The organism is Pseudomonas sp. GX19020 (assembly GCF_023371075.1).
Classification (GTDB): domain Bacteria; phylum Pseudomonadota; class Alphaproteobacteria; order Rhodobacterales; family Rhodobacteraceae; genus Pseudogemmobacter.
Genome location: NZ_JAMCCR010000010.1, coordinates 1 through 56541, shown reverse-complemented (window position 1 = coordinate 56541; position 56541 = coordinate 1). Strand labels below are relative to the sequence as shown.

The following is a 56541-nucleotide window of genomic DNA, read 5'->3' as shown; positions in this document are numbered from 1 at the left end:
CGCAGCCGCCCTGTTTGGCGTCCTGCTGATTGTCTATTGGGTCGGAGAAGAGGTCGTGGAAGCCGATCCGGACGCGCCCGCCGGTCTTGATGCCGGAACCGTCAACGAACCCGCGCAGTCCACCATACCTGCCGAGGTGATCGAGCCCGGGGCCCAGCCCGGAGCGTCCGGGGGCACAGCAACGCCGCCCACCACCCGCGAAAGCCCGCCGGTGCCCAACGCGCCGCAGGAGCTGACACCCGGGTAGACGAGGCCCAGATATTTGCCGGAGGCGTTGGCGTGGCCAGCCTTGCAGTCGCGACAAGGGCGGCCCTTAAATCATGCAGTTTCTGGTGGGACTTCCGGAATGGGCTCTGCCGGTTTTCCTGCCTATCAGGCCCCTGCAGGACGGCGGGAAAACATCGACAGACCGTATTTTCGCAACGCCCTGCGGCCCGCCTTGCAACGGGCCGCTCCAAATTTTCGCCATGTCTTTTCAAAAAAAGGGGGCCGCCGGTCAGGCCAGAGCCCGGTTGCGGCAAGACTGGCGGCAGAGACCCTGCGGGACTGGCCCGGTCCGGATGGTGGTCGGGATGGCAAGGGATATGCCCGGTGCGGAACAGCGGGCTTTACAGTGGGGCGGTCATGTCGCTTCCTCGCCTGGAACCGGGCGTGGGGCGGTTTGCTCCGAAATAATCCGGAACAGTGCTGCCGCGAACGCGTTTTACGACTCCCTGCATGGCAAAGGACCGGCAAGGATATGGATGACCGCAAGGACGTTCTGAGTGCAGTGCTTGATCAGCTGGACGAGATTGGCGCGACCGGTACGGTCAGCATCGGCGCGGTGGCCGAGGCGATCGGCGCGCGGTCTTTCGCGACGCTGATGCTGATTTTTGCGCTGATTGCGGTTTCTCCGGCCAGTATCGTGCCCGGGGTGACGACGGTGGTCGCGCTGGTCGAGTTTCTGCTTGTGGCGCAGATGATTGCGGGCAGACGTCATATCTGGTTGCCCGAACTGCTTTCCGACCGGGAAATTCCGGGCGAACGCCTGCGGTCTGCCGTTTCCTGGCTGCGCAGGCCGATTGCGGTCGTGGACCAGATCCTGCAGCCCAGGCTGAGCTTTCTGACAGAAAAGCCCTGTCTCTATATCTGGCTCTTCCTGATCCTCGCGCTCACTCTCGTCATGCCCTTCATGGAACTGGTGCCGGGCACCGGCACCGTTGCCTCTGGTCTGATTGCCCTCGTGGCTGCGGCCGTTCTGACCCGGGACGGCGCCTTGCTGGTACTGGCAGGTCTGTGCCTTGGCGCCCTGGTCTGGATGGTGCGTTTGCTTGGTGAGGCCCTGTTCTGAGCGCGCAGTTCTTTGTCTGACCCACCGTCTGCGGGGAACAATTCCCGCGTCCGGGCGTTATCCCGCGCGGGACCATAGCTGAAGCAAGGCTCCATTCAGATATGTACCGTTAAAAACGTTAAGGCGCCTGCACTTGCAGGCGCCTTTTCTCTGGCCGCTTTCTTTGGCGGCGCCAGGCCGCGAAGACTGGTCCGTGCAGATGCTCTGGCAGGTCTTGCATCTTCTCTTTCGTGCGGGCGGTTTTGCCGTGCCCCCTGCCATTCCCGTCCCGCATCAGGCTCAGCTGATCGGGACTGATCCGCAAGGGCCTCGATCCGGTTGCAATACACCCGCCGATATAACCCCGGAATAGACCAAGATCTATGCCTGAGGGCCGGGAAACAGCCCGCTGCCATGAATGGTCGCCGGCACATTGTGACTGCATCGGCAGTCTGCTGCCGCCCGGCGCGGCAAGAACCGGGGATTTTCGCCGCAACCAGGGGCGTGCGGGAACAAATGAGCGGGGCTCAGGATTGGATGTCGCTGCACAGGAGCGCCCAATGTCACCTTGCAGCTTCCGCAATAATTTCGCCTTGAATGAGGAGAGGTGATGGAGAGCATAGTCAGCCTTGTAAGTAACGAGTTCCGCGACCCTTTCGAAGCTGTCAGCGCCGAAGCAGCTTTGGTGCGCCTGCTGTTCGCCGCACTTCTGGGTGCAGCAATTGGCCTGGAGCGCGAGCTTCACTCCAGTGCAGCAGGGCTCCGGACCCATATTATTGTCTCGATGGCGGCCTGCCTGTTCACCCTGATCGCAGCCGAGATCATGGCGCAGGAATTCCCCGGAGCCACGCGGTTGCAGACTGACCCGTTGCGCCTGATCGAGGCGGTCACCGCCGGAGTGGCTTTCCTCGCTGCAGGCTCGATCATTACCTCGGGCGGCAAGGTCACCGGGCTGACGACCGGCGCAGGTATGTGGATGGCCGGAGCCATCGGCCTCGCCTGTGGCAGTGGCCTCCTGCCGCTTGCCATCATGGCGACGGTGCTCTCGATCCTGGTGCTGTGGGTGCTCGGGCGCGTGTCGCGCCGCATTGCGCGAAGCTGTGAAGCCAGCACCGCGGACGAAAATCACTGACGGGAAGGAGGCAAAGATGCCCGCAAAATCGAAAGCTCAACAAAAGGCGGCCGGGGCTGCCCTGTCGGCAAAACGGGGGGAAACCGCGCGCAAGGATCTGGTTGGCGCGTCAAAGGAATTGTTTGACAGCATGACCGAGGCCGAGCTGGAAGCGCTCGCCTCCACCCCGCATGACGGCTTGCCGGACCGGGTGGAGGATGACCCATGATGACCCCTTTGCAGCCGGCTGAAATCACCCGCGCCCTTTTGGTCGGCAAACAGGTTTTCGCCTCACGAAACGAAGCCGTCGGCTCAGTCAGCGATGTTCTCGGCTCCGGCAAGTCCGCGGTAATATTTGTGGAGCTCGGCGGGCTCTTTTGCGCCGGTGGCAAGACCATTGAACTGGGCGCGACCGACATGCGGATTGGCCGGGAGGAAAACGGAGCAATCATGCTCGAGACGCGACTGACACTCCACGAGCTGGAGATGTTGCCTGAAATAAAGCTCTGAGCCGTGGGCCAGGCCGGGGCGATCAGTTCAGGCGGTTCAGGTGACGTTCGAGAATGGCTGAGGCAGCTTTGGTGTCATGGCGGCGGATGGCGACCATGATACCATAATGATCATTGTCGACGCGCGGTTTCCACCGTTTGCTGTAATGGACAAGGATATAACGCGCCGCCAGATTTTGCATGCTCTCGACTGCTTCCAACAGCCGGGGCATCTCGCAGGCCTCATAGATCTTCATATGGAAGGCGCGGTTAAGCTCTTCCCAGTCAAAGATATTCTGCGCCTGGTCACAGGCCTGGCGCAGGGCATCGGCCTCGCGCACCTGGCCGGGGGTGAGATTGGGCACGGAGTGCAGCAAGGTCAGCGGCTCGAGCGCCAGCCGCATCAGCTTCAGCTCCCTTTGGGCCATAGGGTCAAGCGGCGCGACCTGCATGCCCCTGTTGTGCTGTGACACGACCAGGCCGCGCGCGACCAGTTTCAGCAGCGCCTCACGCACGGGGACATGGCTGGTTCCGAATTCAGCGGCGAGGTAATCCTGTCGGAGCTTTTCACCCGCCATCAGTTCACCGCGGATGATGCGTCTTGCCAGTTCATCCGCGATCAGCTGTGGCGTTGGGACGGCTGGCATGACGTCGATCAACCTTGGTGGACGGTGGGAAAGAGCGTGGCGGGCGCCGTTAAGGGCCATCTATGATCTGCGCGCAATACAATAAGACGGGCGATAGGTCAAAGTGGGCGGCCCTGCCGCGTTGATCTCTCGCAGCAGGCCGCGCAGCCGACCGGGCGAAAGCCGCCCTGCGGCAAAGCCGTTCACGCCGCTGGCGCGCAGATGCGCAAAAAGATCTTCGGCGCTTTCGAACTGCAGAGTGATGGTCTCGTCGCGCAAGACAAGACCCTCCATCCCGGCGGGCAGGGCATCACATATGCCGGCAGCGTTCAGATAGGAGGGCGCGCCCCGGGGCAGACCCCAGCCGGAAAATTCCGGGAAATTGTCGGGGCCAAAGCCTGACAGCGCCAGCAGGCCTGCGGGGCGCAGGGCCTGCACCGCTTTGGCCAGCAAGTCACGCGGATCGGCGATCCATTGCAGCATCGAGGCGCTGGCGAGCAGATCCAGATCGCGCGGGAAATCACAGGCGGCGGCGTCTCCGGGCAGAGGATATACGCGCCCCTGCCCCGGCCAGGCCAGCTGCGGCAGCGGGGCGACAAGATCGTTCAGCCAGATATCCCCGGGGTTCAGGCGGGCAAGTTGCCGAGTCAGAAGGCCGGTGCCATGGCCAAGCTCCAGCACCCTGCGGGCGGTGCTGATATGGGAGAAGATACCTTCGGCCAGGCGTCCGGCGATCCGGGCCTGCGCCAGCGCCGCCCCCTCATAGCTGTGATGGTGGCGCGAGAATTCCGTGGCGATCCGCGCCATCATCATCTGATCTCGCTCCAGGCACGCCAGTTCGAAAACGGATTATGGCCGCAGTCGAGCCAGGTGATCTGCCGCTCCGGCCAGCGCGCAACCATCCGGCCCTGCGGAAAGATACGGTCGCGCCGTCCGGCAATGATATGGGTGAATGCAGCGGCGGGCGCTGCTTCGCGCAGGGCAAGATTTTGCAATTCCTGCGCGAGGGCGCCGGGTTCGGTCTGTTCCGGCAGGTCGGCCCCGGCGCGACAGGCGAAGCGCTGCAGGCTCTCTGCAGTCAGCGACGCTGCCGTGGCGTCATAAGTTTGGGAGCCGATGGTCGCGCGCGGATCGGGCGCGCCGCAGATGGCTGTGGCCCGCGCCGGTGCCAGATGGTCCAGATGGCGCGCGGCGACAGCCACGCCCATCGACCAGGCAATCACATGCAACCGGCGATAGGGGCGCAACAGCAGCCCGGGCAGGGTTTCATCGCGGTAATCGTCCAGAACCAGGACATCATCTCCGCCCTGCAGATGGTGAACAGCGGCTGCGCCGACGGCCCAGCCCCCATAAAACAGGATCAGATCCTCGCTGCCGGATCTTTGCAGCCATTGCGCCCGCATCAGAGCCCCCTTGCGATGGCAAGCATTGCCGCGCTGACCTGCGTCAGCTCGTCCGGGCGGATCGTCAGCGGCGGCATGGTATAGAGCAGCTTGCCGAAGGGCCGCAGCCAGACGCCGGTTTCGGCGCAGAAACGGTGCACCTTGTCCATCGGCAGGGGCGTTTTCATCTCGATCACCCCGATTGCGCCCAGAACGCGCAGCCCGGCCACCGAAGGCAGACCGGCAGCGGGTGCGAGGTCACGCTGCAACTGCGCGCCGATATCGCGGGCCCGGGCGCTCCAGTCCGCGCTTTGCCACAGATCCATGGCGGCGGCGGCAGCGGCGCAGGCCAGCGGATTGGCCATAAAGGTCGGGCCATGCATCAACATGCCCGCCTCACAGGCGAGATCGCGCGTGGCAATGGTGGCGGCAAGGCTCATCATGCCGCCGGTCAGCGCCTTGCCGAGGCACATGATATCGGGCCTGACCCCCGCCAGATCAGCCGCAAAGGGCGCACCGGTGCGGCTGAAGCCGGTGGCAATTTCATCGAAGATCAGCAGAACGGCATGACGGTCGCAGATCGCCCGCAGGCCCCTGAGATAGGCGGGATGGTAGAAATACATTCCCCCTGCGCCCTGGACGACAGGTTCGATTATGAAGGCCGCAATCTCTGCGTCATGGCGGGACAGCAGCGCCTCGACCTCGCCCAGGCCGTTCAGCGCCGGGTCCTCGGGCCAGTCGGCGCCATAGGGCACCGGCGGGCGGGCGGCGAAGTGCTGCGGCGCAATGGCACGGCCGAAATGGCTGTGCATGCCGGTTTCGGGATCGCAAAGGCTCATCGCCTTCCATGTGTCACCATGATAGCCGCCGCGCACGGTCGCCAGGGCAGTGCGCCTGCGATGGCCACGCGCGATCTGGACCTGAATGGCCAGTTTCACCGCCACCTCAACCGCGACTGAGCCACTGTCGGCATAGAAGATCCGGTCGAGCCCCTCCGGCAGTACAGCTGTCAGCCGGCGGCTGAGGTCGATGGCCGGCTGATGGGTCAGCCCGCCGAACATGACATGCGGCAGCTGCGCCGCCTGGTCCTGCAGCGCTTTGACCAGCGAGGGCGGCGCATGGCCAAAGGCCGCGCACCACCAGGAGGACATGGCGTCGATCATCCGCCGGCCATCATCGAGCGTCAGCCAGATACCCTCGGCCCGCCTGATCCTGTGCTGCGGCGCCGGATGCGCAATCGAACTGTAGGGATGCCAGATATGGCTGCGGTCAAAGGCCAGATCCTCCATCACAGCGCAGCCTTTACGGTCGCCAGGTCGATAGCCGAAAATTCCTGTTCCAGCGCGCTGCGGGTGACATTCGCGAGGCACGGCAACCGGCCAAGGGATGGCAGGGCGGCGATCCGGCAGATGCTGTGCTGGCTGTCCGGCATTCCCTCGCCGATAAAGACGATGCCCAGCAGTGGCACGCGGCGCGCGCGCAGGGCTTCGATGGTCAGCAGGCTGTGATTGATCGTGCCAAGTGCGGTCCGTGCCACCACGATGACCGGGGCCTGCCATTTCGCCATCTGATCGGCGTAAAGGAAACTGCCGTCCAGGGGCACCAGCGCGCCCCCCGCCCCCTCGACCACCAGCGGGCCGTCGACCGGGGGCAGCGGCATCGCTGTGATCCTGATCCCCTCGCGCGCCGCCGCATGATGCGGCGAAGCGGGAAGCTTCAGCCGATATGTCTCGGGCAGGGTGGGACGGCCGGTCAGGCGGGCGACGGTTTCGCTGTCAGTCTCTTCGTCAAGCCCGGCCTGGACGGGTTTCCAATAGCTTGCCTGCAACGCCAGCGTCAGCCCGGCGCTGAACACGGTCTTGCCGATCCCGGTATCTGTGCCGGTGATGATGATGGCGGAACTCATGTCGGATACTCTGTTTTCATCCCCGCGATGGCCGCGAAAAGCGCATCGATATCCGTGACCTGCAGCCCACCGGTGATCGAGATGCGCAGACGCGCAGAGCCTTTCGCGACAGTGGGCGGCCGGATAGCGCGCAGATCGAACCCCGCCTCGCGCAGGTCATGCGCGGCCCTGAGCGCCGCATGGTCCTGACCTATGATCAGAGGCAGGATCTGGCTGCGGCCGAGCTTAAGCCCCGCGCCACTGGCGGCGCGATGGGCATGAAGGCGCAGGTCTTTGGCATGTCCGATCAGTGCGGGCCGTGTCTGCAACAGCAAAAGCGCCGCACGTACCGCCGCCGCAACCAGCGGCGAAGGGGCGGTGGCATAGATAAAGGGGCGCGCGCGGTTGATCAGCGTCTCGGTCACGATGCGCCCGGCGCAGATCAGCGCGCCACCGGCCCCGAGCGCCTTGCCGCAGGTATGGACCACAATCGATGCAATATCGCCCGGCACATCGGCAAGCCCGCGCCCCATCGGCCCGTAAAGCCCGGTGGCATGGGCTTCATCCAGGACCAGTACGGCATCGTAAGCCCGCGCCAGTGCGATGAAATCGGCCAGTGGCGCGAAATCCCCATCCATCGAACAGAGCGTCTCAAGCGCGATCCAGATCCGCCCGCGACCGCCATTGACGCGCCAGTCGCGGATCTGATCCTCTGCATGCTGCGCGTCGTTATGGCGGAATTCCAGGCTTTGCGCCGGGCCGAGCCGCATCCCCTCATGCACACTGGCATGGATCCTTGCATCATAAAGCACCAGATCATCTGCCATCGGCAGGGCCGAGAAGATCGCCTGATTGGCCTGAAAGCCACCGCCCATGAACAGAGAGGATTCGGTGCCGAAGAAATCGGCGGCTTCGGCCTCCAGCGCCGCAAATTCCGGATCATTGCCGCGCAACAGCCGCGATCCGCCCGACCCCACGGGCACACCGCGGGCGATGGCCGCCTGCACCCCATCGGCGAGGACGGCGGATGCGCTCAGGCCCAGATAATCATTCGAGGCAAAGTCACGCCCCAGTGCCGGCAACAGCGCGCGGGCGCGCCCTCGCGCTGCGGTGACCGCAAGCCGTTCGGCATGTCGGGGAAAAAGGCTCACGCCGCCGCCCCACAAAGCCGCAGTTCTTCGGCGCGCAGGCCGAGCCTTGCGAAAAGCTGCGCGTCTTTGCTGTCGCCGGGATTATCCGCTGTCAGCAGCGTATCGCCGACAAAGATCGAATTGGCACCGGCAAAAAAGCACATCGCCTGCAGCTCATCCGACATCGCGCTGCGTCCCGCCGAAAGCCGGACATAGGATTTCGGCGCCAGAATACGCATGGTGGCAATCGTACGCACCATCTCGATCGGATCAAGCGGTGCCACATCTGCCAGGGGTGTGCCTGCCATCGGCATCAACATATTGATTGGGATGGATTTCGGCGGCTCGGGCAGATCGGCCAGGGTCTGGATCATCGAGATCCGGTCTTCAGGGCTCTCTCCCATGCCGATGATCCCACCGGAACAGACATTGATCCCGGCCACGCGGACGCGTTCCAGCGTCTCCAGCCGGTCGGCAAAGCTGCGGGTGGTGATGATCGAGGGGTAAAAGCTCTCGGAGGTGTCGATATTGTGGTTGTAATAATCAAGCCCCGCCGCCCTGAGCTGAACCACCTGGTCATCATCCAACATCCCCAGCGTCATGCAGGTCTCGAGCCCGAGGGCCTTCACCCCCTCGACCATGGCGATGACCGCCGGCATGTCGCGCGCTTTCGGTGAGCGCCACCCGGCCCCCATGCAATAGCGCGTCGCCCCCGCGTCTTTGGCCTTTTTAGCCTCGGCCAGGACCTTCTGCACCTCCATCATTTTCGAGGCGCTGAGTTTTGATCCGTTGCGCGCCGATTGCGCACAATAGGCGCAGTCTTCCGGGCAGCCGCCGGTTTTGATCGACAGGAGTTTCGCGCATTGGATGCGGTTCGGGTCGAAATTTTCCCGATGCACGCTCTGGGCGCGGAACAGCAGATCCATCAGGGGCAGATTATAGACAGGGCTCGCACGCATTTGCATCGGGGTCCTCCGGCAGGGCTGCGATCAAGCAGACAGGGAACCGGGCGCGCGCTCAATTTGCAAAGTTATCTATTATTCGATCCAGATCTGAATTTAAATTAATATTTAAAATCAAATATCTATATTAAAAATCGCACCTGGAACGAGCGGCAGGGGCATTCCGGTTTGTCTATAATATATTATCTGCATCCCGTGTTTCTGGGGCGCTGCAAACCGCACCATCATCCGATCCGCCGATGCCGCATCCTCACTGTGCCGGCGCCACGCAGAAACTGCGGGTCGAGATCGGGTTGTGCCAGCAGCGCCCCGTCGCTTCGGTCACCGGACCATCGGTTCTGACCTCGTTCAGGCGCCAGATGCCGTCCTGGACATAGGTTACGCTGCGATCCCCGTCCGGCCAGACATAGACGTTCAGCGCGATCTGCTCCCGCAGCTTCTGCATCTCTGTTGAAGCCTGCCAGAAGATAAAGCCATGACAGGGTTTGTCCGAGATCACCTCGCCGCTCACAGCTCTGACCTGACAGGTGAACGGGTCAGAGGGCAGATCGCCCGCACTCCATTCCTCCAAAAGCTGCGTATTGGCGGCGCAGGCCTGCGCAATATTGTCCATGCAGCCCATGTCAAAGGCGCGCGAGGCCTCTGACAGCACCAACGGCGGCGGCGGATCTTCTTCCTCTGCGGAAGATGCGAAGGCGAGCGGCACGGGCAGTGTCTCGCCCCGGCGCACACTGTCAGTCAGCATCCCGCCATAGATCAGGCAGGCCGCCCCATCGGTGGTGTTGACGCGGTCATGAAAGCAGCCGCGCTGATAAGCGGCCAGGGCAAAAGCCGGATCAGCGGGCGGGGCTGCCCCGCCGGAAAGCAGATCCCCGGCCAGCCTGCACCCATAGGGCGCCACCGAAACGTCGGCGCTGTTGCAGGTGAACCGGGCCCATCGCAGGGCCTCGGGCAAACGCGTCTGATCCGCCAGCGCCAGCTTTGCCGCATCATAGCAGGCCCGGCTGTCCTGATCATTTCCGCTGGCCATCAGCGCCTCGCAGGCCATCGACCGGATATAGAGCGCGCCTTCCCCGTCATCGCGCTCTGCCATGGCATCCGCAAGCTGGCTGCAGGTATTGGCGGCCCGCGCCATATCGCGTGCATCCCGGCAGCCCATGCGCAGGGTCGCAAGCCAGGCCTCTGGATCGTCGCGGGCGGGAATGGTCACGCCCTGGGTTTCATATCCGACCTTAGCGTAAAGGCCCGCCAGCGGCGCGCAGCCCTTGATATTGCTGCGCGAACAGGCCTCTTTCAGCATCGCTTCGACCGTGTCCAGACCATCCGCGGCCTCCAGCGCCGCATAGACATACAGCGCCTGATTGCAATCCTGCGAGGATCCGTCCTCGGGGGACAGGCAGGATAGGGCAAGGGTATCATATCGGGCGCGCAAGGCCGGACGGGCCTCGGAGAGTGTCACGTCCATGGCCGCGCCAAGGCTTTCGCAGATGCTGTCCTTGTTTTCCTGAGCGTCACAGAGCGCAATCGCGCGGGCGGCCGCGGCCTGCCGCTCGGACACCGGCCAGAAATCGGGCAGCTTTGACAGGGTGGCGCAGGCCGCCGGATCGCCGGCTGCGCAGCCTTCAGTCAGGAAGGCACTGGCCCGGGTCACACGCGCCGGACCCCGCGCATCAGGATCGCCATAGGTAAGGAAATCGCGGTAAAGATAATAGGCGGATTTGCAGCTGCGCTGATTTGGATCGCGGGGGCCCTGGGTGCAAATGCCCGCCTCGATGCCCGCCAGCGCGAACCGTTCGTCCGGGGTCAGACCGGTCGCGCCCCGTGCCACTGTCACCGCGCGAAAGCCCTCTTCCAGCCCCTCGCAAATCCAGCCGATCCCTTGCTGGCAGGCGGTCAGATTGGCCGCGAAATTCGATGCCGCCTCGACGAGGGACGGGCTGCGATCTGCCGCCGTGTTCCGCGCCAGCAGGATACAGCCCACGCGGTCCTGCGCATCGCAAAGCAGTTTCGACAGCTCCACCGTCACGCGATTATCCGCAGTCACCCCGCCCGGCAGCGCCTGATCCTGCGCAAGCTCTGTCGTATTGTCCTGCCGGTTGATCGCCAGCCGGCACCCTTCCAGGTCACTGGCCATACAGCCCAACAGAGCATAGCGTGTGACCACGGCGGGCCCACGGCCCGGCCCTTCCGTCGCATCATAGATCAGGCCGGCAAATGCGGTGCAGGCCGTGCCGAGGCCCAGATCGCAGGCCTGTTTCATCCCCGCAGGATCCCCGGCCAGACGGGCTTCGGCCAGCAAGGCCGCAGCCTCCTGCGATCCGCCCTGCCCTGCTTCGACAAATCCGGCATCATCCCGGATCAGCGCCGCGCTGAAACCGGCACCGGAGACACAGGAACTGCCCTCTGGCAGCCGATCGGAAAGGCGGACTGTCCTTTCGCTGGCCCCGGTGCTCAGAAGACCCAATACCAGTGCATAGCCCCCCGCCTGCAGCCGATAGCCGGACGCAGAGGGGCCAAAAGCAGGCAGGGAGGCCGCGAGATTGTTCAGCTCGGACAGCGTATCGGCATGGCCTGCAACAAGATGGCAGGTGTTCGGCGGAGCGAGGTAGATCCGGTCGCGGCTGTCACTTGCAGTCGTCGGAGGGCAGAAATGCGTGACCCCGGCAATCTCCAGATAGCCCACTGCCCGCTCCAGCCCCTTTCCGGTCGCGTAATCCACAGCGAACCATGCGGCACCATCCGGGCCGAAGGTCACGTCGCGTAAAGTGACCGCTTCGCCCGCCGCCAGTTCGCGTGCTGCCGCCCCGGCAGGTGCCGCGTAAATCGGTTGGGCAGCGCAGATATGGCGGGTTTCCAGCGGCTGATGGGGCAAAGGTTCCTGCGCCAGGGCCGGAGAGCAGACCCCGGACGCAAGCAAAGCAAGGGCGGGCAAGGTGATCCTGATCATCAAAACTCACAAATGGTGACGTCCCGGGCCACGATCACAGGCCGGCTGCCGATGCCGGGCAGGATGGACCGGAAGGAGGCCGGTTCCAAGCAGGGACGCAATGCATCCGGCGTGATCCTGCCGAGAGACAGGGGATGCGCCCGGCCCAAATCCGGGAGTGACTGTTCCGGCAGAACATCTGTGCTACAGGGCGTGGAAACATACCAAATGGACTGCGTCATGCGGAAACTTCTTCTTGTTATCATTGGCCTCGCATTGCTGGGCTTTGGCGGTTATCGGCAATTTGCCGGTGCAGGCGTCAGCGCGGCAGACCAGGCGCGCTGCGAAGCGCAGGTCCGCGCGCAAAGCGGTGACGATGCCGAGGCCCTGGCGCTTTTGCTGCCCAAATGCGGCGATGCCGGCATGGTGGCGATGATGGATGCCCAGGCATCGGGCGATGATGCCCAGGCGGCAGCACGCCGGATCTCGCAGGCCAATCAGGGCGACCTGACGGCGCATCTCGTTGACTGGGCGATGATCGGCGCGGGCCTTGTCGCATTGGCGGCTGCTGCGGCCATGAACCGCCGCCGCGCATGATCCGGGTGCCGGGGTGAAGACCTCGCGCCGGATTTGGCTGCTGATCCTGATGGTCGTCATCGGGATCGCACCGCTCGCTTCGGTTGCCCTGGCCGGGCTGATTGCGGACTGGAACGGCTGCGCCCTGCATGAGGGCTTTGCCCAGCCCTGTATCCTGTTGGGAACCGATATCGGCGGCGTGCTTTACACGATGGCCGTCATGGGCTGGCTGATGCTGATTTCGCTTTTCTTTCTCGGAGGCGGATTGCTCGGGCTGGCATGGGAGGGCGTCTTGCTGATCGCCCGGAGGATGTCGGGGCGCCTGAGATAATCGGCGCAGCGCCTGCTTCGACGCCGGAGTCATCGCTTTCTTACCTCAACGCCAGCGAGGATGGCGTTCACGAATACGGGACTATTCAGTGTTATTGCCGCTTGCCGAAGCCAGTTAGCGCCGAGACGGGCAGATTGATCTCGATGGTCAGGCCGTCCTGAGTGGATGACCGCACCGCGTGACCCCGAAGCTGCCCTTCGACGATCGAATTGAACAGTTTCGAGCCAAAGCCTGTGCCCTTGTCAGTCGAGGCAGGTAAATGCGTCACTTCCACCCAGCGAATGCTGAAGCGATCTTCGATCTGGCAGAGTTCGACACGGAGCAGGCCCTGGCTGTCCTTGAGGGCCCCATATTTGACGGCATTCGTCCCCAGCTCATGGAATATGAGAGCGATCGCGGTCATGGCTGACGGGTCGAGCGGCAGATCATCGCCAGTGATCGTAATGTGGTCGTCCCCTTTATCGTAAGGCGCGAGAAGTCGACGCAACAGTTCCGCTATCGTGGCTACTGTTCCGTCCTGGTTGTGCCTGATAAGGCCATGGGCATCGTGGAGCGCTCTCAGTCGGCCCCTAAGTGATTCCGTCACCGCCTTTACGTCGGTGCCGTCTCGGGCCGTGAGGCTGACCAGGCCATTCACAAGTGCGAACAGGTTGCCGATCCGGTGGTCCAGTTCCCGGGCGATGATCTCACGCTCGGCTTCCAGTTGCTTGACGGCATCGATATCCGTGGAAGTTCCATACCAGCGCGTGATCGCGCCTTCGGCGTTCCTAAGCGGTTTGGCAAGAACCTTAAGCCAGCGATAGCTGCCGTCATGATACCGGAAGCGATAATCGATCGCGTAGGTTTCCCCTGTCATAAGGCAGGCTTTCCAGGTTGCATCGACCCGCGCCTTGTCTTCAGGGTGAACCAGGCTTTTCCAGGTTTCTGCCGTGATCTCTTCCGGGGCGACGCCGGTAAATTCAGTCCACCGGCAATTGAAGTAGTCGTGCCGCCCATCGGCGTCCGTGCTCCAGACGATCTGAGGGATGGACTCGCTCACGATATTGAAACGTTTGTTGCTTTGCTCAAGTGTCTCGACGGCGTCTGTTAACTCGGTGATATCGATCAGGATGCCGCTCAGATGGGACGCCGCGCCTTGCCCGTCACGCGCCACTTTGCCAAAGGCTGCAACCCATTGGTTTTCACCTGTGGGCGTCGAAATCCTGTAGCGGCAGTGATAGTCAGAGCCGGTCGCGATCGCGCCACCGAGGGCATCGAGGACCCGCTCTCGGTCATCCGGGTGAAGGATCTGCGAAAGTCTCTCAAGGGGAATGCCGGTCCCGGCCTGCGCCTCAATTCCGAAACGTTCCAGGAACGTGCCTTCCACGCTGAGATCCCGCCGCGCCAGGTTCAGGTCCCATGTGGCGATGATCCCTCCGGCCTCAAGGGCAATGTCGACGCGTTGTCGGGCAAGCAAGAGCTTGCTGATCAGGTCATCGCGATTGCGCATCACGATAGACAATGTGATCGGCGCCAATGCGACCATGAAGGCCGCCAATCGCATGGAAACAATCGCATGCTCGTCATAGACGCCTTCGGCACCGTGAAGATAGGTCGCGCATATGACGGTCAGCAACCAGCAGCTGAACAGGAAAGCGAGGGCGGAAGCAGTGAAGACGGAATAGGCCAGGCCGCACCACAAAAGCGCTGGCAGAGCAAAGGCGAAGGCGCCTGGCCCTCCCACAACCATCGCCAGGGCGCAGGATGCTGCCAGAGCCAGGACAGGAACAGCTGCAAACGCGCCCGGTACCAGGTTTAACGACCTGATATTTGCGCCCAGGCTACGAGGCGCCGGCGCGGAAAGTATGACCGGCAACAAGGCGATATAGTTGACGAGTTCCGTCGTGAACCAGAATGTCCCCGCATTGGCAGCACCGAGCCTCAGCACGACAGGGTCGGCAATGGCGCCGACAAGTCCCGCAGCTGCGGCAGCCGACACCGAGACCAGGACAATATACAGTGCGGATGCCGGCTCCCGCATCAGCAGCGCATTCCTGGGAAGATAGCGGCAAACAAGGCAAGCTGTACCGACGCCGCACAGGTTTGCGGTATTGAGCAGTAAGGCCTGTGCAAGGCTGGTGCCCGCGATCAGGTCTGCCGCCATATAGGCCATCGCCGCCAACAGCCACACAGAGGGACGGCGCGTATCGGGCAGGCGAATGAGCAATCCAAGCATGACCGCATTTGCGGGCCATATCATCGCAAGATACCCGACCGGTCTTGTCAGAATGCCCAATGTACATGCGGCAAACACCACGAGACCGACGACGAGCGCATTCGGTGGAAGAGCCGGGACGAGTTTGAACCATCTCGACGATACACTGCGTTCTACGGAGGCCATCAGAGTCTCTCGCCGACAGGTCAATGCGACAAGTTAGCTTATCACCCCTGCATAGTCACCTGTGTTCTTCGCCGGAGCCAAAGAGGCATTTTTGCGAAGGTCGGCTGTTGGGCGGATTTACTCCTTTCCCTGTTGTACTCCAGACCACGCGCTGGATCCCGGCAACGCCGAGCGCATTAGGCGGTTCATCTGGAGCAAGTGAGGCGATGCGTTCCCCCAAACGCCTTGAGGCAACTCAGCCTGACCCCGATCCCGCTTCGGGCGTGATATCAGGACCAGCGCTTCCAGGCTCATCACCTGAACTGCCAGCCGATTTGCGCAGGCGATTACAGCCTGCGCAACTGTTCTTTCCAGGCCGGATCGCTGGTGATCTGCTGAAAGCGCATCAGCTTCCACACCCCATATTTATAGAAATCGAAATCCAGCGCCGAGACTTTCAGCTGCACCATCGACCAGGCTGCCCATTTCACATCGGCCAGCGCCTTATGAACGGTGACCCGCGCCACGATCTCGGGTGTTACCCGGCCGAAATACTCTTCGATCAGCTCGGCCTCGACCTCGGGCGTATAGAACATCTCGCCGAACCAGATGCCCAGATCATAGCAACGGTCGTTCATCGAGGCATATTCATAATCGATCAGCATGATCGAGCCATCCGCGCCGATCATGAAATTCCCCGGCATCGGATCGTTGAACGATGGCACAAGATCAAGGCCCGAGGCCTGCATCGCATCGCGCGCCATCTTGGTGTTGAGCGCGATCCATTCGGCATGGCGTGGCACCGGCGCGCCGAGTTCCGCCATCTGCACATGATGCTCGTCGATCATGTCGAAGACCGTCTTGGTCAGCCCGAGCGCGGGCAGTGCATGCATCTGGCGATAGGCCGCAATCGCCGCCGCGCGATTGGCGGGATTGCTGAAATCGGCATGGGTCGAGGGGCGCCGGTCCGGGATGAAATCATTGATCTCCACCCCCTGATGCGCCAGATCCTCGTAGATCTTCGGGCCAAGCCCGGCTGCTGCGGCCTTGCGCGAGGCATCCATCGCCGCAACACGGTCGATGAACATCTCGGTGCCGTTGCCGGGGATTTTCACGAACCAGTCACGGCTGGTACAGGCCGATTGCACCCGCCAGTTCGAATTCGAAATTCCGCCCGAGACCGGCGCATAGCGGGCGCCTTCCCCGAACAGCGCCCTCGCATCCAGCATTGCCGCTTCGATATCGCGCTCGGCCTGGCTCTCTGCGCTCCCCACTGCTTTCATCATGCCCGACCCTCCGCGATCCGGATTTTTTCCTCGAAACCGGGATGATGCAGCACCAGCCGCGCCCGCATCAGTCGCCATTCGCCGAATTTCAGCCATTCCAGCGATTTGCGCACCGAGACCTGCCCGAAGATCCGGCAGAAGATGGCCTGGATCATGTCATCGACCACCGACCAGAGCCGCGCGCGGGCAAAGCCCGCCTCATCGCCGCCATACCCGCGGAATGTCGCCTGCATATCCCGCTCGAACTCGTGCATCTCGGCCAGGACCGCGCCCAGATCATACATCGGGTCATTGAGGCCCGCCCGGTCGAAATCGACCAGCAGCGCGGCCTGATCCGGCCCGATCATGAGGTTGGAGACCGTGCTTTCATTACGGCACAGCGCCAGCGGCGCTGCCTCCAGCACCGGGCGGGCGGCATTCAGAAGCGACATGATCCAGCCAAGATCCGCAGGGAGGGAAACGCCCGACCGGCCTGCCTCAGCAATCAGCGCCTCAAGCCGTGCGAAAGGCTCGAACCGCGCAACATTGGCGGGGGCCTCATGCAGCCGCCGCAGCGCCTGCATGGTGTTCTTACGAAAATCCGCATCGAGGCAGTCGGACAGTCGCGCCTCGCGCCAGCCAGGACCGACCGCCGCGAAGAGGATCGCCCCTGCCTCCGGATCGGACCAGAGAACCCGGGGCGCGACCCCGGCCTCGCCGGCCGTCTTGGCCGCAGCGAAACCGGTCGGCAGGTCAAGGAAATCCCGGATCTCGGGATGGATGATCTTCAGAAACCGGCTTTCGCCATCAGGCAGATCGAGGAAAACCGCCGCGCTTTCCAGCCCCCGACAGGAGGGCGAAGCCAGCGCCGCCGGGCCAGGCAGCGCCTGCGCGCCGTCCAGCCCCGGCGCGGCGGCAATCACCCGCGCGACATCGGCATCCGTGACAATCTGACTCATGCGTCCCCCTCAGGAATTGATCGTGACGGCGAGGTCGAGGTCACCCCTGGCGGCGTCGATCCGGCGGATCATCCCGACAAGAACATCGCCGCCCTTCGCCAGATCTTCCGGGCTGGTATATTCGTTGTAACGGTGGATCACGCCATCGACCGAGGGCACCACGAAGACAATCGACGGAATCCGGCGCTGGATCGTCACGGCATCATGGCCACCGACCGTATCAAGTTCGATGCGCCCGTAGCCGTTTTCGTCGGCGCCCATTTCGACCAGCTTCACCAGCCGTTTGTCGAAACGCCCGGCGATGCGGCGGTCAATCGAGACGATCTCGCCGGCCACGCCCGCCTTTGCCATCAGCCCGGGCAGCGCCGCTTTCAGCCCTGCTTCCGACCAGTCAAGCATCGCCTGTTCCGGCGACCGCAATTCGCAGAACATGATCACTTTTTCCGGAATGATATTGGCGGAGTTCGGGGAAATATCGAGCCGCGCGCAGGAACTGTACAGCGTGTCCGGTGCGGTATCGGCGAGATGCTTCAGTTCCGCCATGATATAGGCCGCACCCAGCAGCGCATCCTTGCGGTCGGCCATTTTGGTCGGGCCGGTATGGGCCTGTTCACCCGTCACCTCGATCTTCACCTTCAGCGCGCCCCAGTGGCGGGCGAAGGGGGCGATATGTTTGCCGGCCTTTTCCAGCTCGGCATCGCCTTCGATATGAACTTCGAGATAGGCGACCGGCTCGGGCGCGGTATCGGTGCCCGCATAGCCCACGCGTTTGAGCTCATCGCCCACCGATTTGCCATCGCGGTCCTGGCGGGCCAGCGCGAAGTCGAGGGTATATTCGCCCGAGAAGACCGACGATCCGAGCAGGCTCGGGGTAAAGCGCGCGCCTTCCTCATTCATCCAGTCGGCGACGCAGAAATTGCATTGCGGCTTTGTACCGGTCTCTGTGCACCAGGCGCGGTAGCTTTCGATTGCCGCCAGTGCTGCCATCACGCCGTAGGCGCCATCGAACCGCCCGCCGAGCGGCTGGCTGTCGATATGTGAGCCGATCATCACCAAGGGCGCGTCTTCGCCGGCGAGGTCGATCTGGCCGAAGAGATTGCCGATGGCATCGACCTTTACCGTATAGCCACGCGCGACCATCTCGGATTTGAACCAGTTGCGGGCTGCCGCATGGGCATCGGTCAGCGCCGGGCGGTCGACGCCCCCCATCGGCGTTGCACCGAATTCCGAGATCTTGTCCATCAGCCGGTTCAGGAGACCTGCGTCGATTTTGCTTGGGACTGTGGTGTCAGGCATAGGTCTTCTCCGAAGCGGCTGAAGCCGGGGTCTGGTCATTCAGGAAACAGGCCGCCAATGCCCGCCCGCCGCGATCCGTCAGGCCGGGATTTTCCTGGCGGCAGCGGTCAAAGGCATGCGGACAGCGGCTGGCAAAGGCACAGCCGGGCGGCAGATCAATGGGAGACGGGGGCTCGCCTTCAAGGAGGCAATCCTCGGGGCGATAGCGCCTTGTCTCCAGCGTCGGCGCGGCAGACAGCAGCGCGCGGCTATAGGGGTGGCCGGGGTCAAAGAACAGTCGCTCATTCGGCGCTACCTCGACCACTTCGCCCAGATACATCACCGCGATCCGCGAACAGACGCGGCGCACCATCGTCAGGTCATGCGAGATGAAGATATAGGTGAACCCGTGCTGGGCCTGGAGTCGTTCGAACAAATCCAGCAGCTTGCCCTGTTCGGTCTGATCAAGCGCCGAAAGCGTCTCGTCCATGATCAGAAGCTTCGGCTCCAGGATCATAGCGCGGGCCACGTTCAGACGCTGGCGCTGGCCTGCCGAGAGCCCGCCGGTCAGGTGGTTGTAATAGCTGTCGGGCAGCCCGACCTCGTTCATCACCGCCCGCGCACGGTCGCGCCGTTCCGTGGCCGATCCGATGCCGTGGATTTTCAGCGGCTCTTCCAGGATCTTGCCGATCGGCCATTGCGGCGGCAGCGATCCGTAGGGGTCCTGCAGCACCAGCTGGAATTTCTTGCGCATTCCCCGCAGCGTGGCGGCGCTGGCCGCGCCCACATCCTCGCCGTCAAAGATGATCTGGCCATGATCCGGGCGTTCCAGCCCGGTCAGAAGCCGCATCAGCGAGGATTTACCGCAACCGGATTCACCCACGACCCCGAAGTTGTCGCCCTGAAAGACATCGAAAGACACGTTCCGGACGGCCTGAACCACAGAAAGCCCGGCCTCGCCGCGACGGCGGATCTTATAGGCTTTCGCGACATCGCGGATCGAAAGGACCGGCACCGGAGCATCGCGTTCTTCCCCCGGCGCGCGGGTGCTTTCATCCCAGAGCTTAGGCAGTTCCTGGATCAGTTTGGCGGTATAGGCGCTTTTCGGGTCTTCGATCAGCGCGCGGGGTGGCTGCATCTCGGCCACTTTGCCGGCATTGAGCACCATAACCCGGTCAGAGGCATCGCAGGCCACCGGCAGCGACGAGCAGATGAACAGCACGGCCGTCGAGAATTGCGCATTCAGGTCGCGCATCAGTTTCAGGATCTGCGCCGCCACCGTCACGTCAAGCGGCTGGGTGATATTGTCGGCGATCAGCAAAGCCGGGTCCGAGATCAGCGCATCGACGATCATCGCGCGCTGCATCATGCCGCCGGAATACTGGAACGGATATTCTTCGAACCGCTTATGGGCAGACGGAATCCGCACCGCATTCAGCAGCTGGATCGCCTTTTTCTTCGCTTCCGTCGCCGAAATATCGGGCCTGACCGCGCGGAGTTTCTCCACCAGCTGCGCGCCAACGGTCATCGTCGGGTCCAGGGCACCGGCGGGGTTCCCGCCGACATAGGCAATCTCGCGTCCCGCCAGCCTGCGCGCAAGACCGGGGTTCTTCACCAGATCATCGCCGCGAAAGCGGATCTCGCCGCCGGTGATCCGAAGGGGATCCGACAGCCAGCTGGCAATTGCGCGGGCCAGCACGGTTTTGCCCGACCCGCTTTCGCCGATGACCGACAGGATCTCGCGCGGGTGGATCTCAAAGGAAATAGCCGAGAGGATCTCGCGCTCTCCGGCGGCAACGGTCAGGTTCGAGACCTGAAGGACCGGAGCAGATTTCATCGCCTCTTCCATCTTCATGCCCCCCCGTAGATCTTGTTGCGGGCACGCTCCAGTGCGGCGCCCATCAGGTTGATACTGGTCAGCGTGATCACAAGGAAAACGCCGGGCATGGTGGCGATCCACCAGGCGTTCATGATGTATTTACGCCCGTCAGAGATGATATTGCCAAAGGTAGGCGTCGGTGGCTGCACCCCAAGGCCGATAAAGCCCAGCACCGATTCAAAGATCATCATCCGCGCGATATCCAGCACCGCAACAAATGCCATCGGCGGCAAGAGAAGCGGCAGGATGAGAAGAAACATGATCCGAAGGTTTGTCGCGCCCAGCACCATGGCGCCGCGCACATATTCCTTTTTCGCTTCCGCCATCACGGTCGAGCGCATCACCCGTGCATAGACCGGCCAGCCCGCCAGCCCGAGGACAAGGATGATCGAGGGAATGGTTGGTCGCGAGACGCCCAGAATGGTGATTGCCAGAATGATCATCGGGATCGCCAGCTGCGCATCTGTGAGCCGCATCAGCACCATATCCACGCGGCCACCATAATAGCCGGCAAAGAGCCCGATCAACGCGCCGACGATCAGCATCAGAACCGTTGTTGCGACGCCGATCAGCAGCGAATAGCGCAGCCCGGTCAGCGAGCGTGACAGCATGTCGCGCCCCAGCTGATCGGTGCCGAGCGGGTGTTTCCATGTCCAGCCTTCCCCAAGGAACAAGGGCGGGATCAGCTTCTCGCGCACCGAGAGCTTCGTCGGGTCCAGCCCGCTGAGTTCGGGGTAAAGGGCGGCGGCCAGCACCAGAAGGACGAAGACCATCAGACCGATGCGGAACTCGATCGAGGCGAAGGCCTCGCGCCAGATCCGCGAGGATACGGTCTGAGCGGCGGCGACGCGGGCGGCGGGGTCAAGTGTTGTGACGCTCATCAGTAATCCAGCCTCGGGTCGATGGCGGTCGCAGCAAGGTCGACCACGATATTGATCAGGACGAAGGCGGCAGCGGTGATGATCGCGATGCCCTGGATCAGCGGGAAGTCACGCTGCATCACCGCATTGATCGTCAGAAGGCCAAGGCCAGGGTAATCAAAGATGAACTCGATCACCAGAACGCCGCCCAAGAGCATCGAAAACTGCACGCCGAGCAGATTCAAAAGCGGCACCGCAGCGTTTTTCAGCGCGTGGCGGAACACGATCTGGTTGCGCGACAGCCCCCGGACCCGGGCGATGTCGATGAAGTTCTGTGCCATCACCCCCGCGACCGAGACCGTCAGCGTGCGGATCAGGAAGGGCGCGATCTCGATGGCCAGCACGAAGGCCGGCAGGATCGTATAGGCGAAGTTGTGATAGCCGATAGAGGGCACCAGCTGCCATTTCACGGAGACCACCAGCGCCAGCACGATGCCGAGCCAGAAATTCGGCAGGCTGACGAAAAGCGATGAAAGATAAAGTGCCATCCGGTCAGGCCATCTGCCCGGGTAAAGCCCGCCTGCCACGCCAATCGGCAGCGCGATGATCAGCGCGAAGACCATGGCAAGCAGTGCAAGCTGGATCGTCATCGGCGCGGTCTGGGCGATCAGGTCCAGCACCCTTGCCCGTTCTCCCCGGGTCGAGTCGTCAAAACTCGCCCCCCCCACCGCCGCACCCGAGGCGGGACGGACAAAGCTCTGTCCGAAATCGCCCTGGAACACCCCGGTGATATAGCGCGTGAATTGGACCGGGATCGGGTCGCGCAGACCCATCTCGGTCGCGATCTCCTCAATCAGCGCCTCGGGGGCCATGCCGCCCGCCATGAGGCGCACCGGATCGCCGGGCACCACGCGCAAAAGCGTGAAGATCAGCGCCGATACGAGAAAGACAATCACGACGCCTTGCAAAAGGCGGCGCACAAGGAACCTAAGGATGAACATTCAAACCCCGGACGTTCTGGCAGAAAGTGTTGCTGGATGGGCTGGCAGAGAGCGCGGGCGCCCTCTGCCAGAGGCTTTGTCAGCCGAAGGTGCCTTGGGACGCGTCAATCTGCCCGTCGGGATACATGATCAGCCCCGAGAGGTTCTCGCGCATCCCGTGCATCAGCACCGAGGTGAACAAGGACAGCGCCGGAACCTTGTCGGCCAGCATCGGCATCAGATTGGTCTGAAGCGAGGTCTTGCGGGCTTCGAGGGAAGGCGAATTGCGTTCCTCATCCAGCGCCGCGTCAATCTCGGCATCTTCGATACCGCAGATCCGTTTCGACGAGGAATGGAAATGCGAGCGCAGCACCAGATCCGGCTCAGGCGAACCCGTGGACCAGCCGCAATCGACCATATGGCCCGGACCACCGCCCGGCCGGTCATAGAGACGCTCATTCCAGGCCGCGACTTCCATCACATTGAGCGTGACCTTGAAGCCCTGTTCCTGCATCAGCGCGGTGATGACCTCGCCATATTCCTTGGTTTTCGGGTAGAAGCCGGTCGAGGTGATATATTCCAGCTCCGGCAGGCCCTCGCCATTCGGGTAGCCGGCCTCGGCCAGCAGGCGCTGGCATTCCTCGGGGTTGTATTCCGGGTAGTTTTCAAGGTCGATATAGCCGAATTTGATCGGCGAGACAAAGTTTGCCGAGGCGTGACCGGCCGAGCCCATCACTTCCAGGATCAGCTCCCGGTCGATGGCGTGGCAGGCGGCTTTGCGCACCAGCGGATTGTCGAAGGGCGCTTTCGAGCAGCGGAACCAGAGATATTTGTTCTCGACCGAGACCTGGCGCTTGATGACGATGCCGTCCTCAGCTTCCAGCGTTTCGGCCTGTTCGGGCTCCAGCCGTTCGATGATATCGGCCTGGCCGGACATCAGCGAAAGCATCCGCGTGGTGCCGTCGCCGACAAACGAGAAATTGACGCCCGGCACGGTCGGCGCGCCTTTAAAATAGCCCGGGAAGGCCTCCATCACGGTGTCATTGCCGCGCTGTTCGACGAATTTGAACGGTCCGGTGCCGTTCAGACGCTGCGACAGCGGGCCCGAGGGGCCGCCCGCCACGTCATCCGCCGCGAGGATCGGCAGGTAGGAGGCGAGGAAGATGAACAAAGACGCGCCGTAGCCGCCTTTCGAAGTGTCAATCACGACGGTGAAATCATCCGGCGTGGTGACTTCGAACGTGTCGGTCGCACCCGGATAGACCTGCTTCGGACGATCCAGCCCCGAACCATATTCCAGCGTCGCCTTCACGTCTTTCGCGGTAAAGGGCTTGCCGTCATGGAAGGTCACGCCTTCGCGGAGTTTGATCTCCAGCGTATGGGCGTCGATTTCCCTGATCTCGGTCGCGAGTTCATAAACCACTTCGTCGGGCTTTTCCGGCGTCATCGGCGCGCGGGTCAGGTAGCCCATCACGAAGCCTTCGATATTGGTCTGCGACAGCGTGGTATGCGCGGTCGGATCCCAGTTGCCGGTGATGTTCTCGGCCGAAAGGAAGGTGATGGGCTTCGTCGTCTGGGCCATGGCCGGGCCAAACAGGAAATTCGTATTGATCTGCGGCATGGCGGCAAGCGCGCCAAATCCCGCTGAATAGTTCATAAACTTCCGTCTGCTGATCATTTTTCTCTCCATGTTGGATGCCCGGTGCCAATTTCTGGCTTTTCCGGGCTTTGGTTATTTGTCGCCGCATGATGATTTGGCCCCATGCGTGCGGGGTTTTTCTGTATCAGCCAGGGTGCTCCGGCGCTTGTCCCGACAGATGGCGCAACACTTCGGCATGCAGCTCTGGCGTGGCCGAGGCGACGACATCACCGGCAGATTGCAAGGTGAGCGGGCGGCCGTCCCAGTCGGTGATCACGCCCCCGGCGCCTTCAACCACAGCGACCAGCGGCAGATAGTCGAAAGGTTGTAGCCCGGTTTCGATGACGAGATCGCAATGCCCCGAGGCCAGCAGCCCGTAATTGTAGCAGTCACCCCCATAGCGGGTCAGCCGCCCCTTTGCGCTGACCGCGTCAAAAGCGGGTTTCGAGCGGTCAGGGAAGGCGAACGGGTTGGTCGTATAAATCCAGGCATCGGCGATTGTCTTGCAGGCACGCGTCTGACAGGTCACCCCGTTGAACGTGCTGGGCTGGCCCGCATAACCCTGCCAGCGTTCGCCGATCGCCGGCATGTCGATCTGACCCAGCACCGGCACGCCGTCTTCCAGAAGCGCAATCAGGCAGCCGTAAAGCGGATGGCCGGTCACAAAGCTCTTGGTGCCGTCAATCGGATCCACCACCCAGATACGACGGCTGCCGAGATTGCTCGGCGCTTCTTCCTCGCCGAAAACCCCGTCTTCGGGGAATTTTTCCGCGATCATTCGGCGCAACATGGCTTCGGTCGCGCGGTCAGCGATGGTGACCGGCGACTTGTCTTCCTTGTCCTCGACCTCGATCGGGCGACGGAACCAGGACAGGGTAATTTCCTTCGCAGCCTCAGCTGCCTGCGTCAGGAAACGCAGGTCATTACCGGGATCTGATTTGGAATCTCGTGGCATTTGTTGCACCTGCGAGGCATTTCTTCGGCAAATTAGTAGAGATTCGCCGAAGCGCGCAACAAAATTAGTTTGTCAGCCGTGAAAAAATGTGGATTCACTTGCGATATTGAGCAAATTGCGTGCGGTCACGCGACAGATTGATGAAGATACTGGACCAAACCGACGCATTTTAGAGTGGATTGCCACATGGATTTGGTTTTGTGTGGAATTTCTGTGGCTTTAAAGCCAGTGAAGAATGAGGTGACACATGTGGTCGCATGAGCGGCAGGCGCAGATCCTCGGTCAGCTGACCGCCCGGCAGAAGGTTTCGACCGGCGAGCTCGCGGAACAATTCGATGTCTCGCGCGAGACGATCCGGCGCGATCTTCTGGAAATGGAGGAGAGCGGGCTTCTGAACCGCGTCCATGGCGGGGCAACCCTGGCGCGATCCGGGATCGAACCCGAGCCGGCCTATGAAATGCGCCGCGCCGAGAATGTGGCCCAGAAAATCGCCATCGGGCGCAAGGCCCTGACCCTGGTCCCCGAGGGATCGACGCTCTTCATTGACACCGGCACCACCACCATCGCTTTCGCGCGCGAACTGGCGGCGCGGGGCAATATCCGCGTGATCACCAATTCCTTCGAGATTGCCCGCATCATGTCTTCGGGGCGCGAATGCGATATCCTTCTGCTTGGGGGGCGGCCGCATCGCGATGTGCCAGCGACCTATGGCGAGATGACCTTATCGCAGATCGACCGCTTCCTTGCCGATTTCGCTGTCATCTCGCCGGTGGGCCTGCATGCCGACCGCGGCGTCACTGATTACGAGCTGCATGAGGCCGAGGTCGCACGGGCGATGATGCGTCGCGCCCAGTCGAATATTCTGCTTTGCGATTCCGGAAAAATCGGCGCGGAAAGCCGGGTCTCGATCTGTCGCCTTGAGGAGATCAACCATCTGGTCACCGATCCTCATCCGCGCGGTGCCAGTCTGACCCTGACGCGCGGCACTGTGCATTTTTGCGAGATTACGACAGGCAGTTGACCCCGCCTATGGCTTGCAGGCGCCCGGCACGAGAAAGACTGCTGCCCCGACCGTCGACCGACGGCGGGGCAGAGATCCAGGCGGAAAACACACAGGCCTGATACGCAGCGGGTGCGCTTTCAGGCACCGTCGCGAATTGGCAATCTTCTGAAATCACTCCCCGAAGGTGACTGAAACACAGAAAGGCCGAACTCTGGCAGGACGCCGTAAAGGTGGTCGAAAATATCCGACTGTATGCCCTCATAGGCCACCCAGGCGATGGTGTTCGTAAAGCAATAGATCTCGATCGGCAGCCCGTCGGCCTCGGGGGGAAGCTGACGCACGATCATCGTCATATCCTGACGAAGCTGCGAATGCGCTTTGAGATAACTTTCCACATAGGCACGGAAGGTGCCGATATTGGTCAGTTGGCGGCGGTTAGAGCTGACTTCATCGGGCTCAAGCACCGCGTTCCAGTCCGACAGTTCACGGGTCTTTCGCTCGATATAGCTTCTGATGGGCTTCATCTGCTGCAGTCGAAGCAACTCGTCATCCGAAAGATATCGGATGGTATTCTGATCGATGTAGAGCGAGCGCTTGATCCTGCGCCCGCCTGTTTCCTGCATCCCGCGCCAGTTCTTGAAGGGCTGGGTTACGAGATTCCGGATCGGAACCGTCGTGATCGTCTTGTCCCAGTTCTGGACTTTTACGGTATGGAGCGCGATCTCGATCACATCGCCATCGGCATTCTGGGCCGGCATTTCCACCCAGTCACCAACCTTGACCATGTCGGTCGAGCTGATCTGAACCGATGCGACCAGCGACAGAAGCGTATCCTGAAAAACGAGGATCAGAACGGCGGTCAGCGCACCGAGCCCGGAGAGAAGGATCAGGGGTGAGCGGTCGATGACAGCCGCAACCATCAGAATCGCGGCAATGCCATAGACGAGAATTGTGGCTACCTGAACATAGCCCTTTATGGATCTGCCATTGCCCGCAGAACGCCGGTTCCAGATGGTGTGGAACAGTCCGAGCGCGGCCGAGATGGCCATCGCAAAAACCAGGATATTGAACGCGTTCGCGACGTTTCGGACGATTGTGGCGATGGCAAAGGGCAAGCCCGGTACCTGCATGATACCGGCAGAAATCACCAGGGCAGGCGCGGCATTGGCGATCCTTGCGATTACCCCGGACCGTACAACCTCGGGTCCCTGGATATATTGGACACCTTCGATCAGGCGGTGAAGAAGTTTCACCAGCACGGCCTTAGTAACGATATTCACCAGGATTGCGGCAAGGATCAGCGCACTGAGCCAGAAAAGGGTTTCGACCCAGGGAGTATCGACCGCGAAGGCCCAGAGGTTATGCATAATCTTGGTCTCTCATCTGCCGGTTTTGCCTGCGAAAGGGTGACCCTGCCTTTTGCCCTCTCAGGCGCCTCGGAGCAATGTCACGACCGGCCAGTCTGTCGGCATCGTGATCACTATCCCATGCGGGATCGCGGGCTTACGTGGAGTAAAGGGCCAGGTCCGGACCTCTTCCTCCTGCCTTTCCAGGGCCATGACCATGTTGCACGCACCCGGTAACCTGCAGGGTGGGGATTGCAGGAGGACTGCCCTGCCCCGAAGGCGCGCAACGAAGCCCCCGCCCCTCCTGTTGCGCAGGCGAAGGCGTTGATCACACAGGTTCTGGCAGGGGCGGAAACCATCGCCACAGGCAATCCGCCTGGCGTCCGGGTCGTACCACTTGGCATCCCCTGTCGGGTAAAATACTGGGTGTCGCAGCAGGATCGTGAGATGGCCTGCGGCAACGACCTGTTCAGCCGGATCGACGCGGCCTTGCGCGAAAATGGCGTCAGCCTGAAGCCATGGGGGAATGTTCTGGCGTAAGATCCCGCCAGGCCCCCACCATCCGACCAGAACGGAGACCGACAAGATGCCGAAAGCCGTAACCGCCCGGATCGACAAATTGCTCTCCTCTATGGGCTATGGATCGCGCAGCGAGATTGGCCGGCTGGCGCGCGCCGGGCGGATCACGCTGGATGGGGAAAAACCCGTCGATGTGACAAGCCGCATCACGGTTGACGCGGATCTGCCGGCGCGCCTGAGTGTCGACGATGCGCCGCTTGATCCCGTGGCAGGGATGGTGATCCTTATGAACAAGCCCACCGGCGTGACCTGCTCGCACAGCGAAGCGGGGCCCCTGGTCTACGGCCTGCTGCCGCCGCGCTGGCGGCAGCGTGATCCGGTCCTCTCGACGGTCGGCCGGCTTGACAAAGAAACCTCGGGTCTCCTGCTCCTGACCGACGATGGCGCTCTTCTGCATCGGATCATCAGCCCGCGACGCAAGGTCAGCAAGACCTATCGCGCCACCCTTGCCCGACCGCTGAACGGCGACGAGGCAGCGCTGTTTGCCTCTGGCGATCTGATGCTGAAAGGCGAGACAAAGCCGCTGGACCCCGCTGTTCTGGACATCCTGTCCCCGACCGAAGCCCTGCTCACGATCACGGAGGGGCGATACCATCAGGTGCGCCGCATGTTCGCGGCCTGTGGCAATCATGTCGAGGCGCTGCATCGTGAGCGCCTGGGGCAGCTGCGCCTGCCTGAGGATCTGGAGGCCGGTGCCTGGAGGCTGCTCGGGGAGGAAGATCAGCAGCGGGTCTTTCTGCAGGATGGTCCCGGCTGAAACCGGGTCGCACAGGTTTCGACCCGAAAGGTGCATTGGCTGCCTGGCTTATTCCCATTGTCTGAGGATCAGCCCATTTCTGTGCAGGGCTGCGGTATGCAGGTCCGGAAGCGCCGTACAGACGTGGTCGCGGCCTGATGGGGGCGCGCATCGCGCGCCACGGCCAAACCGATCACAGGGCAGGCATTCGATCCCTGATCAACGAAATCCAGGCAACCGGAATCGGAAATACGCGGTGGAGCGTTGCCCCGAAGGTTTTCGCGCTTACCCAACGGCTCCAAAGGCTCTATGCACCCTCATCTTACATATCCGGGGTCCGGTCATGGCGCAGAATGCCACCATCTACAAAGTCGAGCTGTCCGTGGCCGATATGGATCGCCACTATTACGAAACCCACAAGCTGACCGTTGCAAAACACCCTTCCGAGACGGATGAGCGGCTGATGGTGCGACTTCTTGCCTTCGCCCTCAACGCCGAAGCCGAGCTGGAGATGACCAGGGGCCTCTCAACGGATGACGAGCCGGACATCTGGCAAAAGAGCCTCAGCGGCGATCTTGAGCTATGGGTCGCACTGGGCCTGCCCAGCGAGAAGGTCATTCGCCAGTCCTGCAGCAAATCCAAAAAGGTCACCGTCTACGCCTATGGTGGCAGGCAGGCCGAGATCTGGTGGGATAAAATCAAGGGCAGCTCCGCGCGCTTCGACAATCTGCAGGTGATCAACCTGACACAGGAAGACACGGCCGGGCTGGCGAAGGAGGCAAACCGCTCGATGAAGCTGCAGGTCAATATCCAGGATGGCGACGTGATGGTCAGCGTCGATGGCAGCGTTCTCTATGTCAGTCCGACAAAATGGAAGGCTGCTGCTTAACGGGCCTCTGATCGCGATGTGACCGGTGGCAGCCATAATCGGCGTCGGGTTGCGTTTAGACGCAGTCAACGCGGCCTGGTGCGATCGATACGGGCTTCGCGGAACCGGCGGGCTGCCAGAACGGGCAGCCAGAGCGGCCTGACTGAATTCACAGCCTGCGCGATCCCCCCGCGAGACATCGGCATCCCCGAATACGAAGTTTTTCAATTCAGACTGTTGCGACAGGCGCGCTAGATTTTCGACGATGCACCCGCAGGCTCGGGATCCGGGTGGCAAAAATGGCGTCCGCTGTTGCAGGTGGTCGCATTTTGGTCGGTCAGTTCCGCTGTGATGCCCAAAAAAGGCAGCACCCATACCTGTGGCCTGGCTGAGGCAGGACACCGGCCCATGTACCCGACACTCTGTCACGGACACAGGCGGCAGACAGTCCACGGGAGAGGCAGCAAGGCAATCAACTCTCTGGGGGGAACATGGCTTCTCAAACTGAAACGGGCGGGCCTGGCCTGATGCGGCTGGATGAGGCGCCCATGCGGCCTGTCCATATCCTTGCGGCGGCGGCAGTTCTTGGGGGCGCCGCGCTTGACGGCTATGTGCTGGGGATTGTCGGACCGGCCCTGGCACTTGCGAAACAGGAGATGGAGCTTTCCGCCCTGGGCCAGGGGCTGATTGCGGCAAGTGCCCTGATCGGCGTCTTTATCGGCGGACTGTTCTTTGGCAATCTGGCCGACCGCTTCGGCCGCAGGCCGGTATTCTCCTGGAACCTGCTGGCTTTCGTCCTGCTCTCGCTTTTGCAGCTTTTCGTGCAGGAGGTCTGGCAACTGGTGCTCTTGCGCCTTGCGCTTGGTCTGGCGGTCGGGGTGGAATATGCGGTCGGCACCTCGGTTCTTGCCGAATTCTCGCGCCGCAAGGGGCGCGGCGTGTTGCTGGGCAGCTTTGCGGTGGGCTGGCAGGTCGGTTTCACCATCGCCTTTGTCTATGGCAACCTGATCTATTCCGGCGACAACTGGCGGCTCTTGCTGGCAACCAGCGCGATTCCGGCCCTTATGGTGTTTTTGTTGCGCATAGGCCTGCCGGAAACACCGATGTGGCTGAAGGCCCGCGGCCGCGACGCCGAGGCTCAGGCTGTGGTCGAACGCCATTTCGGCAAGGGCTTTGCGATCCCCGATGTGGAGCTGAAGCTCAACCAGCCCTCGGCGCGTGACTTGCTGAAAGGGCCCAATGTCCGCCAGCATCTCTATTCCGGCCTGTTCTGGTTCTGCCAGGTGGGGCCGTTCTTCGCGATCTTCACCTTTATCGGGCCGGTGTTCGACTCGCTCGGGATCGAGGATCAGACCACGGTCGATATCTGGCTGAACCTCATGCAGATCCTGGGGGCGGTTTTCGGCCTCTTCCTGATCGCCTGGCTCAGCCGCCGCCATTTCGTCATTTCCACCTTCGCGGTGATGTTCGTGACATTGCTGGCGATCGGTCTGTTCCCGCAGGCGCCAATCTGGGTGATTGTCGGCCTTTTCGCGGTCTATATGTTTGTTGCGCCTGCGGCCAATAACATTCAATACGTCTATCCCGCCGAGATTTTCGACACGCATCTGCGCTCGACCGGGGTTGGGTTCTCGGCGGCTTTCTCGCGGATCTCGGCGGCAGCGGCGGTCTATCTCCTGCCCTATGCGCTTGAGACCCTCGGCGCATCGGCGGCGCTGATGATCATGGCGGGCCTCCCGCTTCTGGGGCTGGTGATGTCCATCCTCTGGGCCCCCGAGACGAAGAGAAAAGCCCTGCTCTGAGCGTGGCAGTCCTTGCGGCCCGGGCCGAGCTGTCCGGGCCCCTCCCTCTCAGGGAAGCTGCCCGATCATTCTGACGAGGAACGGCATTCAGCGCGCGCTGCCGTTGCGGAACAGGCACATGAACTGGCCCCTGCGCTTTCACGGCGCACGCAATGCGCAGCCGCTCATCCAACAGGCCATCACTATCCTTGCGCCCGGGGCTGGCTTTTCAGGGCCTGTCAGCCTACTCCCATAGCGTGATCGTCTGTTATTATGAACCCGCTAAGGAATAATCATGTAACTATGGCGCTGCCGGATCAGGTTGCTGGGGGAGAGCAGGATGAAGACTGACAGCAAAGAGTATCTCAACGTTCTCGGTCTGGTCGCCGTCGTGGCGATTATGCTGGCCAGCTTCATCGCCGACCTGAACATCCCTCTGGGCCATGCGGTCTGGCTGGGCTATCTGCTGGCGCTCGCGGTCAGCTTCTCGCTGCGGTTCCTCTGGCTGCCCTCGGCGATCGCGGTGGCGGGCATAGTGATGCTGATCCTCGGCTATGTGCTGGATGAGCGCGAAAACAACGTCGCAATCGCGCTTTCGAACCGCAGTCTGGCCTCGGCCTCGCTGGTCTTTCTGGCCGTTGCCGGGACGTTCATGGTGCGAAACCGTCTGCGCATTGCGGCCGAGGACTGGCGAAAGAGCATCGAGATGGCGCTGGCGAAAGCGCTCGAGGGCGATCTGAGCCGGGTGCAGATCGGCGAGAACACGCTGCGGCTGGTCTCCGGGGCGCTTGGGGCACGGGCGGCGGTCCTGTGGGAAAAGCAGCAGGACAGCCTGATCCCCGTCGCCTCCTGGGGAACCGCCAACACGGCCGAGGCTCTGCATGAAGGCCAGCCCGGTCGGCAGGCCGGCCATCTGCGCCGGGCATTGCAGGGTAATGAAACCGTGGTGCTTAAGGCACCGGGAGAGGCGGCGCTTGACTGGGGATCAGGGCTGATGCGGGGCCGGTCTGCCTGTTCGGTGATCGTGCCCACCCGCGAGAATGGCGTGGTCAATGGAGTGATTGAGATCGGCCTTGACCGCGAGCCGACCGATGCGGAACGGCAGCTGATCGAAAGCCTTGGCGACAAGGCCGGGGTCGAGTTGCGCTCGGCTTTGTACCGCGAGGAAGTGCAGCAGCTGCTGGATGAGACCCGCCAGCAATCAGAGGAATTGCGCAGCCATTCCGAGCGGCTGGCCGACACCAATGCCGAGCTTGAGGAACAGACCGAGGCGCTCAAGCGCAGCGAAGGGCTGCTGCGCGATCAGCAGGCGGCGCTGGAAGAACAGAACGCCCAGCTTGAGCAGCAGACCGCCGAGATGGAAGAGCAGCGCGACACCCTGGCGGCCTCCGGGCGCAAGCTGGCCGAACAGGCCGAGGAACTGGCCCGCGAAAGCCGCTACAAATCCGAATTCGTCGCCAATATGTCGCATGAGCTGCGCACGCCGCTGAATGCTCTTTTGATCATGGCGCGGCTGCTCAGCGAAAACCGTGGTGGCAATCTGACGGGCGAACAGGTCCGCTGGGCCGAAACGGTGGAAAGCTCGGGCAAGGATCTGCTGCGCCTGATCAATGACATCCTGGATCTGGCCCGGATCGAAGCCGGCAAGGTTGCGATCTCGCCCGAGCCCAGCGATCCGCGCGAGATTGTGCAGCGCATCGCGCGCGCCTTCACCTTCGCGGCGTCGGAAAAAGGTCTGAAGCTTGAAACCGAGATTGCCGGGGATATTCCCGGCATCATCACCGACCCTGCGCGGGTCGAGCAGATTCTGCGCAATTTCGTCGGAAATGCGCTGAAATTCACCGATCACGGCGCGGTCACGCTGTCGCTGACGCGTGAGGGCGAGGGCGTGCGCTTCCGGGTGAAGGATACCGGTATCGGCATCGATCCCGAACAGCACAAGGCTGTATTCGAGGCGTTCCGCCAGGCGGATGGCTCGATCTCGCGCCGCTTTGGTGGCACCGGACTTGGCCTTGCGATCTCGCGCGATCTCGCCGACCTTCTGGAAGGGCAGATCACGCTGGAAAGTGCGCCCGGCAAGGGAAGTGTCTTCTCGCTCTCGCTGCCGAAAACCCTGAAAGAGATCGATGAACTGCCGCCTGCAGAGCTGCGGCCCGGACTGAAGCCCGCCGCCCCGCGCGCCGCAGAAACGCAGCCCATACCCAAGCGCGGTCCGGGCCAGATCATCGACCTGAGTGACGATCGCGGCGAGCTGGGCGAGGAGGACCGCAGCCTGCTGATCGTCGAGGATGATCCGGCCTTTGCCCGTATCCTGCTTGATCTTGCGCATGAGCGCGGCTTTCGCGCGATTGTGGTCAGCAGCGCCGATGATGCGGTCCGGGCTGCGCAGACCTATCTGCCGGTGGGCGTGATCCTGGATATGGGCCTGCCCGATCATTCCGGCCTGACGGTGCTGGACCGCCTGAAACGCGCGCCCGCGACCCGGCATATTCCGGTCCATGTCGTCTCGGCCGCCGATCACACCCGCGATGCCATGGCGAAGGGCGCGGTGAATTACCTGATGAAGCCGGTGGCACGCGAATCCCTGATCGAGGCGCTCGACAGTATCGAATTCCAGGCCAACAGCCGGATCCGCCGCCTGCTGGTGGTCGAGGATGATCCCGCGCAGCTGTCTGGGATCAAGGCACTTCTCGGCTCGGATGCGGTCGAGGTCACCGGTGCCGCGACAACCGCCGCCGCACTGGCAGCCTGCCGCAACAAAACCTTCGACTGTATCGTGCTGGATATGAACCTGCCCGACGGGACGGGGTTCGATCTTCTCGAACAGCTGAGCCAGGACGAGACCGCCTCTTTCCCGCCGGTGATCGTCTATACGGCACGCGCCCTCTCTGAAGCCGAGGAGCAGCGCCTGCGCCGTCATTCGCAATCGATCATCGTCAAAGGTGCAAAATCGCCCGAGAGGCTGATCGATGAGGTGACGCTGTTCCTGCATCAGGTGGTCTCGGATCTGCCGCAGCGTCAGCGCGAAATGCTGGCGGCCTCGCTGAACCGCGATGCGGAACTGGACGGGCGCCGCATTCTTGTGGTCGAGGATGATGTCCGCAATATCTACGCCCTGACCGGGGTGCTGGAGCCGCATGGCGTCGATATCCGCATCGCCCGCAATGGCCGCGAGGCGCTGGATATGCTGGGCCGGGTGACGGATGGCGCCGAGCCTCCGGTCGATCTGGTGCTGATGGATGTGATGATGCCCGAGATGGACGGGCTGACCGCGACCAAAGAGATCCGGCGCATTTCGAAATGGCGGGCCCTGCCGATCATCATGCTGACGGCGAAAGCCATGGCCGATGATCAGGCCAAATGCCTTGCCGCCGGGGCGAATGACTACCTCGCCAAACCGCTGGATGTTGACAAGCTTCTGTCGCTGATCCGGGTCTGGATGCCGAAATGACGACCCCGGTTTCAGTCAGCGACAAAATCAGTGACATTGAAACGGATCTGTTTCTCGAGGCGCTCCGGCGGCGCTATCACTATGATTTCAGCGCTTATGCCCGTTCATCGCTTGTGCGGCGGGTCGAGGTGGCGCGGACCCGTCTCGGCTGTGACAGCATTTCGGCGATGCAGGCGCGGGTGCTGCGCGAGCCGGAGCTGTTGCATGACGTGATTGACGCCATGACGGTCCAGGTCAGCGATCTGTTCCGCGATCCGGGTTATTACCTCGCCCTGCGCCAGAAGGTTATCCCGCATCTGCACACCTTCCCCTCGCTGAAGGTCTGGGTGCCGGGCTGCGCCAATGGCGAGGAGCTCTATTCGCTGGCCATTCTCTTCGCCGAAGAGGGTCTGTTGGATCGCACCATGTTCTACGCGACCGAAATCAACCGCCGCGCGCTCAGCAAGGCCTCGGCCGGGATCTATGACACCGGACGCGTGCCAAAGTTCAGCGAGAATTACCGCGCGGCCGGCGGCAAGACGACGCTGTCAGATTATTACACCGCAGCCTATCGCGGCGCGGCATTCCACCGTCATCTGCGCCAGCGCACGCTGTTTTCCGAACATGACCTCGCGACCGATCAGGTATTTTCCGAAATGCATCTGATCTCGTGCCGCAATGTGCTGATCTATTTCGACGAAACCCTCCAGAACCGCGTTCTGGGGCTTTTCGCGGAATCGCTGGTGCGTGGTGGCTTCCTTGGCCTTGGTTCGCATGAGACATTGCGGTTCTCGAAGATCAAACCTGCTTTCAGCGCCCATGACGAGGGTGAGCGCATCTGGCGCCGCACGAATATCGAAAAGATTGAAAATGCCTAATAAAGCCATCCGTTTCCTGCTGGTTGACGATCTCCCCGAGAACCTTCTCGCGCTGGAGACGCTGCTGCGCCGCGACGGGCTGGAAATCCACCAGGCGCGCTCGGCCACCGAAGCGCTGGAGCTGATGCTGCATTATGACTTCCGTCTGGCCTTTGTTGATGTCCAGATGCCCGGCACCAATGGCTATGAACTGGCCGAACTGATGCGCGGCAGTGCGCGGACCCGAGAGATCCCGATCATCTTCGTCACCGCAGCCGATCACAATGAGATCCGTCACTTCCAGGGCTATGAGGCCGGCGGGATTGACTATATTTACAAGCCGATTGACCCGATCATCCTGCGCTCGAAAGCCGAGGTTTTCTATCGGCTGGCCCAACAGACCATCAACCTCGAGCGCCAGCGCGACGAGCTGCGCGAAAGCGCCCAGGCGCGCGACCTTGCGATTGCCACGCTGCGGGCCCATGCCGACAATTCGCCGCTTGGGGTGATCGAGTGCGATGCCGGCCTGAACCTGCTTGGCTGGTCGGGCGGTGCGGAGCGAATTTTCGGCATCGGTGCGGGCCGGGTGCTGGGCCGCGATCTGGGCGAGGCCGGCTGTTTCCGGCCCGAGACCCTGGCGCAGTTCAGAGACTGGATCGCAAATGCCGGAACGGTTGCGAGACACAGTGCCGAGGCCGTCGCCACCGGCGCGAAGGGCGAGATCAACTGCGAAATTTATGGTTCGGTGGTAATCGACCCGGCAACCGGCAGCCCTTCGCTTTCCCTGCAGGTGCTCGAAACAACCGAGCGTCATCAATCCGAAAAGGTCCGCGCCCTCCTGGTCGGTGAACTGAACCACAGGATCAAGAACACGCTGGCCAATGTGCAGGCGATCATGCGCCAGACGCTGCGCACCTCGACCACCCTGCCAGAGTTCAACCTGCGGTTTTCAGGCCGGCTCCAGGCGCTGGCCCGCGCGCATTCCATTCTGTCGGATGTCACCTGGTCCAAAGCGTCTCTGGGCCAGCTGGTCAGAGATCAGATCGAAGCCGGCACCCTCGACCGCGACCTCATCGACGTCAGCGGGCCCGATGTGGCGCTCTCGCCGGAAGTGACGCTGCGCCTCGCGCTGATCCTGCATGAACTGGGGACCAATGCGGCAAAATATGGTGCCCTTTCGCAGGCTTCAGGTCGCGCCCTGGGGCGGGTGAACCTGTCCTGGACCATTGATGCCGAAGGGCTGAGCCTGACCTGGCAGGAAACCGGCGGCCCCCCGGTCAGCACGCCCACAAGGCGTGGCTTCGGCTCCGATCTGATCCAGAACGGCGTCGGCGATGGCCGGGTCGAGGTTGACTGGAACAGGGCCGGGGTGATCTGGCGGATCATGATCCATTCCGGCTTTGGGTTTGACGGCGCGCAGCGCAGCGCTGAGACCAGGGTCGACCGGCCGGGCGTGCCGCAGCGCGATGGCATCAAAGACAGCCGGGTCCTGCTGGTCGAGGATGAGCCGCTGATCTCGATGGAGCTCTCCGACGTGCTCGAGGATGCCGGTGCCCGGGTCGTGAAGATCGCGGCCAGTCTTGACGAGGCGATAGTCGCGGCGCGCACGCTGGATTTCGACGTCGCACTGCTGGACGGCAATCTGCGCGGCGCGCCGGTGGATGTGGTTGCCCATACCCTGCGGCTGCGCGGCGTGCCGTTCTGTTTCATCAGCGGCTACAGCCGGGATCAACTGCCGCGTGACTTTCAGGACGCCCCCTTGCTGACCAAGCCGGTGGATCAGGACAAGCTGCTGGAGATCGTGCTTAAACTGCAGACCGGCGAAAGCAGGCGCGCGGCAGGCTGAGAATAACGGCTTTGCCTGGCGACACCTGCCAGAAGCTGCGCCGAAATGCGATCGCTTCCTTGGAGCAACCATGCAAGTTGCGGCGACCGACTTCGCCCTCTGCCGGCCCATTCCTTCAGGTGATCCGCAGATCTTTTGCCTTGCCAGACTGCAAACCGCCGGTGACTATCGGCACAAACCGTGCATGACTGACGCATCCCCGCGCCATGAGGCACAGTTTGTTGTGACAGCGCATTTCGACACGCCCGAAAGCGAGACTGGCAGGTCAAAAGGCCCGGACCTGTCTTGCTTTATGTGACGCATGGCTATGTAAGTGCAGGTGACAAATGTCGGAAACACCACCTCTGACTGAAAGCGCATCCTCCTCGGTCGGAAGGATCACGCTGCCCCGCATGGCGACCATCGTCGCCGTCGCCGCCGTCCTTTATGTGGCACAGGATGTCTTCCTGCCCATCGCGGTCGCGATGCTGATCGCCTTCGCGCTGTCACCACTGGTTTCGGGGGCGCGCAGGATGGGCCTGCCGATGCTGACCTCTGTCCTGCTGGCCACGGCACTTGCCTTCTTCGTGATCGGCCTGTTCAGCCTTGTTGTCTTTTATCAGCTGGCAGATCTCGCGGTTAAGCTGCCGAGCTTCCAGGCAAATATCATCAGCAAACTTGATGCAATCCAGAGCGCCTCGGGCGAGGCCAGCCTGATGTCGCGCCTGATGGAGATGGCGGCCTCGATCAACTCTGAAATAAGTGGCGTCCTGCCGGGAGAAGGTGCCGCCACGGCCCAGCCCATGCCGGTGCAGGTGGTGCAGCCCAGCAACCCGCTTGAAATCCTGCAAAGCCTGGTGGTCCCGCTCGTCAGCCCCATCGCGACCACCGGCCTTGTGATCGTATTGGTGATCTTCATGCTGCTGGAGCGCGACAGGCTGCGTGACAGGTTCATCCGTCTGGTGGGCACTGCCGATCTGCACCGGACGACCCAGGTTCTCGAGGAAGCGGGCGGCCGGGTTGGCAGCTATCTTCTGATGCAGTTGCTGGTCAATGCCATCTACGCGCTGCCGATCGGGATTGGTCTCTGGCTGATCGGGGTGCCGAATGCCGCACTCTGGGGATTGTTGACGCTGGTGCTGCGCTTCGTCCCCTATATCGGCTCGGTTCTTGCGGCGGCCTTCCCGCTGTTTCTCGCCTTCGCGGTTTCCTCAGACTGGTCGGCGGTTCTCTACACCGCCGCGCTTTTTGCAGTCGTGGAACTCATCACCTCCAATATCATCGAACCATGGCTCTACGGGGCCAATACCGGCGTGAGCTCTCTGGCGATCATCGTCTCTGCCATCTTCTGGACGTTTCTCTGGGGGCCGCTAGGCCTTGTCCTGTCGACCCCGCTGACCGTGTGTCTTGTTGTCCTTGGCCGTCACATCCCACAATTCGAGCTGTTCGATATCCTGTTCGGAGATGAGCCGGTCCTGGCAAGTCACCAGAGGTTTTATCAGCGTTTGCTGTCAGGCGACCGTATCGAGGCGGCCTCGCGTGCGGAAGAATTGCTTGAGGATATGACCGCTGCCGAATTTCACCGTGATGTTGCGCTTCCGGCCCTGTTGATGGCCCAGGATGATCGCGACCGTGGTGTGCTCTCGCCCGGACAGGAAAGCAGGCTTGCCGGGGTCGGGATGGCCGTGGTGTCGGATATCGCGGCCCTGCTGGCCGAAGACTCCGGCGAAGCGCGGGCTGAGCCGCAGCTGCGCATCACCTGTCTGGGCGGGCGCTGGCCCATAGATGATGTCTCGGCGGCGATCCTTGCCCAATCCCTGCAGGAGGAAGGCGCCGAGGTCCGCCACAGATCTTATATGGATCTTACGCCCGGTGGGCTTGCGGCCCTTAACCTTACGGAAACCGATTGTGTGATCCTGTGTTTCCTGGATTCGACGCCCACACGTGCGTCACTGCTGCATATCAGGCGGATCAAACGGCTGCGTGAGGGGCTGCGTCTTGGCATCGTGATCTGGCAGATGCCAAAAGATCTGATCCTTGAAGGGGCCGCGGGCCCGGCGCCGGTTGATCCCGCAAAGCTGGCCGAAGCCCGCTCCCTGGGCGCGGATTTTGTTGAGACATCTCTGGAACGTGCCGTGGAAGCAGCCCTGCAGGATGTGCCCGCATTGCCCCTACCGGAAACCCAACCCCGCAAACGCGCAAGCCGGCCCCGGTCTGCGGCCTGAAGATCCGGCACCCGCGCATTCCCCGCCACGCCGCAACACCCGCAACCTGCCGCCGGAGCTGCCTCATCGGATCACCTCCTGATTGCTTCTATGCTGTGGCGGCTGACCAGCGGTCATCCGATCAGTGATGAGGCGCCGGGCGATCTGTGCTACTTTCGCAGCTGGAGCAGGGTGGCGCCGCTACGGGTGAGGGCCATGTATCCGCTGCGCCCTGATGATATGTCTTAAGGAGAAAACCGATGGAAATATTCCGCGCCGGACAGGTGCCTTCGCGCAAAGGCCCCGCCGACTGGTTCAGCGGACAGGTCCGTATCGACACCCTGTTCAATCCCACCGCGCCCGACCGCGTGCAGGGCGCGAGTGTGACATTCGAGCCGGGCGCCCGCACCGCCTGGCACACCCACCCGCTGGGTCAGACACTGATCGTCACGGCTGGCCTCGGCCGGGTACAGCGGGATGGCGGCCCTGTCGAGGAAATCCGCCCCGGCGATGTCGTCTGGTTCGCCCCGGATGAACGCCACTGGCACGGTGCCGGCCCCACCACCGCCATGACCCATATCGCCCTTCAGGAAGTAAAGGACGGCAAGGTCGTCGACTGGCTGGAACATGTAAGTGACGCCGAATACGGCGTCTGACCTGGCTGAAACGGGTATGATCGGAATCCGGGGCCGGCCCCTGCGGGTCGGGAATGCTGCCGGCCACAGCGAGAACCGGGCCGGACCCACCACAAAAGGAGAGCTGAAATGGTTGTGAAAGCCTATGGCACCCCGGCGGGCGATGCGCCGCTGGCACCCCTGAACATCACACGCCGCATGCCCGGCGCGCATGATGTGCAAATCGGGATCCTGTTCTGCGGTATCTGCCATTCCGACCTGCACCAGGCCCGGGGCGAATGGGCCGGAACCCTGTATCCCTGTGTTCCGGGTCACGAAATCGTCGGTCGCGTCACCTCGGTCGGCGCGCATGTCACGAGCCACAGGCCCGGTGATCTGGTCGGCGTCGGCTGTATCGTCGACAGCTGCCGGCATTGCTCCGAATGCAATGACGGGCTGGAGAATTACTGCGACGGCATGATCGGCACCTATAACGGGCCGACACCGGATGCCCCCGGCCATACCCTTGGCGGTTATTCGCAGGAGGTGGTGGTGCACGAGCGCTATGTGCTGAAAATCACGCATCCCGAGGATCAGCTGGCCGCCGTCGCCCCTCTTCTCTGCGCCGGGATCACCACCTGGTCGCCGCTGCGCCATTGGGGGACGGGCCCGGGCAAGAAGGTTGGCGTCGTCGGTATCGGGGGTCTTGGCCATATGGGGATCAAACTGGCCCATGCCATGGGCGCGCATGTGGTGGCCTTTACCACCTCAGAGTCAAAACGGACCGATGCGCTGAAGCTCGGCGCGGATCAGGTGGTGGTATCGCGCAATGCGGCCGAGATGGCTGTCCATGCCAAAAGCTTCGATCTGATCCTGAACACGGTGGCCGCGCCCCATGATCTGGACGCGTTCCTCGTGCTGTTGAAGCGTGACGGCACGATGACGCTGGTTGGCGCACCCGCCACACCGCACCCGATGCCCAATGTGTTCAATCTGATCATGCGTCGCCGCAGCCTCGCCGGGTCGATGATCGGTGGCATCCCGGAGACACAGGAGATGCTGGACTTCTGCGCGAAACACGGCGTCACTTCGGATATCGAAATGATCCGTGCCGACGAAATCGAAACCGCTTACGAACGAATGCTGAAAGGCGACGTTAAATACCGCTTCGTCATGGATATCGGCACGATGTGATCCGGGGCGGGCGCTCCGGTGTTGCCGGGGCGCCTTGCTGGCTGCCGGAGAGGTGCGCAGGCAGGTTCCAGCACCGACAGCAGATCTTCGCGGAAGGCCAGACGCAATGCACCGGCTCGGACAGCCGCCCGGTACCCGGCCTCAGGTGGATCGCGCCGGCTTTCACCTCAATAGGTTTACCACGATGCGGGTCGGCGCAACGCCGCCGCAACCCCTGGTCCATGGCGACCGGATTGAGGCGCCGGAGCCTGTCCGAACCGGGCCCTGTATGGCGGCACCAAATGGTATGTCCAGTCTTTCATCGAGGATTTGCGGATGGAAACCGCGATGGAAGGCACCTCCGTTGGGATCGCGCGCTTTAGAAGTGATATGGCATCGCGCCCGCGCAGATCACCAGCGTTGTGGCCTGTGTGTTTGATTTTCCGGCGGATACGATGGTGTGCAAATTCACCATCGGCCCGGCACACCAGCCCTGGTAAGAAAGGGCGGGATGTCGTGCAGTCTGTCAGCCCGGACCCTGATCTGACCCGGGCATGGACCCCTCACTGGCTTTACGGTTAAAGGCCTCCAGCGCCGACAGCGCACGTTTGCGGCCCTGATCCAGAAGCGCGGCGCTGTCCGGCAGAGCCCGGTGCTCAGGCGTGTTCCAGGAGGCAGGCACAGTCTCGCGATAAGCGCGTGCCCCCTCACCCGTCAGCCAGTGATCGCGGTACAGGCTCTTCGGGTCAAAACTTGCCGCCTGCTTTTCCGGGTTGAAGATGCGGAAAAACGGCGAGGCATCGGGCCCGCAGCCTGCAACCCATTGCCAGTTCATCGCATTCGCGGCCGGATCCCAATCGGTCAGGCTGTCTTCGAAATGCGCCAGACCGATGCGCCAGTCGGTCAGCAGATGTTTCGTAAGCCAGCTTGCCACCACCATACGAACACGGTTGTGCATCCGCCCGGTCACCCGCATTTCGCGCAGGCCCGCATCAACCAGTGCGATGCCGGTTTCGGCGCGGCTCCAGGCCAGGGAGGCGGGATTGGAGCCAAGCCAGGGAAAGCGCGCCCAGTCCGCACGCCAGGGGGTCTCGGCCATCTGCGGAAAGGCCAGCAACAGATGCCAGGCAAATTCGCGCCAGAGAATTTCCGAAAGAAACTTCTCAACCCCGGGGGCGAGCGCGGGGTCGATCTCGGCGCGCAGCGACGCCATGGCCCAGATGCGGCGCGGGCTGATCTCGCCGAGCGCGAGATGCTCTGACATACCCGAAGTGGCGTCGATATCGGGACGGTCGCGATGGGCCGGGTAATCCGGCACATGGGCGATAAAATCCCCGAGCCGGGCAAAGGCCGCCGCCTCGCCCGCAGGAAGGGCCTGTTCCGCCAGAACCACCGCCCCGCGATACATATCCGGCGCGAGGGTCAGGTCTCCTGCCCGCAGCGCGCCGATGGCCGGCAGCGCGGAAATGATGGCGGGAGGAGGCAGAGGCCGGTCAGGCCCCGCCAGCCGCACGGCCCGGGCAAAGGGGGTATAGACGCGAAAGCTGCCCCCCGCACCGGTTTTCACCCGCCCGGGATGGATCAGCAGATGGCCTTCATGCAGATGCAGCCTGACAGAGCCTGACCCGACTGCCCGGTGCAGGGCGTCCTGCGCGGTTTTGGTGGCGGCGGTCGGCCAGTCGTTCTGATGGATGGCACCGGCCCCGATGCGGGCGGCAAGATCTGGAAGCAGATCGGCCGCCTCACCCTCCAGCACTGTGATCCGCTGGCCCGTCCGCACCTGCCATTCGGCATCGAAGCTGGCCAGGGCCCGCCCCAGCCGCCAGCGGCTGGCCGCGCCTTGCGCGCGCGTCGCAGTATCGACCACAAAGACCGGCAGAACAGGTCCGTCCCTGACTGCCGCCGTCAGCGCGGCATTGTCGTCGAAGCGGAAATCGCGGCACAGCCACAGGATTGAAGTCATCTTATGCCGCCTGTGCCATTTGGCCGATATGGCCGAATTCGACCTGTACCACATCAGAGCGCCCGGTCGCAAAGGTCGCGGCGCAGCTTTCCAGATAATAGCGCCAGCTGCGCAGGAAGGGCTCGTCATAGCCAAAGCGGCGGATGCGCTGAGCGGCCCCGGCCATACGCGCAGCCCAGATCCGGCAGGTGCGGGCGTAATCCTGCCCGAAAGAGAAGCTCGCGCGCAGCTCCAGCCCGGCCCTGGCGCCCTGATGGCGCAGGATCGCCGGGCTGGGCAGCATACCGCCCGGAAAGATATGCTGACGGATGAAATCAGAGCGTTTGCGATAGATCGAGAATTCGGCATCCGGCACGGTGATCGCCTGCAAGACAGCCCGCCCGCCAGGGGCAAGGCGCGCTTTCAGCGTGGCGAAATAGGCGGGCCAATAGCGTTCGCCGACGGCCTCGATCATCTCGACCGAGACGATATTGTCATATTGCCCGCCGGCATGGCGATAGTCCTGCAGCCGGATCTCGGCTCGCCCGTCAAGCCGTGCATCGGCATAGCCCTTTTGTGCGGGCGACAGCGTCAGCCCTGTGACATGGCGGCCGGTCTCGGCCGCGCGTTCGGCAAACCCGCCCCAGCCGCAGCCGATCTCGAGAATGTGTTCGCCTGGGGCGAGGCACGACAGGATACGATCATTCTTGCGCGCCTGGGCGGTCTCCAGATCATCAGTGCCGTCGAACAGAGCCGAGGAATAGCTCATGCCCGGATCAAGCCAGAGCTGGTAAAATTCATTCCCGACATCGTAATGCGCCCGGATATTGCGCGACGACCCCGAGAGAGAATTGGCCCGCAGCCGGTCGGTCAGGCGAAACCCGAGGGCGGCAAGCCAGCCCGGTTTGCCCTGGCCCTGCAGAAGATCGAAATTGCGGATGGCAAGGCTGAGAAGCGCTTCGAGATCCGGGCTGTCCCAATGGCCCGCGACATAGCTTTCGCCAAACCCAACATCGCCGCGCGTCGCCAGCGCCGCAAGCAGCGCCCAGTCGGTGATCCGGATCACGGCCTCGGGGCCTTCTGATCCGAAATGATAGCAATGGCCCGCGGGGGAGGTCAGGCAAAGGCGCCCGTGCCGGATACCCTCAAGCGAGGCGAGAAAGCGGGTCTGTAGCAAGCTCATCGGCTGATTTCCTCAGGGGGCGCAGGGGGCAGGCGGCGATAGGCAATGCCTTTGAGGCGCAGACGCAGGGCCTGCCAGTAGATCAGAGCCAGGACCCGCAGCGCACCGCCCGGACGGCGGAAGGCGGCTGCCAGCAGGCCAGCCTGGCGCAGGGGCCGGGGGGCGGCATTGAGTGTGGCGATCAGCCCCTCTTCGCCATCTGTGTGGCGGATCAGGATGGCAAGCCGGGCCGGGGTCACGCGAAACCGGAACTCATAGCACCCTGCCACGTCCTGAAAGGGCGAGACGTGAAAGACCTTTTCGGTGGTCATGAGATCTTCCGGCCCGATCGGGGTGAACCCCTCATGGTGACAAAGATAAGAGTGCCGCTGACCAAAGGTATTATTGACCTCGGCGATCACGGCCAGAAGGTCTTCGCCGCGCAACACCATCCAGAAGCTGACCGGGTTGAACCAGAAGCCGAAAAACCGCGGCTGCGCCATCAGCGCCAGGGTCATCGCGCCCTCGCGGCGCAGACCGGCCTGCCCCAGCACCTCCCAGGCCCAGGCAGCACCTTTGCCATTCCCCCTGGGGCCGCCGTGATCCATGGCGCAAAAGCTGAAAAGGCCCGCCCGTCCAAGGCGGAAAAGCCCGCGCGGGCGGGCCAGGTCGGGCACCAGCAGCAGATAATCGACCCGGTAGCGAAAGGCATGGCGCCTGGCACCGCACCGCACATGGGTCACATCCGAGGTGAGGTGCAGCACCTCGCCTTGCGCCAGCTGCGTGAAAAGCCCGCCCGCCATTTCTCAGACCTTTGTGGGCAGCAGCTGCCGCGCGATGCGGACGGCGCTGGCAAAACCATCCTCATGGAAACCATTCCGCAGCCAGGCCCCGGCGAACCAGGTCTGCTGTGTGCCCTGCATGGCCCTGATCCTGGCCTGGGCATCGATGGCGGCCTGGTCGAAAACCGGGTGGCGGAAGGTGGTCTCGTCATAGATCCGTGCCGGATCTAACGCGGCGCCCGGGTTGAGACTGACGAAAAGCGGATCGGTCTCGGGCAGGCATTGCAGGCGGTTCATCCAGTAGGTGACGCCGACCGCCTGCTCTGTCTGCGGCTCATCCGCGCGGTAAATCCAGGAACTCCAGCAGGCGCGGCGGTGTGGCATCACCACCGGATCGGCGTGCAGAACCGCACGATTGTCCTGGAACCGCACCGCGCCGAGTGCAGACCTTTCCTCCTGTGACGGATCGGCGAGCAGGGCCAGCGCCTGATCGGCATGGCAGGCCAGGATCACATGATCAAAGCGCTCAGCCTCGCCCTGCGTCTGAACGGCGCCCCCCAGAGGGCCGCGCGACACGGCGCGCACCTTTGTGGCCGGGCGCAGGTCCACAGCGCGCGCCTTCAGCGCGGCTGTGAGCCGGGTCACATAACTCACGCTGCCGCCGGAGACCGTCCACCACTGATGTTGCCCGCCCTTTGACATCAGCGCGTGATTGCCCAGAAACCGCAACAGGGGCCCCGCCGGAAAGGCACCGATATCGCGCGCCGGCGTCGACCAGATCGCGCCGCAGATGGGATAAAGGTAATGGTCCCGGAAGCGGGTTCCGAGGCCCAGCTCCGTGATCAGAGCTTCGATGGTGAGGTCAGCCCGCCCCGCTGCCGTCTCCGTTGCCCGCGCGTTAAAGCGCAGAATATCGCGGATCATGCGGTGAAAGCCCGGCCGCAGCAGGTTTGAGCGCTGCGCGAACAGCGCATTGGCCGAACGCAGCGCAAATTCAACCGCGCCATTCCCCAGCGAGACGCCAAAGCTCATATCGCTGCGCTGCACCGGCACATCAAGATCACGAAACAGCGCGGTCAGATGCGGATAATTGGCATAGTTGAAAACGATGAACCCGGTATCCACCGCCACATCGCCCCGCTTGCCCGCCATCACCGTACGGGCATGCCCGCCAAAGCGCGGTGCGGCCTCGAACAGGGTGACCTGATGATGCCCCGACAGCAGCCAGGCGGCTGCAAGGCCAGAAATCCCGCCGCCGATGATGGCGATCTTCTGCGGTGCGTTGCGTGTCAGGTCAAAAGGCACATCCGCCCCCTCAGCTTGTCTGTCTGTGATTACGCAGCCGCGCTGGTCCCGGATCACTACGCCGGGCCGGAATTGCATTTTTCACTGCACAGTGATCTGTTGCGCCGGCGCGGGCGTATCCAACCCATGATGTCAGAGAGCCGCAGCACCCTGAATGTGATCACCGCGCCCGATCCGGGCGTTGCAGTGCCGTATGGAGGCGCCCGGACGACCGCGAAGGAGAGCGGGCTTTTGTCATCAGATACGGCACCAGACACTGCACTAGGGACGGGGGGCGAGACCAACCCGACCCTGTGGTTGCTTGCGGTGCGCGACCAGCGCGACCGTGCCTCCTTTTTGTTGTTGTTCCAGCATTTTGCCCCCCGGCTGAAAGCGATGCTGATGCGTGGTGGACTGCGCGATGGCAGCGCCGAGGATGTGGTACAGGATGTGATGCTGGCGGTCTGGCACAAGGCGGCGCAGTTCGATCCGCACCGGGCCGAGGCCAGCGCCTGGATCTACCGCATCGCGCGCAACCGCCATATCGACCTGATCCGTCGCAAGCCGCCACCCGAACCCGATGCGCTGATCGAACCCGAAGGCTCTGAGCCCGATGCCGCACAGATCCTCGCCCTCGGGCAGGAGGCTGCGCTTTTGCGCCGGGCTCTTGATGCGATGTCACCGGATCAGGCCCGGGTGCTGGAACAGGCCTATTTCGAGGATATACCCCATAGCCGGATCAGCGAAATGACCGGGCTGCCCCTTGGAACCATAAAATCGCGGATCCGGCTGGGGCTGGACCGCCTGCGGCGCGACCTGAACGATCTGAGGCAGCCATGACCGCCATCACGCATCATATTTCAGACGCATTGCTCGACGCCTATGTGACGGGCGGTCTTGGCCACCCGTTTGCCGTGGTTGTGGCGGCGCATCTCTCGCTTTGCGATACCTGCCGGGCGCGGGCGGAGGCCGCCGAGATGCTGGGGGGCAGCCTGCTTGACCGCCTTGCCCCCGCAACCCTCAGTGCGGGGGCGCAGGATCGCCTGCTGGCCGCGCTGGACGAGGTTTCGCCGCCGCCACCGCAGTCGACGGCCTCAGGTATTTTTCCCGCTGCTGTCATGCAGGCGCTTGGTGGCCAGCCGCCAAAATGGCGGATGCTGGGCGGTGGGATCCGCCAGCAGATCCTGTCTGCCGACAGCCAGGGTTCGCTCCGGTTGCTCTATATCCCGCCGGGGCGGGCGGTGCCCGCACACAGCCATGGCGGGCTGGAACTGACCCTGGTGTTGCAGGGTGATTTTTCCGACAGTGAGGGCCGTTTCGGCCCCGGTGATGTGGAAATTGCGCATGATGAAATCGACCATCAGCCGGTCGCCGGGCCGGACGGGCCCTGCGTCTGTCTGGCCGCGACCGATGCGCCTTTGCGGTTTCGCGCGATGATCCCGCGCCTTTTGCAACCGCTGTTCAGGATCTGATCCGATGGGCTTTGCCGGCAAGACGGTCTGGATCATCGGCGCGAGCGAGGGCATCGGCGCGGCCCTTGCCCGGGCGCTCTCGCAAGAGGGCGCGCGACTGATCCTGTCGGCGCGCAATCGGGCCGCGCTGGAATTCCTGGCAGCCGGTTGCCACGAGGCCAAGGTTCTGCCCCTTGACCTGGCCACACCGGGGGCGCTCGCGGATGTGGTGGCAGGTCTCGCACCCGGCAGCCTTGATGCGGTGATCTGCACCGCCGCGCTTTATGATCCGGGCCGGGTTTCCGATCTGGACCCAGAGGCCACGGCACGGCTGGTGGCGGTCAATCTGCTGGGGAGTTTCGAGGTCTCCCGCCTCGCACCGCCATTGTTGCGTGATGGCGGGCAACTGGTCCTCTTCGGTTCGGTCGCGGGATATTTCGGCCTGCCGGGCGGGCAGCCCTATAGTGCTACCAAGGCTGCGGTAAACAACCTGGCCGAGACCCTGCGGACCGAACTGGCGCCGCGCGTCGACGTGCGGCTTGTCTGCCCAGGGTTCGTCGCGACCCGGCTGACCGCGAAGAACAGCTTCCCTATGCCCGCGATGCTCACAGCGGAAGAGGCGGCGCAGGAGGTGATCCGTGGTCTGAAGGGGCGTGCCTTTGAGATCCATTTTCCCAAAAGGTTCACCCGGGCGATCAAATGTCTGAGGGCACTGCCCTATGCGCTCTCGCTGCGGTTGACCGGGCGGCTCAGGCCAGGCGACCGCTGAGCGCCGCCACCCCGGCCCAGGCCGCAAAGCCGGTCAGAACCGTGCCCCAGAGCCCATCGGCCAGCACCTGTTGCCAGGACCAGTCTGCCAGCGTGGCGTAATTCGTCATCTCATAAGTGCCATAGCACATCGCCCCGAGCAGCGCCCCAAATGCCAGGGCCTGCAACGGTGCCCCGGCTTTCAGCGCGGGCAAAGACACGAAGAACAACAACCCCGCGATATAGAACAGGTAGAAAACCACCGCAGGCCCCAGCCGGAGCGGCGCGGCCAGCAGATGCCCGATATGGGTCTCGAATATCGGACGGATAATGTAGCGGATGCCAGCCATATCGAGGCCCAGAAAGACCACCGCCGTCACCGCATAAAGAAGTATGGCCTGGCCCATGGTCTGCCCCGTGCTGTCAACCGCATCCATCGGAATACGCGACGCGGGCAGAGTTGGATCACGTCGCATTCTTGCTTTGAGTGCGATCCCTGCCCCGAAGACCGCGCCTAGGGCCTGCATCCTGCGACAGATGCCAGACACTGCGCGCGAGAGGCGGATCCCGGCAGGGAAGATATGCCGCTGGCGTCAGATCTGAGCGGATTGCGGTTCTGCCGCCCCGATTTCGGCAAGATGCGCCAGAAGAACCGGCAAAGCGGTGGTCTTCCAGGCCAGCCAGGCCTCTTCCAGTTCTGCCGCGCTGCGGGTCTTTTTCAGGGTCGCCAGACCGCGCAGGAAAATCGCAAAAGTCCCGTCGAGGAGAAGCAGGATGCGCTTGTCCTGCAAGGCCGCCGCGCCGAAGGCCAGTTCATACATCCGTTTTTGCAAAGCGCGCTGCGAGATCGCATAGTGATGCATCCGTGTGCCGAGCTCGGGATTGGTGCGAGCGGCCAGCAACAATTCCCCCACCACTTCGAAAATGCGCCCCATGGCGACAAGGCGCAGCTGCTCCAGCGCGGCATCGGCACGGGCGGGCATATCACGCGGCAGTTCCGCCATGCGCACCTCATATTCCGCGACACTGCGCTGGAACAGGGCATCAACCGACGCGGCCAGCAGATCCTCGCGCGTGCCGAAATGATGCAGATGGGCGCCATGGGTCACACCGGCCCGGGCCGAAATCGCGGCAATGGTGACTTTCTGATAGCCGCTTTCCCAAAGCTGCTCGATGGCGGCGTCGATCAGCTTTTGCCGGGTCATCAGGCTTCGCAGCTGGGGCGGGCGGGCCTTTTCGGTCTTTCGCGGTGCCATACTCACTTCCGGGTGTCAGGTCAGACAGGACTTTTGTGCCCCTAGCAGGGCTGATGAAACACCTTTGCGCGGATCGACCTGCACCAGAACCGACAGACCCGAGGCGACCAGAAGGTCATCTTCGAAGATCTCATGCGACATGTCAAAAGAGCTGTTGCCGATCCGGCTGACCACGGAACGGGTGACAAGGCGGCGCGCTGCGACCGGCTGGGCGTGAAAATCGACACGCAAAGAGACCAGGCGCCATTCGACATCCGGGGCCTGCGGAATGCCGGCCAGAAAATCCAGCCTTGCATCCTCGATCAGCTCCGCCAGTTTCAGGCTGTTGACATGACCCATCGCATCGCGGTCGGCAAAGCGCAGTAACGCCTCGCGGCTATGGCGGGCCGCGGTCATGCCACCACGCCGATCCGGGGCCGCATATTGAAGGCCTCGCGCACATCCGTCGAGCTGGCCAGTTTGATGTTCAGCTTATCGAGGATCTCGGCGATCAGATTGACCTGTTCGGCATTGGATTTCGCGAGCTCTCCTTTGCGGATATAGAGCGCATCCTCCAGCCCGACCCGGACACCGCCGCCGCGACAGGCCGAAGCCGTGCCGAAGGCCATCTGCTGACGGCCGGCGGCCAGCACCGACATATAGTAATCATCCCCGAACAACCGCTCGGCTGTTTCGTAGAAATGCTCAAGATGGCTCGGATGGACGCCGACACCGCCAAGGAAGCCGAAGATGAACTGCACCATCATCGGGCCGCGGATAATGCCCTGATCGCGCAGATATTTCAGGTTGTAGAGATGCCCGATATCATAGCATTCACATTCAAAGACCACGCCCTCGGCCCCGAGTTCAGTCACGATATCTTCCAGCACCTGGAAGGAATTGACCGAATATTTCGACTTGGATTCAAGCAGGAACTGCTCTTCCCAGTCATATTGCCAGTCTTTTTTCTTGCCCGCCATCAGGTGAAAGCCGAAATTGATCGAGCCCATATTGAGCGAGACCATATCGGGTGACATCGCACGCGCGGCGGCGAGCCTTTCGTCCATGGTCATGCCGGGTGCGCCGCCGGTGGTGATATTGACGACCGCATCACAACGCGCCCGGATCCCCGGCACGAACTGGCCATAAACCGCCGGATCGGCGGTCGGGCGGCCATCATCCAGACGGGCGTGAAGATGCACGACAGCGGCGCCTGCGGCATGGGCTTCGACAGCGGAATCCTCGATCTGTTTCGGAGTGATCGGCAGATAGGGCGACATGCTCGGGGTATGAACGCCCCCCGTCACCGCGCAGCTGATGATGGTCTTATTGAACTTGAACATTCGGCATTCCTTGTTGCGGCGAAGCGCGGGATCAGACGTTTTACCACTCAGACGCGGGCGAAGGGGGCGACCATTTCGCTGGAATAGCCCTCGAAATTACCGCAGACGGCCAGTTTCTGGCCGCTGACATGACGCGCCTCGTCCGACAGAAGGAAACCCACGCTATTCGCGATATCCTCCCCGCTGACCATGGTTTTCAGCGAGGTGCGCGCGGTGAATTCCGCGATGGCCTCGTCAAAGCTGATGCCACGGGTATCGGCCTGGGCCTGGGCCACGGCTTCGATCCTGACGCCCTCGACGATACCGGGCACCACCACATTCGAGCGGATGCCCCAGGGGCCAAGCTCCATCGCCATGGTCTCGGACAGCATTTCCAGCGCGGCTTTCGACACGACATAGGGTGCGCGCTGCGGAAAACCGTTGCGGGTACAGGCCGAGGAAATCGACACAATCGCCCCGCGCCGTTGCTTCTTCATTACGGGCGAAACGTTCTTGACCAGAATTGCTGCGGAAATCACGTTGATCCCGAGCACGCGTTCCCAGTCTTCGGCAGAGATGGAATCGATCAGACCGGTCGGCCCTGCGATCCCGGCGCAATTCACCAGCCCCTCGATCGGCACAGGGCCAGAGGAGAGCTCGGCAACAAGCGCCTCCACCTGCCCGGAATCGCTTACATCGCAGGGGTAATGCAGGATCCCTGCCCCCGTTTCGGCAGGCGCATTGAAAGGGTCCAGCGCCACGGCCGTCCCACCCTGAGCCGCGATTTCACGACAGATTGCAAGACCGATCCCTGCGCCACCTGCCGAGACGATGTAGTAGCCCTGACGAAGCATCTTCCCGTCCTAAAAAATTATTCTTGTAATGTTTTGCTTGACTAGATCGGGCACGTCAACAATTCTGTTTCAAAAAATGAACCAGGAGGTGACGGTGGAATTTGGTGTGGTCATCGACCATTTGCCGCTGCTTGTCGGCGGGGCCCTGCGCGGCGTGCTCTACGCGGTGGGGGGCTTTGTCATCGGCATCGCCTGTGCGGCGCTGATCATCCTTGGCCGCATGGCCTGGGGTCGTTGGGTGACCATCCCCAGCCAGATCTTTGTCGAGATTGTCCGCAATACGCCCTTTTTGCTGCAGGCCTTTTTCCTGTATTTCGGCCTCGCGAAACTTGGGGTGACGATGCCGGGCTATGTCGCGGCAATCATCATCGTGACCTTCAATTCCGCGGCCTATGCGACCGAGATCCTGCGCTCGGGCATGCTCGGCATTCCGAAAGGCCTGCTTGAGGCCGGCGACTCACTTGGCTTCACCGCCCTGCAGCAATTCCGCCATGTCGTGGCGCGGCCGATGCTGCGCGCGGCACTTCCCGCGCTGAGCGGCCAGTTCATCATCATCATGCTGAACACCTCGCTCCTGTCGGCCATCGCCATTCCCGAGCTGAATTACGAAGCCTCAAACCTCGCCTCGACCAGTTTCCGTCCGTTCGAGGTCTATGTCGTCGTGGCCGTGATCTATCTTGCGCTCTCTTCGGTCTTTGCCGGGCTCTTTGCCCTGATCAGCCGGCGTGTCAGCGGCAGCTGGGGCAGTGAGCGCCGCATGCAGGATGTTGTCTGATGCGTGAATTCAGCCAGAAACATATGATCCTGATCCTTCAGGGCCTGGGCTGGACGATGGCCCTGACCCTCGCCGCGATGGTCTTTGGCGGCATTCTGGGCCTGCTGGTCGCGGTCCTGCGCAGTTCTCCCAATCGCTGGATCTCCCTGCCCTCGGCTGTCCTGATCCGGCTGTTCCAGGGCATCCCGCTGGTTGTCGTGATCTTCATGATCTATTTCGGCATCGCCCGGACAGGCTATAATGTCTCGCCCTTTGTTGCCTGCACCGTGGGGCTGTCGCTTTTCGCTGCGGCCTTTCTGGGAGAGATCTGGCGCGGGGCGCTGCTTGCCATTCCGCGCGCGCAGTGGGAATCCGCCGACAGCCTCGGCATGACCAGCTTTCAGATGCTGCGCATTGCCATCCTGCCGCAGGCGCTCAGGCTTTCGGCCCCGGCAACGGTGGGCTTTCTGGTGCAGCTGGTAAAGGCCACCTCGGTCTGTTCGATGGTCGGCTTTGTCGAGCTGATGCGGGCCGGCCAGATGGTCAATGGCACCACCTTCGACAGTTTCCGCGTCTTTGGCATCGTCGCGGCGCTTTATCTGCTGATCAACCTGCCCATGTCCTTCGCGGCGAAGCGCCTCGAAAAGCTGAAGCTCTGAGAGAGGGCCCATGTCACTCATCGAACTGAACGCCGTCACGAAATCCTACGGCACCCATCAGGTGATCTATGATGCCACGCTGTCCATTGCTGCGGGCGAGGTGATTGCGCTGATCGGCAAAAGCGGCTCTGGCAAGAGCACGCTGCTGCGCTGTCTGAACGGGCTGGAGCAGATTTCGGGTGGCAGCCTGACAATTGCCGGCACACCGATCAGCTATGAAAAGGCGAAGCTGCGCGCTTTGCGCCGCAAGGTCGCCATCGTTTTTCAGGGCTATAATCTCTTTCCGCATATGACAGTCGAGGACAATGTGGCGCTTGCGCCGCGCGTCACCGGCAAGGCGAGCGGTGCCGAGGCGCTGAAGCTTGCCCATCGCTATCTGGAACGCGTCGGTCTGGCCGACAAATTCCGCGCCCATCCGCGCGATCTCTCGGGCGGCCAGCAGCAGCGCGTCGCCATCGCGCGCGCCCTTGCCGTGCAGCCCGAGATCCTGCTGCTTGACGAGGTGACGGCGGCGCTTGACCCCGAACTGGTGGGCGAAGTGCTCACGGTGCTGGGCGAGCTGGCGGAACAGGGCCTGACCATGGTTCTGGTGACCCATGAGATCGCCTTTGCCCGCAGGGCCGCCAACCGCATTGCCTTCATGCATCAGGGGCGGTTGCACGAGGTCGGCCCGGCAGAGGCAACGATCAGTCAGCCACGGACCGCCGAGCTGCAGAAGTTTCTTTCTGCTGTCCGCTGACAACCAATAACAGGGAAGATGGAGACTAAGATGATCAGACAATTCAGCAAGGTTGCAGCCGGTGCCATGGTCAGTCTGGGCCTGGTTCTCGGGGCGGGAATGGCTGTGGCAGAAGATCTGCCCGCCATTCTGGAAAAGAAAAAGATCGTGATCGGCGTGCAGAATGACCTGCCGCCCTATAGCCTGATCGGCGATGCGAACCAGCCCGTCGGCCTTGATATCGATGTGGCCCAGGAAATCGGCAAGCGCCTCGGGGTCGAGGTCGAGCTGGTGGTCCTGACCGGCGCCAACCGTGTGCCCTATCTGATCTCGAACCGGGTTGACGCCGTGGTCGCGACCATTGGCATCACGCCCGAACGCCGCGAGGCCATCGGCTTCACCCGCCCCTATCTGGTGTTCCGCACCGTCATGGTGGCGCCGAAGGATCTTGATGTCACCAGCAATGAAACCATCGGCGACAGGGTTGTGGGCGTGACCCGCGGCACCATGATGGATCCGCTGATCACCAATGGCGCGCCCGCCGGCACCAATATCCAGCGCTTTGACGATGATGCGACGACCTCGGTCGCCCTTGTCACCGGCCAGGTCGACATGATCCCCACCGGCGAGGCCATCGTGATGGAAGTGATCCGCCAGAACCCCGCACGCAATCTGGAAATCAAATATGTCATGGCCAGCACCTATGCCGGCATTGGCGTGAACAAGGATAATACCGCGCTGGTGGAAAAGCTGGACGAGGTGATCACCGGGATGGAGGCCGACGGCAGCCTTGGCGCGATCTATCTGAAATGGATCGGCAACGAGATGCCCGACCTGCCCAAATCGCTGGATGAGCTGAACTGAGCCGCAAACGGCCGTTCGCGGCGCGCCTGCGCGCCCTCGCCCCGCCAGAGTTGCCACGTCGCAGATGCGATGCCGCAACTCTGGCGGGGCACTTGTTTTCCTGCCGGAGACCTCACCGATGACCGTTGCCCTGCCCGCCTCCCTTGCCGATGGCGCTGCCGAAATGCGCACCTGGCTGCGCGCGCTGCATCAGATTCCGGAGCTTGGCTATGAGGAGCATAAAAGCGCGGCCTTCGTGGCGGCACGGCTTGGCGAGATGGGCCTGGAGCCGGTCACCGGCATCGGCGGCACCGGCGTTGTTGCGGTGCTGAAAGGCCAGGGGCTGGCGCCTCCGATCGGATTGCGGGCCGATATGGATGCGCTGCCGATTGAGGAAGCCAGCGGCCTTGACTGGGCCTCGCGCGTGCCAGGCGTCATGCATGCCTGCGGACATGACGGCCATATGGCGATGCTGCTGGGTGCGGCGCGGCATCTGACAAAGGCCCCGCCCCCGCCCGGAGATGTCGTCTTCATCTTTCAGCCCGCCGAAGAAACCGGCGCCGGCGCGGCCGCAATGATCCGCGACGACTTGTTTGAGCGGTTTGATATCCCGGCGATTTACGGGCTGCACAACTGGCCGGGGCTGGAATTTGGCCGCTTTCTCGCCTGCGACGGCGCGCAGATGGCGGCTGTCGATCGTTTTGACATCACCCTGACCGGCACGGGTTGCCATGCCGCCATGCCGCATCTGGGGCGCGATGCCCTGCTGGGGGCAAGCCAGCTGCATCAGCTCTTGCAGGGGATCGTGGCACGCAATGCTGATCCTCTGGACAGCGCGGTGGTCTCGGTCACCCAGATCCATGGCGGCGAGGCCTATAATGTTCTGCCGGAAACCGTGGTGATGCGCGGCTGCACCCGCAGTCTCAGCGCCGAGATGCGTGATCTGATCGAGACGAGGATGCGGGGCATCAGCGCCGGGCTGGCCGCGAGCCTCGATCTGAAGATCACGCTCGACTATCACCGCGGCTATCCCGTCACCCAAAACAGCGCAAAGGAAGCCGGTCTCGCGCGCGAAACCGCGCTCCGGATGCTTGGGCCCGCTTCTGTCGATCCCGCGCCGAAACCCTCGCTCGCCTCCGAGGATTTCGCGTACTTTCTGGAGAAACGCCCGGGCTGCTACGGCTTTCTCGGTGCGGGCCCCGGGCCGGCACTGCACAGCCCGCGCTACCGCTTCAACGAAGACCTCCTGCCGGTCGGCGCGGCCTGGTGGGTAGGTCTGGCGCAGCGGGTGGCGCTGGTCTGACCCACCGGTCCCGAATGCTACGCCGGGGCGTCGTTTAAGACCTCCGGCTCCCCATGGCATTTCCGAGGATCGTTACAGGCGGTCCTTGCGGCGATACTGCGGATCATCCAGCCCGATCACTGTAATGAATCCCGGCAGGGCGCGGATCCTGTTGATCCAGGCGCGGATCGCG

The 56541-nt window shown here is 62.7% G+C and carries 53 protein-coding genes (1 of these 53 only partly in view); 26 read left to right on the top strand and 27 right to left on the bottom strand.

What is annotated here, in order from left to right; all coding sequences use genetic code 11:
* From M3484_RS15295 to M3484_RS15275, 5 genes are all read left to right on the top strand, one after another.
* A protein-coding gene (locus M3484_RS15295) for a hypothetical protein (RefSeq protein ID WP_249497533.1) crosses the window boundary here: on the top strand, positions 1 to 247 show its 3' portion. The gene continues 68 nt to the left of window position 1, outside the view; 247 of the gene's 315 nt are visible here — the last part of the coding sequence; its start codon lies beyond the left edge, outside the window; its stop codon occupies positions 245 to 247.
* A 492-nt stretch (positions 248 to 739) separates the two neighbouring features.
* Positions 740 to 1330, top strand: a complete 591-nt coding sequence (locus M3484_RS15290; RefSeq protein ID WP_249497532.1) for an exopolysaccharide biosynthesis protein — start codon at positions 740 to 742, stop codon at positions 1328 to 1330.
* A gap of 589 nt (positions 1331 to 1919) precedes the next feature.
* Complete coding sequence (locus M3484_RS15285; protein ID WP_249497531.1) at positions 1920 to 2441, top strand: MgtC/SapB family protein; 522 nt, start codon at positions 1920 to 1922, stop codon at positions 2439 to 2441.
* Positions 2442 to 2457: 16 nt separating this feature from the next.
* The gene (locus M3484_RS15280) at positions 2458 to 2649 is read left to right on the top strand and encodes a DUF3008 family protein (protein WP_249497530.1); all 192 of its coding nucleotides are present in this window, start codon (positions 2458 to 2460) and stop codon (positions 2647 to 2649) included.
* Entirely contained in the window at positions 2646 to 2930 is a 285-nt protein-coding gene (locus tag M3484_RS15275) for a PRC-barrel domain-containing protein (RefSeq protein ID WP_249497529.1), read from the top strand. Before M3484_RS15280 ends, M3484_RS15275 begins: the two co-directional genes overlap by 4 nt.
* A 22-nt stretch (positions 2931 to 2952) precedes the next feature.
* Here the strand turns inward: M3484_RS15275 and M3484_RS15270 are convergent, their stop codons facing one another.
* From M3484_RS15270 to M3484_RS15235, 8 genes are all read right to left on the bottom strand, one after another.
* Entirely contained in the window at positions 2953 to 3555 is a 603-nt protein-coding gene (locus tag M3484_RS15270; protein ID WP_092904353.1) for a GntR family transcriptional regulator, read from the bottom strand.
* A gap of 60 nt (positions 3556 to 3615) precedes the next feature.
* The gene (locus tag M3484_RS15265; protein ID WP_249497528.1) at positions 3616 to 4347 is read right to left on the bottom strand and encodes a methyltransferase domain-containing protein; all 732 of its coding nucleotides are present in this window, start codon (positions 4345 to 4347) and stop codon (positions 3616 to 3618) included.
* Positions 4344 to 4937: a pimeloyl-ACP methyl esterase BioG family protein gene (locus M3484_RS15260; RefSeq protein ID WP_249497527.1), complete on the bottom strand. Its 594-nt coding sequence runs from the start codon at positions 4935 to 4937 to the stop codon at positions 4344 to 4346. Before M3484_RS15260 ends, M3484_RS15265 begins: the two co-directional genes overlap by 4 nt.
* Positions 4937 to 6205, bottom strand: coding sequence for an adenosylmethionine--8-amino-7-oxononanoate transaminase (gene bioA, locus M3484_RS15255; protein ID WP_249497737.1), 1269 nt, complete (start codon positions 6203 to 6205; stop codon positions 4937 to 4939). The genes M3484_RS15260 and bioA overlap by 1 nt, the downstream gene beginning before the upstream one ends.
* A complete protein-coding gene (gene bioD / locus M3484_RS15250; RefSeq protein WP_249497526.1) occupies positions 6205 to 6822 on the bottom strand; it encodes a dethiobiotin synthase in 618 nt (205 codons plus the stop codon). The genes bioA and bioD overlap by 1 nt, the downstream gene beginning before the upstream one ends.
* The gene (locus tag M3484_RS15245) at positions 6819 to 7952 is read right to left on the bottom strand and encodes an 8-amino-7-oxononanoate synthase (protein WP_249497525.1); all 1134 of its coding nucleotides are present in this window, start codon (positions 7950 to 7952) and stop codon (positions 6819 to 6821) included. The genes bioD and M3484_RS15245 overlap by 4 nt, the downstream gene beginning before the upstream one ends.
* The gene (bioB, locus tag M3484_RS15240) at positions 7949 to 8896 is read right to left on the bottom strand and encodes a biotin synthase BioB (protein ID WP_349306281.1); all 948 of its coding nucleotides are present in this window, start codon (positions 8894 to 8896) and stop codon (positions 7949 to 7951) included. Before bioB ends, M3484_RS15245 begins: the two co-directional genes overlap by 4 nt.
* 247 nt (positions 8897 to 9143) lie before the next feature.
* The gene (locus M3484_RS15235) at positions 9144 to 11840 is read right to left on the bottom strand and encodes a hypothetical protein (protein WP_249497524.1); all 2697 of its coding nucleotides are present in this window, start codon (positions 11838 to 11840) and stop codon (positions 9144 to 9146) included.
* 219 nt (positions 11841 to 12059) lie between these two features.
* On the opposite strand from M3484_RS15235, the gene M3484_RS15230 reads away from it, so the two are divergent.
* A complete protein-coding gene (locus tag M3484_RS15230) occupies positions 12060 to 12416 on the top strand; it encodes a hypothetical protein (RefSeq protein WP_092904367.1) in 357 nt (118 codons plus the stop codon).
* A 13-nt stretch (positions 12417 to 12429) separates the two neighbouring features.
* A complete protein-coding gene (locus M3484_RS15225; protein WP_249497523.1) occupies positions 12430 to 12726 on the top strand; it encodes a hypothetical protein in 297 nt (98 codons plus the stop codon).
* 91 nt (positions 12727 to 12817) lie between these two features.
* Here M3484_RS15225 and M3484_RS15220 read toward each other — a convergent pair whose 3' ends face one another.
* From M3484_RS15220 to hisN, 9 genes are all read right to left on the bottom strand, one after another.
* Complete coding sequence (locus M3484_RS15220; protein WP_249497522.1) at positions 12818 to 15106, bottom strand: sensor histidine kinase; 2289 nt, start codon at positions 15104 to 15106, stop codon at positions 12818 to 12820.
* 326 nt (positions 15107 to 15432) lie between these two features.
* Complete coding sequence (locus M3484_RS15215; RefSeq protein ID WP_249497521.1) at positions 15433 to 16371, bottom strand: phosphotransferase; 939 nt, start codon at positions 16369 to 16371, stop codon at positions 15433 to 15435.
* Positions 16368 to 17309, bottom strand: a complete 942-nt coding sequence (locus tag M3484_RS15210) for a phosphotransferase (protein ID WP_249497520.1) — start codon at positions 17307 to 17309, stop codon at positions 16368 to 16370. Before M3484_RS15210 ends, M3484_RS15215 begins: the two co-directional genes overlap by 4 nt.
* Before the next feature lie 9 nt (positions 17310 to 17318).
* Positions 17319 to 18605 (bottom strand): Zn-dependent hydrolase, encoded by a 1287-nt coding sequence (locus M3484_RS15205; protein ID WP_249497519.1) that lies wholly within the window; start codon positions 18603 to 18605, stop codon positions 17319 to 17321.
* Positions 18598 to 20421, bottom strand: coding sequence for an ABC transporter ATP-binding protein (locus M3484_RS15200; protein ID WP_249497518.1), 1824 nt, complete (start codon positions 20419 to 20421; stop codon positions 18598 to 18600). The genes M3484_RS15205 and M3484_RS15200 overlap by 8 nt, the downstream gene beginning before the upstream one ends.
* A gap of 14 nt (positions 20422 to 20435) precedes the next feature.
* Positions 20436 to 21344, bottom strand: a complete 909-nt coding sequence (locus M3484_RS15195; RefSeq protein WP_092904376.1) for an ABC transporter permease — start codon at positions 21342 to 21344, stop codon at positions 20436 to 20438.
* The gene (locus M3484_RS15190; protein ID WP_092904378.1) at positions 21344 to 22324 is read right to left on the bottom strand and encodes an ABC transporter permease; all 981 of its coding nucleotides are present in this window, start codon (positions 22322 to 22324) and stop codon (positions 21344 to 21346) included. Before M3484_RS15190 ends, M3484_RS15195 begins: the two co-directional genes overlap by 1 nt.
* A gap of 79 nt (positions 22325 to 22403) precedes the next feature.
* A complete protein-coding gene (locus M3484_RS15185; RefSeq protein ID WP_171909721.1) occupies positions 22404 to 23981 on the bottom strand; it encodes an ABC transporter substrate-binding protein in 1578 nt (525 codons plus the stop codon).
* A 106-nt stretch (positions 23982 to 24087) separates the two neighbouring features.
* A complete protein-coding gene (gene hisN, locus M3484_RS15180; protein ID WP_249497517.1) occupies positions 24088 to 24897 on the bottom strand; it encodes a histidinol-phosphatase in 810 nt (269 codons plus the stop codon).
* Between the two features lie 247 nt (positions 24898 to 25144).
* Between hisN and M3484_RS15175 the strand changes: the two genes are divergently transcribed.
* Positions 25145 to 25918 carry a DeoR/GlpR family DNA-binding transcription regulator gene (locus M3484_RS15175; RefSeq protein ID WP_249497516.1) on the top strand — a complete coding sequence of 258 codons (774 nt, stop codon included), beginning with the start codon at positions 25145 to 25147 and terminating at the stop codon, positions 25916 to 25918.
* A gap of 119 nt (positions 25919 to 26037) precedes the next feature.
* Here the strand turns inward: M3484_RS15175 and M3484_RS15170 are convergent, their stop codons facing one another.
* The gene (locus tag M3484_RS15170; protein WP_249497515.1) at positions 26038 to 27267 is read right to left on the bottom strand and encodes a mechanosensitive ion channel family protein; all 1230 of its coding nucleotides are present in this window, start codon (positions 27265 to 27267) and stop codon (positions 26038 to 26040) included.
* Between the two features lie 303 nt (positions 27268 to 27570).
* On the opposite strand from M3484_RS15170, the gene M3484_RS15165 reads away from it, so the two are divergent.
* From M3484_RS15165 to M3484_RS15120, 10 genes are all read left to right on the top strand, one after another.
* Positions 27571 to 27786 carry a hypothetical protein gene (locus M3484_RS15165; protein ID WP_249497514.1) on the top strand — a complete coding sequence of 72 codons (216 nt, stop codon included), beginning with the start codon at positions 27571 to 27573 and terminating at the stop codon, positions 27784 to 27786.
* 46 nt (positions 27787 to 27832) lie between these two features.
* A complete protein-coding gene (locus M3484_RS15160) occupies positions 27833 to 28582 on the top strand; it encodes a pseudouridine synthase (protein ID WP_249497513.1) in 750 nt (249 codons plus the stop codon).
* A 322-nt stretch (positions 28583 to 28904) separates the two neighbouring features.
* A complete protein-coding gene (locus M3484_RS15155; RefSeq protein ID WP_092904388.1) occupies positions 28905 to 29450 on the top strand; it encodes a YaeQ family protein in 546 nt (181 codons plus the stop codon).
* A 470-nt stretch (positions 29451 to 29920) separates the two neighbouring features.
* Entirely contained in the window at positions 29921 to 31231 is a 1311-nt protein-coding gene (locus M3484_RS15150; protein WP_249497512.1) for an MFS transporter, read from the top strand.
* Positions 31232 to 31550: 319 nt separating this feature from the next.
* Positions 31551 to 34661 (top strand): response regulator, encoded by a 3111-nt coding sequence (locus tag M3484_RS15145; protein ID WP_249497511.1) that lies wholly within the window; start codon positions 31551 to 31553, stop codon positions 34659 to 34661.
* Complete coding sequence (locus M3484_RS15140; RefSeq protein ID WP_092904394.1) at positions 34658 to 35518, top strand: CheR family methyltransferase; 861 nt, start codon at positions 34658 to 34660, stop codon at positions 35516 to 35518. Before M3484_RS15145 ends, M3484_RS15140 begins: the two co-directional genes overlap by 4 nt.
* The gene (locus M3484_RS15135; protein ID WP_249497510.1) at positions 35511 to 37343 is read left to right on the top strand and encodes a response regulator; all 1833 of its coding nucleotides are present in this window, start codon (positions 35511 to 35513) and stop codon (positions 37341 to 37343) included. Before M3484_RS15140 ends, M3484_RS15135 begins: the two co-directional genes overlap by 8 nt.
* A gap of 326 nt (positions 37344 to 37669) precedes the next feature.
* A complete protein-coding gene (locus M3484_RS15130; protein WP_249497509.1) occupies positions 37670 to 39547 on the top strand; it encodes an AI-2E family transporter in 1878 nt (625 codons plus the stop codon).
* A 239-nt stretch (positions 39548 to 39786) separates the two neighbouring features.
* Positions 39787 to 40182 (top strand): (R)-mandelonitrile lyase, encoded by a 396-nt coding sequence (locus M3484_RS15125; protein ID WP_249497508.1) that lies wholly within the window; start codon positions 39787 to 39789, stop codon positions 40180 to 40182.
* Between the two features lie 108 nt (positions 40183 to 40290).
* Entirely contained in the window at positions 40291 to 41334 is a 1044-nt protein-coding gene (locus M3484_RS15120; RefSeq protein ID WP_249497507.1) for an NAD(P)-dependent alcohol dehydrogenase, read from the top strand.
* 505 nt (positions 41335 to 41839) lie between these two features.
* On the opposite strand, the gene M3484_RS15115 is transcribed toward M3484_RS15120, so the two are convergent.
* From M3484_RS15115 to M3484_RS15100, 4 genes are read right to left on the bottom strand one after another with little or no spacing between them, the layout of a single operon-like run.
* On the bottom strand, positions 41840 to 43276 hold the full coding sequence (locus tag M3484_RS15115) for a cryptochrome/photolyase family protein (protein WP_249497506.1): 1437 nt from the start codon (positions 43274 to 43276) through the stop codon (positions 41840 to 41842).
* A 1-nt stretch (position 43277) separates the two neighbouring features.
* On the bottom strand, positions 43278 to 44438 hold the full coding sequence (locus M3484_RS15110; protein ID WP_249497505.1) for an SAM-dependent methyltransferase: 1161 nt from the start codon (positions 44436 to 44438) through the stop codon (positions 43278 to 43280).
* Positions 44435 to 45220, bottom strand: a complete 786-nt coding sequence (locus M3484_RS15105; protein WP_249497504.1) for a DUF1365 domain-containing protein — start codon at positions 45218 to 45220, stop codon at positions 44435 to 44437. Before M3484_RS15105 ends, M3484_RS15110 begins: the two co-directional genes overlap by 4 nt.
* Positions 45221 to 45223: 3 nt before the next feature.
* On the bottom strand, positions 45224 to 46504 hold the full coding sequence (locus M3484_RS15100; protein ID WP_249497503.1) for an NAD(P)/FAD-dependent oxidoreductase: 1281 nt from the start codon (positions 46502 to 46504) through the stop codon (positions 45224 to 45226).
* A gap of 126 nt (positions 46505 to 46630) precedes the next feature.
* Here M3484_RS15100 and M3484_RS15095 point away from each other — a divergent pair, with 126 nt between their 5' ends.
* The 3 genes from M3484_RS15095 to M3484_RS15085 are packed head-to-tail and all read left to right on the top strand — an operon-like array spanning position 46631 to position 48703.
* Positions 46631 to 47323 (top strand): sigma-70 family RNA polymerase sigma factor, encoded by a 693-nt coding sequence (locus tag M3484_RS15095; protein WP_249497502.1) that lies wholly within the window; start codon positions 46631 to 46633, stop codon positions 47321 to 47323.
* Positions 47320 to 47955, top strand: coding sequence for a ChrR family anti-sigma-E factor (locus tag M3484_RS15090; RefSeq protein ID WP_249497501.1), 636 nt, complete (start codon positions 47320 to 47322; stop codon positions 47953 to 47955). Before M3484_RS15095 ends, M3484_RS15090 begins: the two co-directional genes overlap by 4 nt.
* A gap of 4 nt (positions 47956 to 47959) precedes the next feature.
* Positions 47960 to 48703 carry an SDR family NAD(P)-dependent oxidoreductase gene (locus M3484_RS15085; RefSeq protein WP_249497500.1) on the top strand — a complete coding sequence of 248 codons (744 nt, stop codon included), beginning with the start codon at positions 47960 to 47962 and terminating at the stop codon, positions 48701 to 48703.
* On the opposite strand, the gene M3484_RS15080 is transcribed toward M3484_RS15085, so the two are convergent.
* From M3484_RS15080 to M3484_RS15060, 5 genes are all read right to left on the bottom strand, one after another.
* Complete coding sequence (locus M3484_RS15080; protein ID WP_249497499.1) at positions 48684 to 49157, bottom strand: DUF2177 family protein; 474 nt, start codon at positions 49155 to 49157, stop codon at positions 48684 to 48686. The two genes, M3484_RS15085 and M3484_RS15080, sit on opposite strands and share 20 nt — an antisense overlap.
* A 117-nt stretch (positions 49158 to 49274) precedes the next feature.
* Positions 49275 to 49937, bottom strand: coding sequence for a TetR/AcrR family transcriptional regulator (locus tag M3484_RS15075; protein ID WP_249497498.1), 663 nt, complete (start codon positions 49935 to 49937; stop codon positions 49275 to 49277).
* Between the two features lie 15 nt (positions 49938 to 49952).
* Positions 49953 to 50333: an acyl-CoA thioesterase gene (locus tag M3484_RS15070; RefSeq protein ID WP_092904051.1), complete on the bottom strand. Its 381-nt coding sequence runs from the start codon at positions 50331 to 50333 to the stop codon at positions 49953 to 49955.
* A complete protein-coding gene (locus M3484_RS15065; RefSeq protein ID WP_092904053.1) occupies positions 50330 to 51259 on the bottom strand; it encodes a beta-keto acid cleavage family enzyme in 930 nt (309 codons plus the stop codon). Before M3484_RS15065 ends, M3484_RS15070 begins: the two co-directional genes overlap by 4 nt.
* Positions 51260 to 51306: 47 nt before the next feature.
* On the bottom strand, positions 51307 to 52092 hold the full coding sequence (locus M3484_RS15060) for an SDR family NAD(P)-dependent oxidoreductase (protein ID WP_249497497.1): 786 nt from the start codon (positions 52090 to 52092) through the stop codon (positions 51307 to 51309).
* A gap of 94 nt (positions 52093 to 52186) precedes the next feature.
* On the opposite strand from M3484_RS15060, the gene M3484_RS15055 reads away from it, so the two are divergent.
* The 5 genes from M3484_RS15055 to M3484_RS15035 all read left to right on the top strand — a co-directional run bounded on the left by M3484_RS15055 (position 52187) and on the right by M3484_RS15035 (position 56369).
* The gene (locus M3484_RS15055; RefSeq protein WP_249497496.1) at positions 52187 to 52867 is read left to right on the top strand and encodes an amino acid ABC transporter permease; all 681 of its coding nucleotides are present in this window, start codon (positions 52187 to 52189) and stop codon (positions 52865 to 52867) included.
* A complete protein-coding gene (locus M3484_RS15050) occupies positions 52867 to 53505 on the top strand; it encodes an amino acid ABC transporter permease (protein ID WP_249497495.1) in 639 nt (212 codons plus the stop codon). Before M3484_RS15055 ends, M3484_RS15050 begins: the two co-directional genes overlap by 1 nt.
* Before the next feature lie 10 nt (positions 53506 to 53515).
* Positions 53516 to 54244 carry an amino acid ABC transporter ATP-binding protein gene (locus M3484_RS15045; RefSeq protein WP_092904059.1) on the top strand — a complete coding sequence of 243 codons (729 nt, stop codon included), beginning with the start codon at positions 53516 to 53518 and terminating at the stop codon, positions 54242 to 54244.
* Between the two features lie 30 nt (positions 54245 to 54274).
* On the top strand, positions 54275 to 55087 hold the full coding sequence (locus tag M3484_RS15040) for a transporter substrate-binding domain-containing protein (protein WP_171909704.1): 813 nt from the start codon (positions 54275 to 54277) through the stop codon (positions 55085 to 55087).
* Between the two features lie 118 nt (positions 55088 to 55205).
* Complete coding sequence (locus M3484_RS15035; protein ID WP_249497494.1) at positions 55206 to 56369, top strand: M20 aminoacylase family protein; 1164 nt, start codon at positions 55206 to 55208, stop codon at positions 56367 to 56369.
* Positions 56370 to 56541 lie beyond the last annotated feature (172 nt).

What these genes read in the sequence shown, in the direction of transcription:
- M3484_RS15290 (WP_249497532.1), top strand. Translation starts at nt 740, where the DNA reads ATGGATGACCGCAAGGACGTTCTGAGTGCAGTGCTTGATCAGCTGGAC.
- M3484_RS15285 (WP_249497531.1), top strand. Translation starts at nt 1,920, where the DNA reads ATGGAGAGCATAGTCAGCCTTGTAAGTAACGAGTTCCGCGACCCTTTC.
- M3484_RS15280 (WP_249497530.1), top strand. Translation starts at nt 2,458, where the DNA reads ATGCCCGCAAAATCGAAAGCTCAACAAAAGGCGGCCGGGGCTGCCCTG.
- M3484_RS15275 (WP_249497529.1), top strand. Translation starts at nt 2,646, where the DNA reads ATGATGACCCCTTTGCAGCCGGCTGAAATCACCCGCGCCCTTTTGGTC.
- M3484_RS15270 (WP_092904353.1), bottom strand. Translation starts at nt 3,555, where the DNA reads ATGCCAGCCGTCCCAACGCCACAGCTGATCGCGGATGAACTGGCAAGA.
- M3484_RS15265 (WP_249497528.1), bottom strand. Translation starts at nt 4,347, where the DNA reads ATGATGATGGCGCGGATCGCCACGGAATTCTCGCGCCACCATCACAGC.
- M3484_RS15260 (WP_249497527.1), bottom strand. Translation starts at nt 4,937, where the DNA reads ATGCGGGCGCAATGGCTGCAAAGATCCGGCAGCGAGGATCTGATCCTG.
- bioA (WP_249497737.1), bottom strand. Translation starts at nt 6,205, where the DNA reads ATGGAGGATCTGGCCTTTGACCGCAGCCATATCTGGCATCCCTACAGT.
- bioD (WP_249497526.1), bottom strand. Translation starts at nt 6,822, where the DNA reads ATGAGTTCCGCCATCATCATCACCGGCACAGATACCGGGATCGGCAAG.
- bioB (WP_349306281.1), bottom strand. Translation starts at nt 8,896, where the DNA reads ATGCAAATGCGTGCGAGCCCTGTCTATAATCTGCCCCTGATGGATCTG.
- M3484_RS15235 (WP_249497524.1), bottom strand. Translation starts at nt 11,840, where the DNA reads ATGATCAGGATCACCTTGCCCGCCCTTGCTTTGCTTGCGTCCGGGGTC.
- M3484_RS15230 (WP_092904367.1), top strand. Translation starts at nt 12,060, where the DNA reads ATGCGGAAACTTCTTCTTGTTATCATTGGCCTCGCATTGCTGGGCTTT.
- M3484_RS15220 (WP_249497522.1), bottom strand. Translation starts at nt 15,106, where the DNA reads ATGGCCTCCGTAGAACGCAGTGTATCGTCGAGATGGTTCAAACTCGTC.
- M3484_RS15215 (WP_249497521.1), bottom strand. Translation starts at nt 16,371, where the DNA reads ATGATGAAAGCAGTGGGGAGCGCAGAGAGCCAGGCCGAGCGCGATATC.
- M3484_RS15210 (WP_249497520.1), bottom strand. Translation starts at nt 17,309, where the DNA reads ATGAGTCAGATTGTCACGGATGCCGATGTCGCGCGGGTGATTGCCGCC.
- M3484_RS15205 (WP_249497519.1), bottom strand. Translation starts at nt 18,605, where the DNA reads ATGCCTGACACCACAGTCCCAAGCAAAATCGACGCAGGTCTCCTGAAC.
- M3484_RS15200 (WP_249497518.1), bottom strand. Translation starts at nt 20,421, where the DNA reads ATGAAATCTGCTCCGGTCCTTCAGGTCTCGAACCTGACCGTTGCCGCC.
- M3484_RS15195 (WP_092904376.1), bottom strand. Translation starts at nt 21,344, where the DNA reads ATGAGCGTCACAACACTTGACCCCGCCGCCCGCGTCGCCGCCGCTCAG.
- M3484_RS15190 (WP_092904378.1), bottom strand. Translation starts at nt 22,324, where the DNA reads ATGTTCATCCTTAGGTTCCTTGTGCGCCGCCTTTTGCAAGGCGTCGTG.
- M3484_RS15185 (WP_171909721.1), bottom strand. Translation starts at nt 23,981, where the DNA reads ATGATCAGCAGACGGAAGTTTATGAACTATTCAGCGGGATTTGGCGCG.
- hisN (WP_249497517.1), bottom strand. Translation starts at nt 24,897, where the DNA reads ATGCCACGAGATTCCAAATCAGATCCCGGTAATGACCTGCGTTTCCTG.
- M3484_RS15175 (WP_249497516.1), top strand. Translation starts at nt 25,145, where the DNA reads ATGTGGTCGCATGAGCGGCAGGCGCAGATCCTCGGTCAGCTGACCGCC.
- M3484_RS15170 (WP_249497515.1), bottom strand. Translation starts at nt 27,267, where the DNA reads ATGCATAACCTCTGGGCCTTCGCGGTCGATACTCCCTGGGTCGAAACC.
- M3484_RS15160 (WP_249497513.1), top strand. Translation starts at nt 27,833, where the DNA reads ATGCCGAAAGCCGTAACCGCCCGGATCGACAAATTGCTCTCCTCTATG.
- M3484_RS15155 (WP_092904388.1), top strand. Translation starts at nt 28,905, where the DNA reads ATGGCGCAGAATGCCACCATCTACAAAGTCGAGCTGTCCGTGGCCGAT.
- M3484_RS15150 (WP_249497512.1), top strand. Translation starts at nt 29,921, where the DNA reads ATGGCTTCTCAAACTGAAACGGGCGGGCCTGGCCTGATGCGGCTGGAT.
- M3484_RS15145 (WP_249497511.1), top strand. Translation starts at nt 31,551, where the DNA reads ATGAAGACTGACAGCAAAGAGTATCTCAACGTTCTCGGTCTGGTCGCC.
- M3484_RS15140 (WP_092904394.1), top strand. Translation starts at nt 34,658, where the DNA reads ATGACGACCCCGGTTTCAGTCAGCGACAAAATCAGTGACATTGAAACG.
- M3484_RS15135 (WP_249497510.1), top strand. Translation starts at nt 35,511, where the DNA reads ATGCCTAATAAAGCCATCCGTTTCCTGCTGGTTGACGATCTCCCCGAG.
- M3484_RS15130 (WP_249497509.1), top strand. Translation starts at nt 37,670, where the DNA reads ATGTCGGAAACACCACCTCTGACTGAAAGCGCATCCTCCTCGGTCGGA.
- M3484_RS15125 (WP_249497508.1), top strand. Translation starts at nt 39,787, where the DNA reads ATGGAAATATTCCGCGCCGGACAGGTGCCTTCGCGCAAAGGCCCCGCC.
- M3484_RS15120 (WP_249497507.1), top strand. Translation starts at nt 40,291, where the DNA reads ATGGTTGTGAAAGCCTATGGCACCCCGGCGGGCGATGCGCCGCTGGCA.
- M3484_RS15115 (WP_249497506.1), bottom strand. Translation starts at nt 43,276, where the DNA reads ATGACTTCAATCCTGTGGCTGTGCCGCGATTTCCGCTTCGACGACAAT.
- M3484_RS15110 (WP_249497505.1), bottom strand. Translation starts at nt 44,438, where the DNA reads ATGAGCTTGCTACAGACCCGCTTTCTCGCCTCGCTTGAGGGTATCCGG.
- M3484_RS15105 (WP_249497504.1), bottom strand. Translation starts at nt 45,220, where the DNA reads ATGGCGGGCGGGCTTTTCACGCAGCTGGCGCAAGGCGAGGTGCTGCAC.
- M3484_RS15095 (WP_249497502.1), top strand. Translation starts at nt 46,631, where the DNA reads ATGATGTCAGAGAGCCGCAGCACCCTGAATGTGATCACCGCGCCCGAT.
- M3484_RS15090 (WP_249497501.1), top strand. Translation starts at nt 47,320, where the DNA reads ATGACCGCCATCACGCATCATATTTCAGACGCATTGCTCGACGCCTAT.
- M3484_RS15085 (WP_249497500.1), top strand. Translation starts at nt 47,960, where the DNA reads ATGGGCTTTGCCGGCAAGACGGTCTGGATCATCGGCGCGAGCGAGGGC.
- M3484_RS15080 (WP_249497499.1), bottom strand. Translation starts at nt 49,157, where the DNA reads ATGCGACGTGATCCAACTCTGCCCGCGTCGCGTATTCCGATGGATGCG.
- M3484_RS15075 (WP_249497498.1), bottom strand. Translation starts at nt 49,937, where the DNA reads ATGGCACCGCGAAAGACCGAAAAGGCCCGCCCGCCCCAGCTGCGAAGC.
- M3484_RS15070 (WP_092904051.1), bottom strand. Translation starts at nt 50,333, where the DNA reads ATGACCGCGGCCCGCCATAGCCGCGAGGCGTTACTGCGCTTTGCCGAC.
- M3484_RS15065 (WP_092904053.1), bottom strand. Translation starts at nt 51,259, where the DNA reads ATGTTCAAGTTCAATAAGACCATCATCAGCTGCGCGGTGACGGGGGGC.
- M3484_RS15060 (WP_249497497.1), bottom strand. Translation starts at nt 52,092, where the DNA reads ATGCTTCGTCAGGGCTACTACATCGTCTCGGCAGGTGGCGCAGGGATC.
- M3484_RS15050 (WP_249497495.1), top strand. Translation starts at nt 52,867, where the DNA reads ATGCGTGAATTCAGCCAGAAACATATGATCCTGATCCTTCAGGGCCTG.
- M3484_RS15045 (WP_092904059.1), top strand. Translation starts at nt 53,516, where the DNA reads ATGTCACTCATCGAACTGAACGCCGTCACGAAATCCTACGGCACCCAT.
- M3484_RS15040 (WP_171909704.1), top strand. Translation starts at nt 54,275, where the DNA reads ATGATCAGACAATTCAGCAAGGTTGCAGCCGGTGCCATGGTCAGTCTG.
- M3484_RS15035 (WP_249497494.1), top strand. Translation starts at nt 55,206, where the DNA reads ATGACCGTTGCCCTGCCCGCCTCCCTTGCCGATGGCGCTGCCGAAATG.